54 protein-coding genes, 2 tRNA genes and 1 pseudogene (2 of these 57 only partly in view) are annotated in these 56,467 nt (G+C 70.6%); 24 read left to right on the forward strand and 33 right to left on the reverse strand.

From position 1 onward, the window contains the following. From N5I75_RS27185 to N5I75_RS27210, 6 genes and pseudogenes are all read right to left on the reverse strand, one after another. On the reverse strand, window positions 1–179 hold the 5' portion of the coding sequence (locus N5I75_RS27185) for a lipid-transfer protein (protein WP_476681554.1). The gene continues 988 nt to the left of window position 1, outside the view; the window shows 179 of its 1,167 coding nt (coding positions 1–179); its start codon is at window positions 177–179; its stop codon lies beyond the left edge, outside the window. Then, the gene (locus N5I75_RS27190) at window positions 176–622 is read right to left on the reverse strand and encodes a MaoC family dehydratase (protein ID WP_476681556.1); all 447 of its coding nucleotides are present in this window, start codon (window positions 620–622) and stop codon (window positions 176–178) included. The genes N5I75_RS27185 and N5I75_RS27190 overlap by 4 nt, the downstream gene beginning before the upstream one ends. Continuing rightward, window positions 619–1,688, reverse strand: a pseudogene (locus N5I75_RS27195) (acyl-CoA dehydrogenase family protein). Before N5I75_RS27195 ends, N5I75_RS27190 begins: the two are co-directional and overlap by 4 nt. A 1-nt stretch (window position 1,689) precedes the next feature. Beyond that, window positions 1,690–2,754 (reverse strand): bifunctional MaoC family dehydratase N-terminal/OB-fold nucleic acid binding domain-containing protein, encoded by a 1,065-nt coding sequence (locus N5I75_RS27200; RefSeq protein WP_476682330.1) that lies wholly within the window; start codon window positions 2,752–2,754, stop codon window positions 1,690–1,692. 5 nt (window positions 2,755–2,759) lie between these two features. Continuing rightward, window positions 2,760–3,986, reverse strand: coding sequence for an acyl-CoA dehydrogenase family protein (locus N5I75_RS27205; protein ID WP_476681558.1), 1,227 nt, complete (start codon window positions 3,984–3,986; stop codon window positions 2,760–2,762). A gap of 251 nt (window positions 3,987–4,237) precedes the next feature. Next, entirely contained in the window at window positions 4,238–4,549 is a 312-nt protein-coding gene (locus tag N5I75_RS27210) for a hypothetical protein (protein ID WP_476681560.1), read from the reverse strand. 363 nt (window positions 4,550–4,912) lie between these two features. Here N5I75_RS27210 and N5I75_RS27215 point away from each other — a divergent pair, with 363 nt between their 5' ends. Next, window positions 4,913–5,806 (forward strand): bifunctional DNA primase/polymerase, encoded by an 894-nt coding sequence (locus N5I75_RS27215; protein ID WP_476681562.1) that lies wholly within the window; start codon window positions 4,913–4,915, stop codon window positions 5,804–5,806. Between the two features lie 25 nt (window positions 5,807–5,831). Here N5I75_RS27215 and N5I75_RS27220 read toward each other — a convergent pair whose 3' ends face one another. Beyond that, window positions 5,832–6,488: a histone deacetylase gene (locus N5I75_RS27220; RefSeq protein WP_476682332.1), complete on the reverse strand. Its 657-nt coding sequence runs from the start codon at window positions 6,486–6,488 to the stop codon at window positions 5,832–5,834. Window positions 6,489–6,586: 98 nt separating this feature from the next. Between N5I75_RS27220 and N5I75_RS27225 the strand changes: the two genes are divergently transcribed. After that, window positions 6,587–7,000, forward strand: a complete 414-nt coding sequence (locus tag N5I75_RS27225) for an Imm10 family immunity protein (RefSeq protein ID WP_476681564.1) — start codon at window positions 6,587–6,589, stop codon at window positions 6,998–7,000. A gap of 158 nt (window positions 7,001–7,158) precedes the next feature. On the opposite strand, the gene N5I75_RS27230 is transcribed toward N5I75_RS27225, so the two are convergent. The 10 genes from N5I75_RS27230 to N5I75_RS27275 all read right to left on the reverse strand — a co-directional run bounded on the left by N5I75_RS27230 (window position 7,159) and on the right by N5I75_RS27275 (window position 13,435). After that, window positions 7,159–8,337: a tyrosine-type recombinase/integrase gene (locus N5I75_RS27230; RefSeq protein WP_476681566.1), complete on the reverse strand. Its 1,179-nt coding sequence runs from the start codon at window positions 8,335–8,337 to the stop codon at window positions 7,159–7,161. Next, window positions 8,337–8,546, reverse strand: a complete 210-nt coding sequence (locus N5I75_RS27235; protein ID WP_476682334.1) for an excisionase family DNA-binding protein — start codon at window positions 8,544–8,546, stop codon at window positions 8,337–8,339. The genes N5I75_RS27230 and N5I75_RS27235 overlap by 1 nt, the downstream gene beginning before the upstream one ends. Window positions 8,547–8,548: 2 nt before the next feature. Beyond that, window positions 8,549–9,949, reverse strand: coding sequence for a replication initiator protein RepSA (repSA, locus tag N5I75_RS27240; protein WP_476681568.1), 1,401 nt, complete (start codon window positions 9,947–9,949; stop codon window positions 8,549–8,551). Between the two features lie 7 nt (window positions 9,950–9,956). Continuing rightward, on the reverse strand, window positions 9,957–10,142 hold the full coding sequence (locus N5I75_RS27245; protein ID WP_476681569.1) for a hypothetical protein: 186 nt from the start codon (window positions 10,140–10,142) through the stop codon (window positions 9,957–9,959). A gap of 91 nt (window positions 10,143–10,233) precedes the next feature. After that, window positions 10,234–10,560, reverse strand: coding sequence for a SpdD-like protein (locus N5I75_RS27250; protein WP_476681571.1), 327 nt, complete (start codon window positions 10,558–10,560; stop codon window positions 10,234–10,236). Between the two features lie 23 nt (window positions 10,561–10,583). Then, window positions 10,584–10,739, reverse strand: a complete 156-nt coding sequence (locus N5I75_RS27255; protein ID WP_476681575.1) for a hypothetical protein — start codon at window positions 10,737–10,739, stop codon at window positions 10,584–10,586. An 8-nt stretch (window positions 10,740–10,747) separates the two neighbouring features. After that, the gene (locus N5I75_RS27260) at window positions 10,748–10,936 is read right to left on the reverse strand and encodes a mobile element transfer protein (protein ID WP_476681577.1); all 189 of its coding nucleotides are present in this window, start codon (window positions 10,934–10,936) and stop codon (window positions 10,748–10,750) included. Between the two features lie 15 nt (window positions 10,937–10,951). Continuing rightward, window positions 10,952–11,629, reverse strand: a complete 678-nt coding sequence (locus N5I75_RS27265; RefSeq protein ID WP_476681579.1) for a DUF2637 domain-containing protein — start codon at window positions 11,627–11,629, stop codon at window positions 10,952–10,954. 135 nt (window positions 11,630–11,764) lie between these two features. Beyond that, window positions 11,765–13,102, reverse strand: coding sequence for an FtsK/SpoIIIE domain-containing protein (locus tag N5I75_RS27270; RefSeq protein WP_476681581.1), 1,338 nt, complete (start codon window positions 13,100–13,102; stop codon window positions 11,765–11,767). A gap of 3 nt (window positions 13,103–13,105) precedes the next feature. Beyond that, window positions 13,106–13,435 (reverse strand): SCO3933 family regulatory protein, encoded by a 330-nt coding sequence (locus N5I75_RS27275; RefSeq protein WP_476681583.1) that lies wholly within the window; start codon window positions 13,433–13,435, stop codon window positions 13,106–13,108. Between the two features lie 157 nt (window positions 13,436–13,592). Between N5I75_RS27275 and N5I75_RS27280 the strand changes: the two genes are divergently transcribed. Further along, window positions 13,593–14,366 (forward strand): GntR family transcriptional regulator, encoded by a 774-nt coding sequence (locus N5I75_RS27280; protein ID WP_476681585.1) that lies wholly within the window; start codon window positions 13,593–13,595, stop codon window positions 14,364–14,366. After that, on the forward strand, window positions 14,363–14,926 hold the full coding sequence (locus N5I75_RS27285; RefSeq protein WP_476681587.1) for a GNAT family N-acetyltransferase: 564 nt from the start codon (window positions 14,363–14,365) through the stop codon (window positions 14,924–14,926). Before N5I75_RS27280 ends, N5I75_RS27285 begins: the two co-directional genes overlap by 4 nt. Before the next feature lie 865 nt (window positions 14,927–15,791). Here the strand turns inward: N5I75_RS27285 and N5I75_RS27290 are convergent. Next, window positions 15,792–15,876, reverse strand: a tRNA-Ser gene (locus N5I75_RS27290). Between the two features lie 73 nt (window positions 15,877–15,949). Then, the gene (locus N5I75_RS27295) at window positions 15,950–17,413 is read right to left on the reverse strand and encodes a S1C family serine protease (protein ID WP_476681589.1); all 1,464 of its coding nucleotides are present in this window, start codon (window positions 17,411–17,413) and stop codon (window positions 15,950–15,952) included. A 322-nt stretch (window positions 17,414–17,735) separates the two neighbouring features. Here N5I75_RS27295 and N5I75_RS27300 point away from each other — a divergent pair, with 322 nt between their 5' ends. The 3 genes from N5I75_RS27300 to N5I75_RS27310 all read left to right on the forward strand — a co-directional run bounded on the left by N5I75_RS27300 (window position 17,736) and on the right by N5I75_RS27310 (window position 20,376). Next, on the forward strand, window positions 17,736–18,566 hold the full coding sequence (locus N5I75_RS27300) for a glycerophosphodiester phosphodiesterase (RefSeq protein ID WP_476681591.1): 831 nt from the start codon (window positions 17,736–17,738) through the stop codon (window positions 18,564–18,566). Between the two features lie 73 nt (window positions 18,567–18,639). Further along, on the forward strand, window positions 18,640–19,278 hold the full coding sequence (locus tag N5I75_RS27305) for an ATP-binding protein (RefSeq protein ID WP_476681593.1): 639 nt from the start codon (window positions 18,640–18,642) through the stop codon (window positions 19,276–19,278). A 135-nt stretch (window positions 19,279–19,413) separates the two neighbouring features. Continuing rightward, on the forward strand, window positions 19,414–20,376 hold the full coding sequence (locus tag N5I75_RS27310; protein WP_476681595.1) for a DUF5926 family protein: 963 nt from the start codon (window positions 19,414–19,416) through the stop codon (window positions 20,374–20,376). 215 nt (window positions 20,377–20,591) lie between these two features. On the opposite strand, the gene N5I75_RS27315 is transcribed toward N5I75_RS27310, so the two are convergent. Beyond that, window positions 20,592–21,320 carry a hypothetical protein gene (locus N5I75_RS27315; protein WP_476681596.1) on the reverse strand — a complete coding sequence of 243 codons (729 nt, stop codon included), beginning with the start codon at window positions 21,318–21,320 and terminating at the stop codon, window positions 20,592–20,594. A gap of 56 nt (window positions 21,321–21,376) precedes the next feature. Continuing rightward, on the reverse strand, window positions 21,377–22,072 hold the full coding sequence (locus tag N5I75_RS27320) for a bifunctional DNA primase/polymerase (protein ID WP_476681598.1): 696 nt from the start codon (window positions 22,070–22,072) through the stop codon (window positions 21,377–21,379). A 508-nt stretch (window positions 22,073–22,580) separates the two neighbouring features. Here N5I75_RS27320 and N5I75_RS27325 point away from each other — a divergent pair. From N5I75_RS27325 to N5I75_RS27335, 3 genes are all read left to right on the forward strand, one after another. After that, window positions 22,581–24,089, forward strand: a complete 1,509-nt coding sequence (locus N5I75_RS27325) for a PP2C family protein-serine/threonine phosphatase (protein WP_476681600.1) — start codon at window positions 22,581–22,583, stop codon at window positions 24,087–24,089. Between the two features lie 144 nt (window positions 24,090–24,233). Then, window positions 24,234–25,709 carry an aminopeptidase P family protein gene (locus N5I75_RS27330; RefSeq protein WP_476681602.1) on the forward strand — a complete coding sequence of 492 codons (1,476 nt, stop codon included), beginning with the start codon at window positions 24,234–24,236 and terminating at the stop codon, window positions 25,707–25,709. A gap of 80 nt (window positions 25,710–25,789) precedes the next feature. Beyond that, complete coding sequence (locus N5I75_RS27335) at window positions 25,790–26,611, forward strand: class I SAM-dependent methyltransferase (protein WP_476681604.1); 822 nt, start codon at window positions 25,790–25,792, stop codon at window positions 26,609–26,611. 15 nt (window positions 26,612–26,626) lie between these two features. Here N5I75_RS27335 and N5I75_RS27340 read toward each other — a convergent pair whose 3' ends face one another. After that, window positions 26,627–27,082: an ATP-binding protein gene (locus tag N5I75_RS27340; protein ID WP_476681606.1), complete on the reverse strand. Its 456-nt coding sequence runs from the start codon at window positions 27,080–27,082 to the stop codon at window positions 26,627–26,629. A gap of 191 nt (window positions 27,083–27,273) precedes the next feature. Between N5I75_RS27340 and N5I75_RS27345 the strand changes: the two genes are divergently transcribed. From N5I75_RS27345 to N5I75_RS27385, 9 genes are all read left to right on the forward strand, one after another. Then, a complete protein-coding gene (locus N5I75_RS27345; RefSeq protein WP_476681608.1) occupies window positions 27,274–28,077 on the forward strand; it encodes a hypothetical protein in 804 nt (267 codons plus the stop codon). Between the two features lie 168 nt (window positions 28,078–28,245). Further along, complete coding sequence (locus N5I75_RS27350) at window positions 28,246–28,992, forward strand: YcnI family copper-binding membrane protein (protein ID WP_476681610.1); 747 nt, start codon at window positions 28,246–28,248, stop codon at window positions 28,990–28,992. A 91-nt stretch (window positions 28,993–29,083) separates the two neighbouring features. Next, on the forward strand, window positions 29,084–29,749 hold the full coding sequence (locus N5I75_RS27355; protein ID WP_476681612.1) for an SCO family protein: 666 nt from the start codon (window positions 29,084–29,086) through the stop codon (window positions 29,747–29,749). Window positions 29,750–29,760: 11 nt separating this feature from the next. Beyond that, the gene (locus tag N5I75_RS27360; protein WP_476682336.1) at window positions 29,761–30,222 is read left to right on the forward strand and encodes a copper chaperone PCu(A)C; all 462 of its coding nucleotides are present in this window, start codon (window positions 29,761–29,763) and stop codon (window positions 30,220–30,222) included. Between the two features lie 16 nt (window positions 30,223–30,238). After that, window positions 30,239–32,197: a copper resistance CopC/CopD family protein gene (locus N5I75_RS27365; protein WP_476681614.1), complete on the forward strand. Its 1,959-nt coding sequence runs from the start codon at window positions 30,239–30,241 to the stop codon at window positions 32,195–32,197. Between the two features lie 6 nt (window positions 32,198–32,203). After that, on the forward strand, window positions 32,204–33,481 hold the full coding sequence (gene efeB, locus N5I75_RS27370; protein WP_476681616.1) for an iron uptake transporter deferrochelatase/peroxidase subunit: 1,278 nt from the start codon (window positions 32,204–32,206) through the stop codon (window positions 33,479–33,481). Window positions 33,482–33,556: 75 nt separating this feature from the next. Further along, complete coding sequence (gene pheA, locus N5I75_RS27375) at window positions 33,557–34,489, forward strand: prephenate dehydratase (RefSeq protein ID WP_476681618.1); 933 nt, start codon at window positions 33,557–33,559, stop codon at window positions 34,487–34,489. Window positions 34,490–35,134: 645 nt separating this feature from the next. Then, window positions 35,135–36,406, forward strand: a complete 1,272-nt coding sequence (gene serS, locus N5I75_RS27380) for a serine--tRNA ligase (RefSeq protein ID WP_476681620.1) — start codon at window positions 35,135–35,137, stop codon at window positions 36,404–36,406. Between the two features lie 24 nt (window positions 36,407–36,430). Further along, window positions 36,431–37,252 (forward strand): HAD family hydrolase, encoded by an 822-nt coding sequence (locus N5I75_RS27385; RefSeq protein WP_476681622.1) that lies wholly within the window; start codon window positions 36,431–36,433, stop codon window positions 37,250–37,252. A 37-nt stretch (window positions 37,253–37,289) separates the two neighbouring features. Here N5I75_RS27385 and N5I75_RS27390 read toward each other — a convergent pair. The 6 genes from N5I75_RS27390 to N5I75_RS27415 form a co-directional block, all read right to left on the reverse strand. Next, a tRNA-Ser gene (locus tag N5I75_RS27390) sits at window positions 37,290–37,379 on the reverse strand. A 326-nt stretch (window positions 37,380–37,705) separates the two neighbouring features. Beyond that, window positions 37,706–37,945: an SGM_3592 family protein gene (locus tag N5I75_RS27395; protein ID WP_476681624.1), complete on the reverse strand. Its 240-nt coding sequence runs from the start codon at window positions 37,943–37,945 to the stop codon at window positions 37,706–37,708. Window positions 37,946–38,053: 108 nt separating this feature from the next. Continuing rightward, window positions 38,054–38,773: an ABC transporter permease gene (locus N5I75_RS27400; protein ID WP_476681626.1), complete on the reverse strand. Its 720-nt coding sequence runs from the start codon at window positions 38,771–38,773 to the stop codon at window positions 38,054–38,056. Between the two features lie 9 nt (window positions 38,774–38,782). Beyond that, complete coding sequence (locus N5I75_RS27405; RefSeq protein ID WP_476681627.1) at window positions 38,783–39,694, reverse strand: ABC transporter ATP-binding protein; 912 nt, start codon at window positions 39,692–39,694, stop codon at window positions 38,783–38,785. Continuing rightward, on the reverse strand, window positions 39,691–40,593 hold the full coding sequence (locus N5I75_RS27410) for an ABC transporter permease (protein WP_476681629.1): 903 nt from the start codon (window positions 40,591–40,593) through the stop codon (window positions 39,691–39,693). Before N5I75_RS27410 ends, N5I75_RS27405 begins: the two co-directional genes overlap by 4 nt. Continuing rightward, window positions 40,583–41,620 carry an ABC transporter ATP-binding protein gene (locus tag N5I75_RS27415; protein ID WP_476682338.1) on the reverse strand — a complete coding sequence of 346 codons (1,038 nt, stop codon included), beginning with the start codon at window positions 41,618–41,620 and terminating at the stop codon, window positions 40,583–40,585. The genes N5I75_RS27410 and N5I75_RS27415 overlap by 11 nt, the downstream gene beginning before the upstream one ends. Window positions 41,621–41,858: 238 nt before the next feature. On the opposite strand from N5I75_RS27415, the gene N5I75_RS27420 reads away from it, so the two are divergent. The 5 genes from N5I75_RS27420 (at window position 41,859) to N5I75_RS27440 (ending at window position 47,849) form a co-directional block, all read left to right on the forward strand. Then, window positions 41,859–43,640 (forward strand): SDR family oxidoreductase, encoded by a 1,782-nt coding sequence (locus N5I75_RS27420; RefSeq protein WP_476681631.1) that lies wholly within the window; start codon window positions 41,859–41,861, stop codon window positions 43,638–43,640. Window positions 43,641–43,809: 169 nt separating this feature from the next. Continuing rightward, window positions 43,810–44,733 (forward strand): MerR family transcriptional regulator, encoded by a 924-nt coding sequence (locus N5I75_RS27425; RefSeq protein ID WP_476681633.1) that lies wholly within the window; start codon window positions 43,810–43,812, stop codon window positions 44,731–44,733. A 157-nt stretch (window positions 44,734–44,890) separates the two neighbouring features. Further along, on the forward strand, window positions 44,891–45,433 hold the full coding sequence (locus N5I75_RS27430; RefSeq protein WP_476681635.1) for an RNA 2'-phosphotransferase: 543 nt from the start codon (window positions 44,891–44,893) through the stop codon (window positions 45,431–45,433). A gap of 470 nt (window positions 45,434–45,903) precedes the next feature. Next, window positions 45,904–46,845: an LLM class flavin-dependent oxidoreductase gene (locus N5I75_RS27435; RefSeq protein ID WP_476681637.1), complete on the forward strand. Its 942-nt coding sequence runs from the start codon at window positions 45,904–45,906 to the stop codon at window positions 46,843–46,845. Between the two features lie 128 nt (window positions 46,846–46,973). Then, complete coding sequence (locus N5I75_RS27440) at window positions 46,974–47,849, forward strand: HAD hydrolase family protein (protein WP_476681639.1); 876 nt, start codon at window positions 46,974–46,976, stop codon at window positions 47,847–47,849. Window positions 47,850–48,030: 181 nt separating this feature from the next. Here N5I75_RS27440 and N5I75_RS27445 read toward each other — a convergent pair whose 3' ends face one another. The 5 genes from N5I75_RS27445 to N5I75_RS27465 form a co-directional block, all read right to left on the reverse strand. Next, the gene (locus N5I75_RS27445) at window positions 48,031–48,861 is read right to left on the reverse strand and encodes a M23 family metallopeptidase (RefSeq protein ID WP_476681641.1); all 831 of its coding nucleotides are present in this window, start codon (window positions 48,859–48,861) and stop codon (window positions 48,031–48,033) included. 399 nt (window positions 48,862–49,260) lie between these two features. Continuing rightward, window positions 49,261–50,973 (reverse strand): GAF domain-containing sensor histidine kinase, encoded by a 1,713-nt coding sequence (locus N5I75_RS27450; protein WP_476682340.1) that lies wholly within the window; start codon window positions 50,971–50,973, stop codon window positions 49,261–49,263. A gap of 211 nt (window positions 50,974–51,184) precedes the next feature. Next, entirely contained in the window at window positions 51,185–54,685 is a 3,501-nt protein-coding gene (gene cydD / locus N5I75_RS27455; protein ID WP_476681643.1) for a thiol reductant ABC exporter subunit CydD, read from the reverse strand. Window positions 54,686–54,733: 48 nt separating this feature from the next. Beyond that, window positions 54,734–55,738, reverse strand: a complete 1,005-nt coding sequence (cydB, locus tag N5I75_RS27460; RefSeq protein ID WP_476681645.1) for a cytochrome d ubiquinol oxidase subunit II — start codon at window positions 55,736–55,738, stop codon at window positions 54,734–54,736. A gap of 21 nt (window positions 55,739–55,759) precedes the next feature. Beyond that, window positions 55,760–56,467, reverse strand: partial view of a cytochrome ubiquinol oxidase subunit I gene (locus N5I75_RS27465; RefSeq protein ID WP_476681647.1) — the 3' end only. Its footprint extends 804 nt past the window's final position; the window shows 708 of its 1,512 coding nt (coding positions 805–1,512); its start codon lies off the right edge, out of view — the gene reads right to left on this strand; its stop codon occupies window positions 55,760–55,762.

A 56,467-nucleotide genomic window follows, 5' to 3' on the forward strand; every position in this document is an offset into this window, starting at 1 on the left:
GTGAAGGTGACCAGGCCGTCCACGTCGGCGGAGGAGAGGCCCGCGTCCTCCAGCGCCGCGTGCACCGCCTCCACCGCGAGCTTCAGCTCACTGCGCCCGGATTCCTTGGAGAACTCGGTCGCCCCGATCCCGACGACAGCCGCCTTGCCGCCCAGCCGGTCTCTGCCACGCACACTCATGCCGGACTCCCCTCGGCTTCCGGCGCCGCGACGGGCACGGTGACGGTCACGGTGCCGGTGACATGGTTACCGAGGCGGTTCTTGCCGGTGACTGCCACGTGGACCGTGTCTGTTTCCAGGACCTCCGTGACCATCCCCGTCAACACCATCGTGTCCCCCGGGTAATTGGGCACCCCAAGGCGTATCGCCACCTTCCTCAGCACAGCCGTCGGTCCGAAGTGGTCGGTGATGTAGCGACCTACCAGCCCGTTCGTCGTGAGGATGTTCATGAAGATGTCGGGTGAGCCCTTCTGGCGGGCAAGCTCCGCGTCGTGGTGCACGTCCTGGTAATCGCGGGAGGCGATCGCGCCGGCGACGATCAGTGTCCGGGTGATCGGAATCTCCAGCGGCGGCAGCTTGGCGCCCGGCTTGAACAGCGCATCCGGCACCTTGTTCTCGCTCATACGCGCTCCCCTCCCGTCCGCACGTCCGGCGCGGCGAGCAACCCGCCCAGCTCCTCCAGAACCTCTGGGCCTCCGCCGAGATACCCGTCCAGCTGCCGCCCCCACAGGAAGTGCCGGTGCACCGGGTGATTGAGATCGGCGCCCGCCCCGCCGTGCAGATGCTGCCCCGTGTGCACGACGCGCCGCCCGCCCTCGGACGCCCACCAGGACGCGGTCAGCGCATGGCTCCGGTAAGCGAGCCCCTCGTCGTGCCGCCAGGCCGCCTCGTACGCGGTGACCCGTATGGCCTCGACATCCATGTGCGCTTCCGCGGCTCGAAGTTGCACGCCCTGCTTGGCGGCGAGGGGCCGGCCGAACTGCTCCCGCTGGTTCGTGTGCGCCACGGCTCTGGCCAGAGACCCGGCACACACCCCTGCCTGCAGCCCGGCGAACGCCGTCCGCGCCGCCGCCCGCACGTCCTCGTACGCTTCGGGGCCGCCGACCCGCTCGGCCACCGCCCCGTCGAGGACGAGCCGCCCGGCGGACCACGGTGCGGTGAGCTCGACCGGCTCGCAGACCGTGTCCGCCGCCCGCGTCATCCACAGGCTGTGAGCAGCGGGTGGGGTGCCGTCCCGTGCTGCCACCAGCACGTGCGTCGCGTCCCGTGACCAGGGCACCCACGGCACGACCCCGGTCAACCGCGCACGCCCTGCCCCGTCAGCAGCGCTCACCTCGACATCGGTGCGCCCGGGAAAGGCTCCGGTCGCCACCGCCGAGCCGTCCCGCAGACCCGGCAGCAGTCGCCGCCGCTGTTCGTCGCTTCCGTGGGCGGCCACCGCGAGCAGCCCGTACACACAGTGGACGGCGAACGGGACCTGTGCCGTCGTTCGGCCCTGCTCCTCCAGCAGCATCGGCAGCCCGTCTCCTCCACTGCGCCGATCAGGCCGGCCTCGGTCAGCGCCTTCCACAGCTCGCTGTCCGTGGCGCCGCCGAGACGCGCGAGCCGCTCCGGTGTGGAGAGGTCGCCGAAGATCTGCCCGGCCAGCTCCTGGGCCGCCGCCTGCTCCGTGGTCGGGGTGAAGTCCATCTCACGCCTCCCCTCCCTCGATCGCCCGGAACACGGGCAGCTCGTACTCCGCGTCCACGCTCAGGAACTCGAGCCGCACCGGCATGCCGATGCGGACCTTCTCGGCGGGCACCCCGACGACATTGCTGACCATGCGCACACCCTCGGCCAGCTCGACCAGGCCCACCGCGTACGGCGGATCGAAGGCAGGAAACGGCGGGTGGTGCATGACGACGTAGCTGAAGACCGTGCCCTCCCCGCTCGCCCGGACCGTGTCCCACTCCTGGCTGCCGCACCCGTTGCACCCTGGCAGCCAGGGGAAACGTAGTGCGGAGCAGTCGCCGCAACGCTGGATGAGCAACCGGTGGGCGTCCACGCCTTCCCAGAAGCCCGCGTTGTCCCGGTTCACGACTGGACGGGGGCGCGCGGCCTTCGGCATAGACGCGGATGCCGTCGCTGAACCCGAGACGGTCCCTGATTCCGGTGCTGATGCTGGTGCGGAAGCCGAAGCCGAAGCCGCCTCCGCCTCCGCCTCCGCCTCCGCCTCCGCCTCCGCCTCCGCCTGCGGAGAGTCCCCCTTCGGCCGCCCCGGCAATGGCGCGTACTTCAAGATCCGAAAGCGATGTGTCCCGGCGAGATCCCCTCCCGCCCGGACATCCATCCGCGTCGTGACGAAGTGCCCCGCCCCCAGCCTCGTCTTCTTGAGCGGAGACACCGACTCGATCACCGCGTCGAAGCTGATCACGTCACCGGGCCGCAACGGACGCAGATACTCCTGCTCACAGTCGGTGGCGACCACCGAGGTGTACCCGGCGCCGTCGAGGAGCGCGAGCAGATCGTCGTAGGCCCCCGTACGCCCCGCGTACCCGGACAGCCCCACCATCGTCCAGGCCTGCAGCATCGTCGGCGGCGCTATGGCGTCGGGCCCCTCGTACGCCGGATTGGTGTCGCCCATGGCCTCGCACCAGTGCCGGATCATCGGCGCATTGACCGGATCCCTGCCTTCGCCGGCCGTGGCGGCGGCGAGCCCCTCGAACGCCCGCAACCCCTCGTAGGGCAACGTCTTCTGCTCCGCCTCCGCCGCCATGCCGCTCACCGCTTTCCCCTCTTCATCCCGAGCCGCATCGTGGCCACGATCTCCCGCTGCACCTCGCTCACCCCGCCCCCGAACGTGTTGATCTGCGCCGCCCGATTCATCCGCTCAAGCTCCCCGTCCCCCACCGCACGGGCGTCACCGCCCGCCGCGTACGCACCGCCGCCCGCCCCGAACTCCCCGAACGCCCCGGGCGACCCCCTCCGCAGCCACCCGACCTCACCCGCGACCCGCTGACAGATCTGGTACACCTCGACCGCCGATTCGGTTCCGGCGAACTTCACGCCGCTGGCGTCTCCAGGACTCAGCCGACCCGCTCCGACATCCCCCACCAAACGCCAACTGAGCAGGCGCGATGCCGCCAGCCGGGCATGTGCCTCGGCGAGCTGAGACCGGACCCACGGAGCGTCAACGCGGCGCTCACCCGTCACCGGATCGGGCTTGCGGGCCGCGGCCAGGACCTGGTCGTAGAAGTCCTCGGCCTGCATTCCGATCGCGGCGAGCGCCACCCGTTCGTGATTGAGCTGGTTGGTGATCAGCTCCCAGCCGCCGTTCTCCTCACCGACCAGATGTCCGCCGGGGACCCGGATCCCGTCGTAGTACGTTGCCGTCGTCGTCTGTCCTCCGACCGTGTCGATCGGAGTCCACGAGAAACCCGGCGCGTCGGTCGGTACGAGGATGATCGAGATGCCCCGGTGCTTGGGGGCCTCGGGGTCGGTGCGGCAGGCGAGCCAGATCCAGTCGGCGTTCTGCGCGTTCGAGGTGAAGATCTTCTGGCCGTGTACGAGCCAGTCGCCCGTGCCGTCGTCGCGCACCGCCCGCGTCCGCAGCGCGGCGAGGTCGGTCCCGGCCGACGGCTCGCTGTAGCCGATCGCGAAGACCAGGTCACCGCTGAGGATCCGGGGCAGGAAGTAGGCCTTCTGCTCCTCGGTCCCGTACCTCATCAAGGTAGGACCGACCGTGTTCAGCGTGACCATGGAGACCGGTGCGCCCGCGCGGTACGCCTCGTCGAAGAACACGAACTGTTCGTCGGGGCCGCGCCCCTGGCCGCCGTACCCGACCGGCCAGCCGAGTCCCAGGAGCCCCTCCGCCCCCAGGCGCCGCAGCACTCGGCGTTGCGCGGCGGGATTATCGGCCGGAGGCGGGCCCTGCGGCATCAACCTAAGGAAGTGGGCGCGCAGTTCGGCGCGCAGCGCGTGCTGGCGCTCGGTGGGGGCGAGGTGCACGGTGGCGGCCCTCCCGGACCTCGTACCGACAAGGTTTGCTGACTGTCCGTCAGATGTTGTTCGAGTGTCAAGGCGTAGAACCGCGCATCGGTGACGCACCGCGCGCCACGCCCCCGTCACACGCCTGCGCCACGCCCCCGTCACACGCCTGCGCCAGGCCCCCGTCACACGCCTGCGCGGCGGCGCCGAAGCACCGCCGCGCAGACTGTCACGCACCCCGAGGAAGACCCCTGCCGACAGGGGCCGTCAGCTCACCAGAGGTTGGAGAAATTCACCACGTAGTGCGCGTTGGTCTGCTCGATGGCCGTGAACCCGGAGCCGTTGACCTGCGCGCTGTTGTTCTGGTTCGAGGCGCCGTTGCCGACCGCCTGCTGCTGTGTGGTGGACGAGTTGCCGTTGTTGTTGTGTCCGACCCCGCTGCCGGTGACCGTCGCCACCCCCGCGTTCGATCCGTCGTCCGCGAACGAGCCGTTGTCGGCCGTCGCCACCCCGGTGCACAGGGCTGCGGCGAGGGGCAGGGCGGCGACGGTGGCGAGAACGCGAGCGGTACGGATGGAAGCCATGTTTTTCCTCCAGAAGGGCGGTACTCCGGGGCGCGGACGGATATCCGGCACCCGGTAAGTACGGGAAGCTCCGGGTCAGTTGGCCGACCGCCCCGGTGATGTGCACGACGTCGCGAGACCAGAGTTGCCCACCGGATCTCCACCGAACCACCCCGTTCATCGCTTTTCCCTCGCAAGCGTGAGGACATGTCGATAAACCTGCTTGCGTCCTACATAGCGGCATTTCACCGGGCACGCCTCCACGCGGGTGATCACGGCCCAGACGCCCCATGCGAGGAAGCGTTTCGGCACATTTTTGGCGAATAGACCTTCGACCGGCCCACCCGGCTTCCCTTCTTCGAACACTCGTACGAAAATAAGGCTATGGCTCCGACCGACCGGCACTCCCCGCCCTACGTCCCGACCGCGTCCCCCGCGACTCTCGCGCTCGCGCACGCCCTGTCCGCCGCCGCGCGCGGGTTCGCCGTCTTCCCGCTCTCCCGCACCAAACTGCCGGCGCTGCCCTCGCCGCACCGCAACGATCCCCCGACGGCGCCGCGCTGCCATGGGGAGTGCGGCCTCGCGGGGCATGGCGTGTACGACGCGACGACCGATCCGCGCCGCATCCGCGCGCTGTTCGCCGCCGCGCCCAGGGCGAGCGGGTACGGCATCGCCTGCGGCCTTCCGCCGCACCACCTGATCGGCGTCGACCTGGACACCAAGACCGGCACCAACTCCTCCGCCTCCCTGCGTGAGCTGGCCTTACGACATCTCTTCACGATCCCGGACACGGTGGTCGTGGCCACGCCGAGCGGTGGACGCCACCTGTGGCTGGCCGGCCCGCCGCACGTCGTCGTGCCCAACTCCGCGGGCCGCCTCGCCCCGGGCATCGACATCCGCGGTGCCGGCGGCTATCTGGTCGGCCCCGGCTCCCGTACCGAACACGGCGTCTACGCGACCGTGCCGGGCACCGCTCATCTGCCGCCCGCACCCTGTCCGCCGACACTCCTGCGGCTGCTCACGCCGCCGCCACGCCCGCAGTACCCGGACTCCGGCCGACCGGGGCAGCACGGCCTGGGCCTCGTCCAGTTCGTCCTCGGCGCCCATGAGGGGCAACGCAACACCCGCCTCTTCTGGGCGGCCTGCCGCGCCTACGAGAGCGGCCTCGGCGCCACCCTCACCGAGTCCCTGGTGGACGCCGCGATCCGCACCGGCCTGACGGACCGGGAGGCCCGCTCCACGATCGCCTCGGCGGCGCGACTGACGGCGGGCAGGTAGTACCTGTCGCCTGGACCTCCGCTGTTCAGCCCATGCCGGTGCGCAGCAGATCGGTCACGCGCGCCTGCGACCAGGTCCCAGCCGCACCCGGGCAAGCGGCGAGGTAACTCGCGATCCCGGCGGCCGTCCATGCCTCCGCGGCAAGGAGGCCAGTTGCGAGGAAGCGCAGGTAGGCGCTGGACGGCGCGACCCAGGGGACGTCGTTCAGGCCCCAAGGCGCGGTGAACGTCAGTACGGGCACGCCGTCAATGCGGCCCGCGCACACCAGCGTCTCGTACCGCCCTGCACCCAGCACCGCGCGGCCGCTCGCCATCGCTCCGGACAGGTCGAGGTCCGTACCCGGCTCCCGGTACATCTCCTGCGCGGCAATATCGGCGAATTGCTCCGCCGTCACCAGGTGCGCCACTGCGAGCACGCGCCCCGTCATCCCAGGGTCGTAGAACGCGCGTCCCCCTCCCCACACCGGAGACTCCGTCGCGAAGTACAGCCCACCAGGCAACTCCACCGGCAGGGAGCGGGCCGGCATGGCGGTGTCGCGACAACCGGGATACACCCGCCCGGCCCCGACCGGCCGCCCGCCCCGGATGTACGCGGCAAGCCGCTCCAAGTGCATGTTCGACCCGTACGAGGCATACCAGACCCGCTCGACACGACCACCGGCACGACCCAAGACAGGGTCGATACCCAAGGAAACCCTCCTCACGCTACGCACCTGCTCCTGCCGCGTCTCACCCTGAACTGTGCCCGCTCCCTGTCAGACCTCAGTGCTAGAACACCTGCATGACCTACAGGTTCAGGGCGCTGACCGCATGCGGGCTCGACGATCCCGACGTGGACGACTGCCTGATGGCAGGCGTAGCAGAGTCGGACGACGAGGACGCGTTCTCGCTGCTGTTCATGTGCGACTTCGACGAGCCCGACGCGCAGGAAGTGTCCTTGGGCATGGACACGCATTGCCTCGTCACACCTGACCAAGGCACCGCCTATGGCTGCGTACAGGAAGTGCGACTGGACGACAGCGTGCTGCGTGTGACCCTGCGCCCTGAGTCGCTGGACGACCTCGGACTGACCGACCCCGTCGTCGAGGCGCTGCTCCACGCCCCGGCGGAGGACCTGGCACGCCTGCGCGCGGTCCTGCCGCGCATCCTGCAATACGGACGCCCAGAAGCCCGCCCCCGCCGGGTCAGTACGTAGCGAGGCCAGGCGGGCATGGCGAAGGCCCCCGACCGATGTGCCTGGTCAGGGGCCTTCAACCTGCGCGGTGGGTGTGGGATTTGAACCCACGGTGACTCGCGCCACGACGGTTTTCAAGATCTCTCGTCGATTACGGGCGACGAGATCTCCGCCGCAGATCAGACGGGTACGAGCGCGCCAGCGGAGCCGTCGTCGTCGTCATCGTGCCCTCTACGTGCCCCATCGTCGCTCTCGTGCCCGCTCAACCAGGAGTCGGCAGCCTCTGCCACCTGATCATCGCGACCGGCCACCGGACGGGCATAGTGCCGGGTCGTGACGCTCGCGTTCGAGTGTCCCAAGCGATGCGCGGCCGTCATGACGCCGTAGCGGTCGGCGACCCACGTCCCGTGCGAGGCCCGCAGGTCGTGAGGGGTCACGTCGGCGAGGCCAGCGGCGGTGACCGCAGGGTCGAAGTACGCCTTACGCCACTGGTTGTAGCGCAGGGGCTTGCCCGCGGGCGTGGTGAACAGGAGCGCGTCGTCCCCGCCAGGAAGGCTGTCCAGGTGCGTGGAGAGCTTCTTGGCGAGCGAGGGGCCGATCCGCAGCAGTCGCTTCTGATGAGACTTCGGGGTGTCGAAGACCAGCTTGCCGTTGGCTTCGGCGAGGTTCTCGTCAACGAGGACCAGGCCGCCCGCCACGTCGATGTCAGCACGCCGGAGCGCAAACGCCTCACCGACCCGGAGGCCTGCGTACGCGAGCAACGCGATCAGGAGGTCATGCGGCTGGTCGGCGCCGCGCACGATCCGAGACGCTTCCAGGGGTGTCAGGATGTGGGGCTCCGTCTGCGGCATCCGAGGCAGGCGCACACCCCGGCACGGCGTCTGAGCGATCATGTCGTTGTCGACGGCCGAACGCATGATCTGTGAGAGCACTCGGTACGCCTGCCGGATACGAGACGCGCTGAGACCCCGAGTCCTCATGTCCCCGATCCACTCCGTGACAGCGATCGGCCGGAGGCTGGACAGCTCGCGGTCGCCGAGCGCGGGCACGATCAGCGAATTGATCAAAGACCGGTAGGTCGCCTGCGTCTTGTGCTTGAGCTGCGGTGACACGGCGGCGAGCCAGCGAGCCGACCAGTCCCGCACGGTCGTCTGTCCCTCAGCCGGGTCCAGCCAACGCCCGTCTTCGATCTCAATGCGCTTCTTGGCCAGCCAGCGGTCAGCGTCCGTGGTCGTGGCGAAGGTGCGGTCAGCCGGTCGCAGCACCCCGTCAGGCCCCGGATAGCGGGCCTGAAACCGTCCAGAGGGCAGCTTCCGCACGCGACCGAAGTTCCGTCGTGACCTACGCTTCCCCGGCATTACGCGGCCCTCCTGTAGCCCGTGGACCGCAGCTCTACCGGCTGCACGGTGTTGGCCTCGATGAAGGACACGAGAGCCCGCTCGGGGATGCGGACGTGACGGCCGACCTTCACGAAGGTGATCCGTCGCTCCTCGATGAGGCGACGTGGGAAGCGCACCCCGGTGCCGAGCGCTTCGGCGGCTTGCTGCACGGTCAGCAGGCGTTCCATGGTCACCACGCCCCCTCTCCGGCCGGTACGTCTTGTTGCGCGGCGCTTTCCTCGCGGGCGAGCTGGCGGTTCTGCTCGATGTCGCGGCGGATGTTGGCGGCGAGCCAGCTTTCGCCGGGAGTGTGGCCGTGGCCGGCATAGACCCAGTGGGCGAGGGTGAGCGTGGTCTCTTCCGGGATTTCGTCCGGGTCGGGCAGGCCGAGGGCGGCGCGGTGCTGGGCGGCGCGGTAGTCAGCGCGGACCTGGCGCAGCGCGCCGAGGGTGGTGGAGTAGCGGCGAGATTTGGTGGAGAAGTGGCCCCGGAAGCCGAGCATGTGAGCCCAGTCGCGAAGCTTGCGGTCCGGATAGACGGCGTGCAGGTACAAGCATGCTTCGATCAGGCGCCGGGGATGGTCGGGCACGTTGAGGAGGACAAGCGCCTCCTTGTTGCCGACCGGCCGGTCAACCGTGCCGGTGGTCTCCGCAGCCTTGGTGGCGTACTTGGCGACATAGGAGGCCACGGCCTGTTCGGTGATCTCGGAGCCGTCCCCGAACGCCTTGATCGGGCGCACGTCGAGGCGGTCCCCCCAGCACAGCACCCGGGCCGGGTGGTCGCCGGAGGCGTCAAGGTCGACGCGGACCCGGGCCGCAGCGGCGTGGATCGCGTCGGTGAGCAGCTGCAGCGTCGCCCAGTGCGGGGGCGGGGTGTCAGCGCCTTCGGGTCCGTCGAAGCGGATCACAGCGTGGAAGTGGATGGCGCCGCGCTTCTGGTACTCGGCGACCTTGCCGAAGGACACCCGGGACTGCTCGCGGGCAGCCTTTTGGGTCAGGCCCGCGCGGGCGGCGATCTCACGGCGCAGGTAGATCGTGAAGTAGCGCCACAGCTCGGAGGCGTGGTTGTTCCACAGCACTGCGCCCGCGTAGTCGTACGTCTCCGGGTCGAGCGGGGTGCCCAGCTCGGGCGCGTTCTCGGGGTGGCGGGTGCCGCAGCGGCAGGGGCGGGTGTCGGGCCGGTTGTGGACCGGGCCGAAGGACGGAGCGGTGAGGGTGGCGAAGACGCGGGGGTGGTCACGGACGGCGGGCGGGGTGCCCTTGGCCGGGTCGCCGACAAGTCCGGCACGGATCAGGTGGTAGGTGTCGCCCGCGTAGGTCCAGGCGCAGGACGGGCAGCGCGAGGCGCGGCGGTTGCCGCAGGCGACCCGGAGTAGGCCGCCGGGCTCGGTGTCGGTCGAGTACGCGTAGAGGACCTGGCCGGTGGTGCGGTCACGGGTGACGGTGCTGCCGTTCAGGTGGATCGGGTTGGAGCAGCCGCCCGTGCGCTTGATCTGGTCCTGGATGCGGTCGAAGCCGGGAGACCCGGCCACCCTCAGCACGTCGGCGAGGGTGGCCGGGTCCAGGCCCGCCATGGTGGCGGTGTCGATCATCTCTGTGTCACCGCCCCACGTGGATGACGGCGGCGGCCGAGGCGGTGTGGCCGTGGCCCTTGCACGTGGGGCAGGTGGCGGTGAGGGTCTGGCGGGAGCCGTCCCGGTTGCGCAGGCCGGTGGTGATCGCGACGGCCGGGAAACCGTCACAGTCGCGGCAGATCCGCGCGCGGGCGGGGGTGGGCTGGGCCATGATGGTTCTTCCTTCCGGATTCTTTGGTTCGGGCAGGAGGCACGGCTCCGGAGCGGGCGAAACTTGGCGGTTGAAGCCGCTCCGGGGCCGGTCAGTGGCGCTTGGTCTCGCTGTTGATGAGCGAGCGGACGACGAGCGCGACGATGGCGAGCGAGCCCGCGGTGATCGCGACGGCCAGGAGCATGGAGACCAGCACGGCGCCGACGACGAGGACGGCCGTGGTGCCGCCGCCGACCACCAGCAAGAGCGAGCCGGGGGTGAGCTGGACGGAGGGCCGGTTGGTGGTGGCCGGGGCAGGCGCCGGGTGCTGGCAGGAGCAGGCGGCCGGAGTGTGTGCGTGGCCGTCCACGGCGGTGGTGTTGAGCGGGATGATCTGGCCGGTGGGCTGGTCGTTGACCGGGATCTTCGGTGTGAACACGGGTGGTACTCCTTCCAGGTCGGTCAGTTGATGAGAGAGCCGACGGTGGGGCCGAGGAAGCTTTCGGCGATCAGGTAGCCGCCGAGCAGGAGCAGGATCACGAGCCAGATCGGCGGACGGGCGAGCTTGATGCCGAGGACTCCGACGACGATCACGGCGAGCCAGAGCGGAACGTCCACGAGATCTCCTAGGCCGAGCAGCGGTGGGTGCGGGCGGCGAGTTCGGCGGCCGAGCGGTTGTCGTACTCGACGGAGAAGTCGCAGCGCGGGGCGGTGCAAGCGGCGGTGTGGCGCTCGCGGCCCCGACCGTCGTGGAAGGTGGCGACCTGCACGGGGCCGAGGCGGCGGACGTTGCGGAAGCGCCGGTAGGCGGTCATGGGCGGTTCTTCCTTTCAGGCGAGTTGAAGGTGAGCGGCGATGGACTCGACGACCGTTGCGGGCAGCCCGAGTTGAGCGCGCAAGTTGTCGACCGGCAGCGCGGTGCCGGTGGTCGCGCGGTGGTGGTCGGCGAGCTTCCGGGCGTGGTCCAGGAGTGCCGGCGGGACGTTCGCCGGGACCGGCGCGGGCTCCGGAGCCGGATCGGTCGCGGGTAGTTCCACAGCCGGTTCGGTGCGCTCCGGGCCCGAGTCGAGTTCCGGTACTCCGTCATCGGCGCGATGCAGATCGGCCGAAGGTTTCTGCTCCATCGGCTCCGGGTCCGGGGCGGTCTCGGCGGGAGTGTGGACGAGGAGCGTGCCGCCGAGGAAGGCGAGCGCGGGCCATCCGGCGACGACGATGCGCAGCCAGGCCGGAACGGCGTTCAGGTCGAGGAGCCCGGCGGTGGCGATGTTGGCGCCGAGCGAGGCGAACAGGGCGATCACGAACCAGGCCCAGGCCGCGCGGTCACGGCGAGCGGTGCGCAGGCGCCGCCAAGCTGCGACCAGCAGCAGGTCGACGCTGATCGGGTAGGCCCACGCCTTCCAGCCGGACTGCCCGGCGGCTTCGGCCAGGTCGTGCAGGTGCGAGAAGGACAGGGCTCCGGCGATCACGGCTTGGACGAGTACGGCGTCCGGACGGACCGAGCGGTTCACCGTCACCACCTCCTAGCGAGGGTCGGGCCGAGCGGGGCGGAAGGACTCTCCGACCGCCCCGGCTCCGGCGAATGCAGACACGGCGGGGTATGGAGCTGGCGCGAGGCGGTCACGCCGACCGGAGTGCGAGGAGGTTCAGGGAGTCGCCGGGGCCTGTTTCGGCATGGGCGGGATGATCACGCCGGACAGCGGAGCGGCCGGGCGGAACGGCTCCAAGGCCGGAAGGTTCGGGATCATGTGCGCGAAGGCGCGGCACACGGCCACCGTGTCGTCCGCCGAGGTCAGCGGGGTACGGATGCGGCCCCAGCCGCCGGAGGCATCAGCGGCGACAGCCTGCCCGGGGCGGTCGGCGGGAATCGTGCACGCCGCCGGAACCGACTCCGGGGCCACGTCGCTCAGACCCATCTCGGCGGTCTGCTTGTCGTTGACGCGGTGCACCACTCGGCCGGTGAGCTGGGCGCGGAGCATGGTCGCGCCCCTGCCCAGCTCGGAGCCGAAGCGCTGCCCGCAGATTTCCAGGTAGATCCCGACCGCGCGGGAAAGCTGAGCGAGCCGGATCAGGCCGGTCACGATGCGCTCGCGACGCTCTTCATCCTTCTTCGAGGAGATCAGGAACAACTCCGCGATCTCGTCGACAAGGACCACTATCGGCGCGGGACGCAGACGCCCAGGCAGCTCCCACAGGTCCGAGCAGCCATGCTTAGCCAGCAGATCAAAGCGGTCCTCCATCTCCGCCACCAGCACATCGACCAGCGACGCGGCATCGTCCGGGTTCATCGCCAGCGCGGACAACCGAGGGGCGTAACGGGACTGCTCAACCCCACGCTTGCAGTCGACGCCGACCAGCGCGACCGGCAGTTGTGCCAGCCCCTTGATCAGGTTGCGCTGATACATGGACTTGCCCGACTGGTTCGCGCCCAGGGTCAGCGCGTGCGGGATCTCGCGGTAGTCCCGCGTATACGCCGTGCCGTCATCCCGCAGCGCGACCGGCACCACGAGATCCTGCGGGGCGCTCTTGCGCGGCATCCGCACCCGCCGCAGCAGGTCATGCCCGGTCATCCGGAGTTCCACGTATCCCGGCTTGGTGGCGATCACGTGGACGGAGTGGACGCCCCAGGCGTGCCGGAGCCGCTCGGAGGCCGCAGCCAGGTCGGCGGGCTCCAGACCGGCGGGAAGCCGCAGCGTGACCCGAAGCCCGGTCGAGGTGCCCCGCACCCGGCGGATCTTCGGCGGAACCGGCCGGACCTCACCGCGAGCGACCCGGCGCGACATGAACGCCCGCAGACCGGACGGCTGCACCGTCAGCCCACACACGTCCATCGTGTTCCGGTAGGAGAACGCGAATCGGCCCCAGGCCAGCGGCAGACCCACCGTCGCCCAGTACACGCGCGGCGCCCTCACCTTCGCGTAGCCGACGCCACCGGCCGCCGTTAAGGCCCCAGTCGCCTCCAGCCACAGGGTCAGGTCAGCCACGGCTCAGACCCCCGCAGTGAGCGCGATCGCGCGGAAGGAGATGCCGTGGCGCTTCTGGCCGTTGAACTCGTTCTCCCAGTCGCGCGCCTTCAGCCCGGTCACCTTCACCGGCATGCCCGGCGCCAGGCCCTCCGGGATGCCCGTCTCCGGCACGGTCACCTGGTAGAGGTTGCCCTCACCCTCGTCCGAGACCAACAGGCCCACCGTCGACAGCGGCGCGTTCGTCTCCCGGTCCATGGCCCGCTCGCCCGTCTTCTGGTTCACCAGCTTCGGCGTCGGCGGAGTCGCCACGAACACCACGGCGGTCTGAAGGTCGATCTTGAAGGAAGGCATAGCTGTCCCCTTGAGTTCAGAGCTGGCCCTTTTGGACCTCTTGCTCAACTTGTTGGTACAAGCTGACACCCATGAGACTGGAGTACCGGGAGTGAGACGTCAAGCACTTCACGCGAACATGTACCAACAAGTTGGGTGAGTGCGTCATGATGGACCCATGAGCAAGCAGCCGAAGTACCAACAGGTGGCGGACGCGCTACGTCGTGAGATCGACAACGGCACGTACGGCCCCGGCTGCAGACTGCCGTCCGAGGCCGAGCTCGCGGCCAGGTTCGACGCGTCCCGCAACACCGTCCGGTCGGGCTTGAGTGTGCTGGTGGGCCAGGGGCTCATCTCGTCGAGCCAGGGACTCGGCTACGAGGTGCGCCGACATGAGGTGTTCGAGCTGAATGCCTCGCGCTTCGAGAACCTGACGTTCCCGCAGAACGGTGACGCCTACTCCACCGACGTATCGAACGCCGGTCGACGCCCCCACCAGACTTTCCGCGTCGAGATGACGACCACACCTCAGTACGTCGCCGAGCGCTTGAAGATCGAGACCGGTTCGCGCTCGGTACTGCGGTTCTGCCACCGTTTTGTCGACGACGTTCCTTGGTCCACCCAGGCCACGCACTACCCGGACTGGCTCCTCGCGGAGGCCCCACGGCTTGCCGAACCCGGCGACATCGCAGAGGGCACGACGCGCTACCTCACAAGCCTGGGGACAGAGCAGATCGGGTATCGGGATGAGATCTCAACCCGGATGCCCACGCCGGAAGAGGCTCGGCTCTTGGAGATCGGCGCAGGCGTCCCCGTCCTGCTCTGGACCCGGACCGGGTACTCCAGCGACCGCCCGATCCGGTGCACGATCACGACCATGCGCGGTGACCTCAACCGCATGAACTACGAGATCGGCGACCTGTCCGGCCGAGACGAGAACGAGCCTCAGTGAACATCACCAGCGCGACCCCTGCGGACCTTGATCACCTTCTCGCCTTCCGTCAGGAAGCCGCCGCTTGGATCGGCCGTCTCGGCATCGACCAGTGGAGCCGTCCATATCCCGCCGACCGCCTGCTGAAGACCATCGAGCAGGGAACCGTCTTCATGCTGCGGGACGGGGAGAGGACCGCCGGGACCATCACCCTCACCCCCGAAGCGGAGGAGGGATTGTGGACGGAGGAGGAGTTGGCGGAGCCGTCGTTGTTCGTCAACAAGCTGACGGTCTCTCGTGATTACGCGGGGCAGAACTGGGGCGGGCGGTTGCTGGACTGGGCAGGTGACCGCGCGTACCGCGCTGGGGCCAAGTGGATTCGTCTCGACGCTTGGACGACCAACGAGCCGCTCCAGCGCTACTACTTGGGCCAAGGCTTCCGGCATGTGCGAACCGTTCTCCACGGCGGCGCCGTGAATGGAGGCCCACGCGTCTCGGGATGGCTCGCCCAACGTCCCACCCGGGAAGCCGAACACGGCCTCACCGACCAGACGCCAAGCCCTCAGCCCATGGCCGCGTGAGCTGTTACGAGTTTCTCTACCTCATCAAGCCCCGGCTGCGCTCCGCTCCGCCGGGCGGGCTTCCCGGCTCCGCTGGGGCTGCCGCTCCTGCCTTCGGCCCGCTCCGCCCCGCTGCGCCGACGCCCGCCCTTCATGTGGGTGGGCCCGAGGGCATGAGTCGAGCACCCGACATGCGCGGCCCTCGGTCAAGGACATGCCTCCGGCGGGGGATCGGCCGACACCGGGGGGAGGGGGCGCCATTCCCGACCGCGGGCGCATCGTGGCAAGCGTGGGGGGCTCCCATCCCGTCCACCGTCGACCCAGGCAGAGCCGAGCAGACGCGGCCCAGGGGCGTCAAGGTCGTTCGTACAGTGGCGCGCTCCACCTTGACGCCCCTGAACCACGCCCGCTCCACATGCGTGTGGGTCGACGGCGGACGGGATGGGAGCTGGGGAAGGTGGTGGGCTGGGGGAGGAGCAGTCCGCGCACGCGCGGGTACCTTCCAGTTATGGAACCTTCCCAGAACGACGCCACAGACGGCCCGTTAGTGGCGAACGCCAGGAGCACTTTCGCAGCACTACGTGCCGCACACTGCTTGAGCCAATCCAATCGGCACCTCGCCGCAGCCGAGATCCGGCAGGCTTCGTTCCATCTACACATGAGTGAGCTGTACCTCAAGATGCGCGAAACCCACCTATCGTCAGCCGCGCGGCAGGCATCTTGCGCTCGAATTCTCACGAGCGGTCCAGACCTCCACCCGTGACAACCGCGTGCCCCATCCGTGCCCGATAGACCGGGAACCAACGGGGAATCACGGTCACCACCGGCCAGCCAGCATGGCGAAGGCCCCCGACCAATGTTCCTGGTCAGGGGCCTCCAACATGCGCGGTGGGTGTGGGATTTGAACCCACGGTGACTCGCGCCACGACGGTTTTCAAGACCGTTCCCTTAGGCCGCTCGGGCAACCCACCCCGCGCCCCCGGAGCCGTTGGACGGCGATGTGGTGGCGCGGGACCAGGGTAGCGGGTCGGGGGGCGGGGTCGGTCAGCTGTCGCCCTTGCGTTCGCCCAGCGTCACGTTGGTGGTGCGCTCCTGGCCGCCACGCGTGTACGTGAGCTTCACGGTGTCGCCCGGCTTGTGCGTCCAGATCTGGCCGATCAGGGTCGGGCCGGAGTCGATCACGGAGTCGTCCAGCTTGGTGATGACGTCGCCGGGCTTCAGGCCCGCCTTGTCCGCCGGGCCGTTCGCCGTGACCGCCGCCGAGCCGCTCGCGCCCTGCTCGGTGATCTTCGCGCCGCCGGTGCCCTCCTCGAGGGAGACCGAGGCGCCGATCACCGGGTAGACCGGCTGGCCGGTCTTGATGAGCTGCGTGGCGACCATCTTGGCCTGGTTGATCGGGATGGCGAAGCCGAGGCCGATCGAACCGGCCTGGCCCGAGCCGCCGCCGAGGCCACCGCTGGACGCGGACTGGATCGCGGAGTTGATGCCGATCACGCTGCCGTTCCCGTCGAGGAGCGGTCCGCCGGAGTTGCCCGGGTTGATCGAGGCGTCGGTCTGCAGGGCGCTCATGTACGACGCCTTGCTGCTGCCCGAGCCGTCGCTCGAGGCGACGGGGCGGTCCTTCGCCGAGATGATGCCCGTGGTCACCGTGTTCGACAGGCCGAAGGGCGCGCCGATGGCGATCGTCGAGTCGCCGACGGCCACCTTGTCGGAGTTGCCGAGCGTGAGGGGCTTGAGGTCGCTCGGCGCGTTCTTCAGCTTGATGACCGCGACGTCGTACCCCTGCGCATTGCCGATGACCTCGGCGTCGTACTTCTTGCCGTTCGAAAACGTGGCCGACAGCTTGCCGCCGTCGACGGCCTCCGCCACCACGTGGTTGTTGGTGAGGATGTGGCCCTGCTTGTCGTACACGAAGCCGGTACCGGTGCCGCCCTCGCCGTTGTTGCCCTCGGCCTCGATGGTGACCGTGCTGGGCAACGCCTTGGCCGCGATGTTGGCGACCGTGCCGGGGTCGCGCTTGAGGTCCGCGGGGTTGGAGGCGGAGACGGTCGTCGAGCCGGTGCCCGCGCTGTCGTCGCGCTCCGCGGCCCAGTAGCCGACGCCACCGCCGACGGCTCCCGCGATCAGGGCCGCCGCGACGACCCCCGCGAGCAGCCCACCGCGCCGGCCGCCCGGCTTGGGCTGCGGCGGCTGGTAGGAGGCGCCCCAGGTGTGGTTGCCGCCGCCACCGCCCGCGTACGACGGGACCGCCGGGGGCGGCGGGGGCCAGTCACCGGCGGGCGCGGGCCCGGGGGCGGGCGCACCGGCCTCGGCGCCGGGCGCCTCGTGCCCCACGGGCGGCGTCACGCCCTGGTGCGCTGTTTCGTCGTACCGCGCGCCCTCGGCACCAGGCGGCGTCTGCCCCGGCGCGGGCGGGGTCTGTGCGGCGGGAGCAGCGGGAGCGTCCACCGGCACGGGAGGTGCGGACGGGGCCGGGGGGACCGCAGTGCCCTCGTTCTCGGTGCTCACAGCTTTCTCTCCTCGATCCACGGCTGTCGTCGCCGGTCGGCTGGGTCGGCGCTCGTCCTTGAGCGCCGCTCCGCCCGGTCTCGTACGGTCTTCACAGCGGCGCTCGGGCGGCCACTGTCACCCGTCTTACCGGCATGGTCCTGTCACGAACCAGTTGTATGGCCAGTTGTGCAGTTGTACGCGCTCAGCTTTTCCCACCGGCCGTCAGGGCACCATAAGGCGTTCCTGTGCGTCCGCTGCCATCCTTTATGCCGGGCGAAACGGACGCATCCGCTAGGCCGAACTTTCTCGCTGCCCGCGCGCGCGGTGGCACCATGACGCGGTGACCCACGCACGACAGCAACACATCCAGGTCGTCGCCCACCGCGGTGCCTCGCAGGACGCCCCCGAGCACACGCTGGCCGCGTACAAGAAGGCGATCGAGGACGGTGCCGATGCCCTCGAGTGCGACGTACGGCTCACGGCGGACGGCCACCTCGTCTGCGTGCACGACCGGCGCGTCAACCGTACGTCGAACGGTCGCGGAGCCGTCTCCGCCCTGGAGCTCGCCGATCTGGCCGCCCTCGACTTCGGCTCCTGGAAGGACCTCAAGGACCTCAAGGGGGGCGGGGAGCTGGAGGAGAGCCCCGACTGGGCGGGGAACGCGGCCGACACCTCCGTACTGACCCTGGAGCGGCTGCTCGAACTGGTCGTGGACGCGGGGCGCCGTGTCGAGCTGGCCATCGAGACCAAGCACCCCACCAGGTGGGCGGGGCAGGTCGAGGAGCGGCTGCTGCTCCTGCTCAAGCGATTCGGCCTGGACGCGCCGTCGCCGGACGAGCCCTCGCGCGTGCGCGTGATGAGTTTTTCGGCCCGCTCCTTGTTGCGTGTCCAGGAGGCGTCACCGACCCTGCCGACCGTCTATCTGATGCAGTTCGTCTCGCCCCGCCACCGCGAGGGGCGGCTGCCCCAGGGCGTGCGGATCGCGGGTCCCGGCATCCGGATCGTGCGCAGCCATCCCGCGTACATCGAGAAGCTCACGCGCGCGGGGCACCAGGTTCACGTGTGGACGGTGAACGAACCCGAGGACGTCGACCTCTGCGTGCGCCTCGGGGTGGACGCGATCATCACCAACCGGCCGGCGGCGGTCCTCAAGCACCTCGGCCGGGGGTGATTTCCGGCCACCTTCACCGACGATCATCACAGGGAGTGCCCCGGCGCGTTCGCTCCGTGTTCGATCGTTTCGAGTGCGCCACCGAGGGCCGTTTGGCCGGTTTCCGGTCCAGTCCATTGGGGCATCCACACCGTGGCGTGGGGCAAAGGAGGTCTCGGGGGTGGCGTTGGTGGTGGCACAGGAGGTGCCCGCGTCGTCGTGCATGGCCGTACCCCATGGCCCTGCGGGCGTGGGTGAAGCACGACACCGGATGCGTGATCAGCTGCGATGCGGCGGAGTACCGGAGTCGATCGTCGACGATGCGGTTCTGATCCTTTCCGAACTGCTCAGCAATGCCTGCCGGCACGGCAGACCGCTGGGCGACGACATGGCGGGGGACGGGGACGTACGCGTCGCCTGGGAGGTGGACGACCGGGGCCGGCTCACGGTCGAGGTGACGGACGGGGGCGGCCCGACCCGCCCGGTTCCGGCCACTCCGTCGGTGACCGCGCGCGGTGGCCGCGGACTCAACATCATCACGGCCCTGGCCGACGACTGGGGTGTGCGCGACGACGCGCACGGCGAAGTGACCGTCTGGGTGGTCGTGCACAAGGACGTGCACGCGGAGACGTCGGCGCACCGCCGCGACGACTTCGCCGCCCGCATCACCTCACCGCCCGCCGCGGACCTGGTCGGCCTGGATTTCGCCGACGCCTTCGACGAGTTGAACTGAGCACTGTCGCGAGCCCTCCCCGGAGCCCGGGGAGCCGGGCCGGGCGCGGCGGCCCGGAGCGCGTCCCCCGGTGTCGGTACGAGCGGCTAGGCTCGCGCCCGTACCTAGGAAAGCCGTATCCGGGAGACGTCCAAGATGGCCAAGAAGCGCCCGCAGACCAAGGGCAAGCCGCAAGTCACCAGTGGAGAGATCCCGGTCGTCGGTGCCCGCGAGCCCTGCCCCTGCGGCAGCGGCCGCCGCTACAAGGCCTGCCACGGCCGGGACGCCGCGCACGCGGTGACCGAGCTGGTGCAGCGCCCCTTCGAGGGCCTGCCGGGCGAGGGCGACTGGGTCGCGCTGCGTGAGCTGGTCCCCGCGGCGACGGTCGAGCTGCCCCTGAAGGACGCCCTGCCCGAGGGCGTTCCGTCGGTCACCCTCGCGACCGTGCTGCCCATGGCGTGGCCCGCGCTGCGCCGTGACGACGGCTCGGTCCTGCTCGGTCTGCAGAACGACACGCCGTCGGGCGACATCAGCCGCGACCTGGCGGACACCCTGCAGCGCGCGCTGACCACCGAGCCGGGCAACCCCGTACGCGCGCGCCGCGCGCCCGCCGACGGCCCGCGTCTGCAGGACCTGCTCGACGCGAACGGCGCTTTCGAGCCGGTCGTGCACTCGGGCTTCGAGTTCTGGGTGCCGGACTCGGAGAACGCGTCGGGCGAGGTCGCCGCCTCCCTGGAGCGGGCCAACGCCGCGGCCATCCCGACCGTCAAGCTCACCGGCGTGGACAGCGCCTACTGGTGCGAGACGCCGGACAAGAACCACCTGCGCTGGGTCATGCCGCACGCCGAGGAGAAGCTCCTCGACGCGCTCGCGCGTCTGCACGCGGCCGGCACGTCCTCGCTCGGCGAGGGCACGCGTCTCGTCGGTTCCTTCCGGGCGCACGGCCTGACGGTTCCGGTGTGGGACCTGCCGAGCTCCGTGAAGGCGGAGGACGTAGAGAAGCCGGCCGCCGAGTTCGCCGAGCGACTGGCCGCCGCCCTGGCCACGGACGCGCCGCTGACCGCGGACGAGCGCCGCGCGCGTGGGGGCCTCACCAACCGACAGGTGACGCTGAGCTGACGCGCGGGGCCCGGCCCCAGCCTCCCGGGACGGCCTCACCGGAACGGGTGACTCCGGTCACAACTCCCGGTAGTTGCAGGTAAATCCATGTCCGAATAGAAGAGATCGAATTTGTAAACTGCCGATCTCTTGTTACCGTTCAAGTAGCCCGGTTGCTGGTGCATCCCCCGTCGCCAGCAACCGGGCGCTTTCATACCCGCGTCGCCCTGGGAACCTCAACGTCCGTATGCGGGCGCCGAGTTGGTTCCGGACCGAAGCAGCAGCGGGCCCTCGCCGTCTGCCGCGTATTCGGCCACAGCGGCGTACCGCGCGGGCTCCGCCCGGGTCCGTCCCCGCGGCGTCTCGCACATCCCCGGCTCGTCCTCGGCGCCCACCGCGCAGGTGATGCGCACCGTACGCCCGTCGGGCGCCATCAGGGTCAGCACGGCGTTGAGGCCTTCACCCGTCGTGTTCCGGTAGTACGTGCGCGCCCAGGTCTCCTTCGCCTGGCGCAGCACGCAGGTCTGGGCCTCGATGCCCTCGGGCGAGGTGAGCTGCGGGCCGCATTGCGCGGCGGCGGCCAGACCGAGGCCGGTCAGCAAGGAGGGGGCCGCAGGGTCGGCCTGAACCCCGGACTCACCGTCGGCGGGGTCGCTCGCCGGGCGGGCACTCGCAGCGGGGCCCGCCTTGTCGTCCACCTTGTCCGCCGCGCCGTCCACCGCCCCGTCCGGCGCGGACTCGGCCTTCGACGCCGACTCGGCCTTCGGTACGGACTCCGCCTTCGGTGCGGGCAGCCGCTCCGGCCCGCCGTCCGTGGGCCCCGCGGACGCGCCCGCCAGGGGCAGCGCGGCGATGAGCACCACTCCGGCGACCAGGCCGAACAGCCGGAGGCGCGACGCGGGTTTCTCCTGCGCGCGCTCGCGCTCAGCCTCGGGAATCTTCAGGGGCGGGGGCGCGGCAGACATGCGCCGAACATAGCGGCGCACCCCCGTCACGGCGGTCCGCAGCGCGCCCGATACCGCTACAACTCGGGCGCGCTCACACCCGTACGAGTGAGAGCCTCGACGACCGCGTCGACCACGGCCTCCACGTCGGGTGTCCAGGGCGCCGCCGAGCCGGGCAGGGGCGCACGCTCCCAGCGGACCTGGCCCGCGCCCGTGACGGACGGCGGCAGGGCGAGGTAGCCGCCCTCGCCGTGGAAGCGCAGGGAGCCGGGCACGAAGTCCTGGGCGTAGAGCAGCTCGCCGAGCTGTTCCATGGAGTAGGGCGCGACGAGGATCGCGATCCGCTCCGGGGTGGCGATCACCGGACCGAGCCGGACGTCGGCGCGGTCGAGCGCCGCCAGCGCGCGGGCGCCCGCGACAGCGGGCAGGCTCACGGCGCACGGCGCGCGCCCTCCGGCCGTCCCGGAAGGGGCTCCGGTGGCGAGGATGACAGGGGCGTCGGGCCGGTTGGTCCACCACCAGCGCACCATGCGCGCGTCGGTCGTCGCTGCGAGCAGTCCCGGGTCGAAGGGGTGGGCGCCGGGCACCGTGCACTCAGGGTCGGGACACGCGCACCGGACGCCGTCGCGGCGTCCCGCCGCCGCGAGAGCTATGCCCGGCAGCACCGGCCACTGCCATTCCGTCGCGAACGTGAGGGCCGCGCTGGTCAGGTCAGACTTCCCGCTGTCCCGCCTGGACAGGATCCTGCGTCGCCTTCCGGGGATCTCGCGCATGAGCGCTCGTTCCTTTCCGTTGACCGAAGAGAACGCTGTGGGCCACATCACACCATGTGTCGAACAGTCACCGTGCGTACGTGCTGGAGCGCTTGACCTCAGCCTTGGCTGCCGGCCCGGGGACAACCCCTATAGTCCGAGCGCCTACTGGGTCCTTCATAAGCCTGGCGTGGGGTGGCGGCGCCTGGCGTTTTGCCGTCCCGCGTACTTTTCGGCGCCTCCCCCACGGGAGGATGGAGCTCGGTCGTCGATGGCTATGACGCCCGGGTCCGGCACCAGGTTCCGGGTGGATCCCAACTGCCCCTGGTCTTCACCGAGTACGTACCCACCATGACCGCTATGACGCTCCGTCGAACGATGCCAGTCGACCTTAGTGCCCTGTTCACCGAGTCGGTTTCTGGCCAACTTGGAACGATCTCGATCGTGAATTGATCATGAGGGAGAACCGAGATCTCAATATCGCAGAAACCACACGGGCACCAGGGACACCGGGAATCCCCGCAGGACAATGCTGGACATCCCCTCTCCAGTGCGTGTAGATGTGGAGACATTGCTGGCGGCGCAGAACAACATGGGGGTTTGCGATGCTATTGAGCAATACGCGCCGGTCGGAAAGCCGGAAGCCATGACAACCCCGCGTCTGCCGAAAGTGGCCGGAATCGATTCCTCTCCTGGACAGGTTCCCCCTCCTGCCCACACTGTCGCGCCCGCACCCGCGGTGGCACCCGCCGCTGCCGCACCCCCCGCCCCAGGAGCCGTGATCCAGGACCGGCTCGCGGGCTGGGTCTCCGACCTCACGACACTGCACGAACTCACGGAACGGCTGGCCCGCTCCGGCGCACTCGACGAGGCACTCCGCGAACTCCTGCGCGCCGGAGCCGTCCTGGTGGGCGCCCGGCGCGGCCTCGCCGTCCTGGAGCCGGGCGACGGACTCGGCCCCGACACCACCGTCGGCTTCGGCCTCTCCCGCCCCGACCTCGGCCACCTCGAGACAGTGCCGCGCGGCGCGACCTCGTACGGGCGCATCCTCGACGGGTTCAGCATGCAGGACGAGACGCGCGCCGATCTGTTCGCGGAGGAGGGGCTCGACCCCCGCCTGCGCGATGTCGCCGCGCGCCTCGGCTGCGCGGCGAGCTACGCGCTGCCGCTCGCCACCGACGCCACGGGCCGGCTCGGCGCGGCCGTCTGGTTCTACGACGAGCCCGCGGCGCCCACCGAACGCCGGCGCCATCTCATCGGTCTGTACGCGCGCTACGCGACCGAGCACCTGGCCCGCCTGCTGGAGACCGAGCGCACGCGCGCGTGGGCACGCACACTCTCCGACGAACTGCTGCCCGCGCGGCTGCCCCGCGTCCCGGGTGTCCAGCTCGCCGTACGGCACCGGACCGGACCGCGCGGCGGCGGCGACTGGTACGACGCGCTGCCGCTGCCCGAGGGGGCGCTCGGCCTTGCCGTCGGTTCGGTCACGGGCTCCGGCGCGAGCGCGGTCGCCGCGATGGGGCGCCTGCGCGCCTCCTTGCGGGCGTACGCGGTGATGGAGGGGGAGGACCCGGTCGCGGTCCTGTCCGACCTCGAGCTTCTGTTGCGCCTCACCGAGCCGGCGCGCAGCGCGACCGCCCTGTTCGCCTACTGCGAGCCCGCGCAGCGCAAGCTCGTCCTGGCGGGCGCCGGGCACAGCCCGCCGCTGGTGATCGGGGAGCGCCGCACCGAGTTCGCGGAGACGACGCTGTCCGCGCCGCTCGGCATGCTCGCCTGCTGGGAGGCGCCGAGTGCGGAGATCGCGCCGGAGCCGGGCGAGACGGTGCTGTTCTACACGGACGGTCTTCTGCACCGCACCGGCGATCCCATGGACCGCGCCTTCGCCCGGCTGCACGCGGCCGCCGCGGGCGTCCCCAAGGCGCTCCGCGAGGACCCGGGCGCCCTTGCCGACCATGTGCTGCGCACGATGCTCCCGGACGGCCTCGACACGGCCGACAGCGACGAGGACGTGGTGCTCCTCGCGGCCCGTTTCGCGTAGGCGCCCCCGCACGCTCGGTAAGAGGCCCTCCGGCCCTGGACCCCCTTCCGTACGCTCGTACGATGGAGGGGGTCCACTGCCATATCTGGCCATCACCCCAGGCCATCACCCCGGTCGTCAACGGACCCGCGTCGAGGAGGAACCGTGTCGGAGGAGCTCACCCCGGAGAACCCGGAGATCATGGAGGCCCCCGAGGGCGACGAGCCCATCAAGCAGCGCAAGAACGGCCTCTACCCCGGTGTCTCCGACGAGCTCGCCGAGAACATGAAGTCCGGCTGGGCCGACACCGAGCTGCACGACCTGCGGCCGATCGAGCAGGCCGCAGAGACGGCCGCGCGCCGCGCCGCCCTGTCCGCCCGCTTCCCCGGCGAGCGCATCGTCGTCCCCGCGGGCAACCTCAAGACCCGCTCGAACGACACCGAGTACGCCTTCCGCGCCTCGGTCGAGTACGCGTACCTCACCGGCAACCAGACGGAGGACGGCGTCCTCGTCCTGGAGCCCACCACGGACGGCCACCAGGCGACGATCTACCTGCTGCCGCGCTCCGACCGGGAGAACGGCGAGTTCTGGCTCGACGGCCAGGGCGAGCTGTGGGTCGGCCGCCGGCACTCCCTGACCGAGGCCGAGAAGCTCTACGGCATCCCCGCCAGTGACGTGCGCGAACTCGCCGACACGCTGCGCGGGGCCACCGGCCCGGTGCGCGTGGTGCGCGGCTACGACGCCGGCATCGAGGCCGCCCTGACCGACAAGGTCACCGCCGAGCGCGACGACGAGCTGAAGACGTTCCTCTCCGAGGCGCGCCTTGTGAAGGACGCGTTTGAAATCGGCGAGCTGCAGAAGGCGGTCGACTCGACCGTGCGCGGCTTCGAGGACGTCGTGAAGGTCCTCGACAAGGCCGAGGCGACGAGCGAGCGCTACATCGAGGGAACGTTCTTCCTGCGCGCCCGCGTCGAAGGCAACGACATCGGATACGGCTCCATCTGCGCGGCGGGCCCGCACGCCTGCACGCTGCACTGGGTGCGCAACGACGGCCCGGTCCGCTCCGGCGACCTGCTGCTGCTCGACGCCGGTGTGGAGACGCACACGTACTACACCGCCGACGTCACGCGCACGCTGCCGATCAACGGCACGTACAGCGCCGTCCAGCGCAAGATCTACGACGCCGTGTACGAGGCCCAGGAGGCCGGTATCGCGGCCGTCAAGCCGGGCGGCAAGTACCGCGACTTCCACGACGCCTCGCAGCGCGTCCTCGCCGAGAAGCTCGTCGAGTGGGGCCTCCTTGTCGAGGGCCCGGTCGAGCGCGTCCTTGAGCTGGGGCTCCAGCGCCGCTGGACCCTGCACGGCACCGGTCACATGCTCGGCATGGACGTCCACGACTGCGCGGTCGCGCGGACCGAGACGTACGTGGACGGCACGCTGGAGCCCGGCATGGTCCTCACCGTCGAGCCGGGCCTGTACTTCCAGGCCGACGACCTGACCGTGCCCGAGGAGTACCGCGGCATCGGCGTCCGCATCGAGGACGACATCCTCGTCACCGAGAACGGCAACCGGAACATGTCGGCCGGCCTGCCGCGCCAGGCCGACGAGGTCGAGGCGTGGATGGCGGGTTTGAAGGGCTGATTCTCGGCATAGAGCGGTGAATGAGGAGGCGGGACTGTGGACGCGCAGTCCCGCCTCTCCTTGCAGGCAGAGAAGACCTTGTGACGTCAGTCGAACTGAGCGGCGTGCCCGAGACGCTGCTGTGGAACCTCTACCACCGTGCCTTCGAGGCACGGCAGCCCGAGCCCGTCCTCGACGACCCGAAGGCCGTCGAACTCGTCGAGCGCGTCGACTACCCCTTCGCCGAGACGTTCGGCGAGCCCAACCCGTTGCTCGCACAGGGCCAGGCGCTGCGCGTACGGACCTTCGACGACGCCGTACGCGCCTTCCTGGCCACGCACCCGGACGGCACCGTGGTCACGCTCGCGGAGGGCCTGGAGACGCAGTTCTGGCGCGTCGACAACGGGCGGGCGGGGTGGCTGAGCGTGGAGTTGCCGGAGACGGCCGAGGTGCGGCGCGCACTGCTGCCCGGCGGGGAACGCCAGCGGGTGCTCGCCCAGTCGGCCCTCGACCTGTCCTGGCGCGACGAGGTGGACGCCTCGCGCGGCGTGCTCATCACGGCGCAGGGACTGCTGATGTATCTGCGGCCGCCCGAGGTCCGGGAGTTGATCGCGGGCTGCGCCGAGCGGTTCGGTGGTGGGGCCCTCGTCTTCGACGCCGTGCCGCGCTGGTTCAGTGAGCGGACGGTGAACGGGCAGATGCGCACGAAGCAGGGGTACAGCACGCCGCCGATGCCGTGGGGGCTGAACGCGGGGGAGCTGGACAAGGTCCGCACGGCGCACCCCGCCATCAGCGACGTACGGGAACTGCCGCTGCCGCGAGGGCGCGGCATGTACTACAGGACGCTGGCACCGCTGATCGGGAAGGTGCCCGCACTGCGGAATCTACGGCCGACCATGACGGCCGTCGCGCGCTTCGGGTGACAAGGCGGCGCGGGATCACACCGCCATGAGCGGGGTGTCCTTGCGCCACTTCAGGAGCTTGTCGAAGCTGACCACCGTGCCGGGTCTGCCGGGCTTGGTGGCGACGTCGACGTGGTCGGCCAGTTCGTGGATCAGGCCGAGGCCGCGGCCGTGCTCGGCGTCGTCGGGTGCCTGACGCGGCGCCGTGCGGCCTCGGAGCGGGGCGATGCCGGGTCCCGAGTCGGCGACCTCGATGCGGCACTTCTCGCCGTCCAGGTAGGCGGTGACCCGGTACGCGCCCGAGGCCTCGCCGGCGGAGTGGGGGCCGCCGTGCTCGACCGCGTTCGCACACGCCTCGCTGAGGGCGACCGACAAGTCGTAGAGGATTTCCGGGTCGACGCCCGCGGTCTCCATGGTGCCGACCAGAAGGCGTCTGGCGAGCGGCACGCTCGCAGCCTCGCGCCGCAGATGGAGGGACCACCAGATGCTCATGCTCCAGCCTCCTGGCCGCGGCTCGACATACCGATACGTATTGCCAGCACCGGCCGCGCGCAATCGCGCAGTTGTCGTGGAACCGCCCATATGGCCGACGCGAGCCGGGCACTCGTCGCGGTAAGGGAGATTTACGACCTTGCGGACCTGCCGTATGGGACGGGTAAGGCCAGTGGGATGATGACCACGCCATGTCTGCCCCCCACCCGCGCAGGACGCGCAGCGCGGCCGATCTCCGGCTGCTGAGGGCCGCGGTGTTCGCCGCGGTCTGCGTCGTGCTGTCCGCGGCGGGGCACGTCCTCGGATCGACCGCGACCGTCCCGCTGTGGACGCTGTCGCTCGGCTTCCTAGCGGTGTTCTGCGTGGCCGTGCCGCTTGCCGGGCGCGAGCGCTCGCTGCCGGGCATCGCCGTCACGCTGGGGATCGGGCAGATCGGCCTGCACACCCTGTTCGGGCTCGGCCAGCACGACTCGATGGGCACGGGCGGGTCGCAATTGTCCGTGGTGGAGCAGGCCGCGCACCTGATGTGCGGGGCCGGTGCCTCGGCGCTCAGCCCGGTGCAGGCACAGCGCATCCTCGACCAGGCGCGTGTCCCCACGGACACCACCGGGGGGACGCACCACGACATGGCGGTCGCGGCAAGCTCCTCGATGCCGCTGCTGCCGTCCCTGCCGATGCTCATCGGGCACCTCCTCGCCGCGGCCGGTGCCGGCTGGCTGCTGCGCCGCGGCGATCTCGCCCTGAGCCGCATCGTGCGGCTCTCGAAGGTGTCGGCGCAGCAGGTCGCCGAAGGGGCGCTCGTCCGTTCCCTGCGGGGCGCGCTCGCGCTCGTACGGGCTCTGCGAGCGGGCCTCCTCGGCGCGCTCGGGGTGCTGCCGCGCGTGCCGCACGCCGGGTTCCCGGCCCTGCCCGCCCTGCGGACGGCGGCACTTGAGCACTCCGTGATCCGGCGCGGGCCGCCGGCCGGTGCTGGCACGTTCCTTCTCGCTGCCTGACACAGCATCCGTACTCCGTGCGACCCGTGTGGTCCCGCGTGGGGTGAGGCGTGCTGTGCGGCACGCGCGCGTACCCGTGTCCTCACCGCGCCGCAACGGCGCGCGTGCTGCGCGGACGCGCCCCTCACCCTTCGCTGGATCCCGCTGAAACGTGGAGTTCACTCAGTCATGAAGAAGATGTCCCGCGCCGCTCTCGTCGGTGCCGCCGCCGTCTCCTCCGTCGTCCTCGTCTCCGCCCCCGCCTTCGCGCACGTGAGCGTGCAGCCGGAGGGCGCCGCCGCCAAGGGCGGCTACGCCGTGGTCGACTTCAAGGTGCCGAACGAGCGTGACGACGCCGCGACGGTCAAGCTCGAGGTCAGCTTCCCGACCGACCACCCGCTCGCCTCGGTGATGCCGCAGCCGATGCCGGGCTGGAAGTCCGAGGTCACCAAGTCCAAGCTCGACAAGCCGCTTGAGATGCACGGCGAGAAGATCACCAAGGCGGTCTCCAAGGTGACCTGGACGGCGACCGGGTCCGGCGCCGACAAGGGCGTCCAGCCCGGCTACTTCCAGAAGTTCCCGGTCTCGATCGGCGCCCTGCCGACCGACGCCGATGAACTCGTCTTCAAGGCGATCCAGACGTACGACAACAAGGAGGTCGTGCGCTGGATCGAGCCGCAGCAGGAGGGTCAGGAGGAGCCGGAGAACCCGGCACCCGTGCTCGCGCTGACGGCCGCCGCCGACGACGAGCACGGGGCGTCCGGCGCCTCGGACGACAAGGGCGACGACAAGGAGGCCACGGCGGCCTCCACCACGTCGTCCGACAGCTCCGACAGCGACACCACCGCTCGCGTCCTCGGCATCGTCGGCATTGTCATCGGTGCCGCCGGTGTGGCGTTCGGCGTGCTTGCGGGCCGTCGCCGCACCACCAGCTGAGCCACCCGTGACGGGTGCCGGGGCCGCGGTGGGCGGCCCCGGCACCCGCCGCCACCCTTCACATCTGGGACATTTCTCTATGCGCACGACCATGAGCACGCTCAAGAACAAGAAGCTGTTCGCCGCCGCCGGACTGGTCCTGGCGGCCTCCCTCTCCCTGTCGGCCTGCGGCAGCGGTGACGACAGCGGCAAGTCCGTCGCGGACGTCTCGACCGAGGCCGGTACGAAGAAGGCCGCGACCGTTCTCGACCAGCCCTTCAAGAAGCCGGATCTGGTCCTCACGGACACGCACGGCAAGAAGTTCGACCTGCGCGAGCAGACCAAGGACAAGCCGACCCTCGTCTACTTCGGCTACACGCACTGCCCCGACGTCTGCCCGCTGACGATGAGCAACATCGCCGTGGCCAAGAAGGCGCTGCCCAAGGCCGAGCAGGACAAGCTCCAGGTCGTCTTCGTCACCACCGACCCCGGCCGGGACACCCCGGCCGTGCTCGGCAAGTGGCTCAAGGCGCAGGACCCCGCCTTCATCGGCCTGACCGGCGACTTCGCCACGATCCAGGGCAGCGCCCGCACGCTCGGCATCTCCATCGAGCCGACCAGCAAGGACAAGAACGGCAAGCTCGTGTCGATGCACGGCACGCAGGTCATCGCCTTCTCGCCGAAGACGAACGCCGGGTACGTCCTCTACGGCGAGGACGCCACGGTCGACGACTACACCAAGGACCTGCCCAAGATCATCAAGGGGGCGACCCCGTGAGGCGCGCTCCCATGGCCCTGGGCGCCATAGTCCTCGCCTGCGGGCTCGCGCTGACCGCCTGCGGGTCCGACAGTTCCGGTGACACACCGGAACTGAAGGTGGAGGGCGCGTTCATCCCCGAGCCCGCGTCCGATGACATGGCGGCCGGGTTCTTCCTCGTACGCAACGGCGGCGGCGCCGACACCCTCTCCTCCGTCAGCAGCGACATCGCCGGGCAGGTCACCCTGCACAGCACCAAGGACGGCGTGATGAAGGAGCAGGACTCCTTCGCCGTCCCCGCCGACGGTGAGCTGGACTTCGCACGCGGTGGCAATCACCTCATGTTCGAGAACCTGAAGCGGAAGCCGAAGGAGGGGGACAAGGTGTCGGTGAAGCTGCGCTTCGACAAGGCGGGAACCGTCACCGTCTCCTTCCCGGTGAAGGCCGCCACCTACAACCCGGCGTCGCACACGTCGTCGCACGCTTCTCACTGAAGGGGCTGACCCGTACGTGAAGACCATCGCTCCCCGTCCCGGGCGCCCGGTGCCGCGCTTCCGGCACCTGGTGCTGCTGTTCCTCGCCGTCACCGGCGCGCTCCTGGCCGGTGCCGCGCCCGCGTCCGCGCACGCCGCGCTGACCGGGAGCGACCCCCAGCAGGGAGCGGTGGTCGAGACGGCGCCCGAGCAGGTCTCCCTGACCTTCTCCGAGGACGTCGCCATGTCGAGCGGCTCGGTGCGCGTCCTCGACCCCGCGGGCAAGCGCGTCGACAGCGGCCAGGTCGGCCACCCCGGCGGCACCACGTACACCGTGGGGCTCCACTCGGGCCTGCCCGACGGCACCTTCACCGTCGCCTACCAAGTCGTCTCCGCCGACAGCCACCCCGTCTCCGGCGCCTTCACCTTCTCCATCGGGGCTCCCTCCAAGACCACCGCGGTCGTCTCCGACCAGAACGCGGGCGGAGGCGTCGTCGGCGCTCTCTACGGCACCGCGCGCTACGTCTCGTACGCGGGCTTCATCCTGCTCGTGGGCGGCGCCGCGTTCGTGCTCGGCTGCTGGCCGCGCGGTGCCGGGATCAAGCCCGTGCAGCGCGTCGTCGTCAGCGGCTGGACCGCGCTGACCGCGGCCACGCTCGCCCTGCTGCTGATGCGCGGCTCGTACACCGGCTCCGGCAAGGTCGGCGACATCTTCGACATGACGCTGCTCAGCCAGGTGCTGCAGACGAAGTCGGGCGCGGCCCTCACGTCGCGCCTCCTGCTGCTCGCGGCGGCCGCCCTCTTCATCGCCGTCCTCTTCGGGGCGTACGTGAAGCGGGCCGAGGACGGGGACAAGAAGGAGGTCAGAGACCTCACCTTCGGACTCTCCGTCGGCGGTGCCGTCGTCGCGGCGGGGCTCGCCGCGACCTGGGCCATGGCCGAGCACGCGTCGACCGGCATCCAGGCCGGTCTGGCCATGCCCGTCGACATCCTGCACCTGCTGGCCGTGGCCGCCTGGCTCGGCGGCCTGACGACCTTGCTCATCGCGTTGTACCGGGCGCCCTCCATCGAGGCGTCCGCGGTGCGGCGCTACTCCCGGGTGGCGTTCTGCAGCGTCGTCGCGCTCGCCGTGACCGGGCTCTACCAGTCGTGGCGCCAGGTCGGTTCCTGGTCCGCGCTGACCGGGACGCGCTACGGGGTGCTGTTGCTGATCAAGGTCGGCCTCGTCGCCGTCCTCGTCGGCATCGCCTGGTTCTCCCGGCGGTGGACGGGCCGGCTCTCCGAGCAGCTGACGTCCGAGGGCACCGAAGCCGCCGACGTCTCTGTCGCGCAGGTGGGACAGCAGCGCGCCCCCGAGAAGAAGAACAAGGTCACGGTCGGCGGCGGAGCCGACGGCGCTGACAGCGACGGGGAGTCGGGCCAGGACCCCGAGCGCGCCGCGCAGCTCGCCCGCCAGCGAGCCGCCGTCGCCACCGCTCGCGCCAAGCGCACGCGCGACGCCGACCCGCACCGTTTCGGTCTGCGCCGCTCGGTCCTCGCCGAGGCGGGCGTCGCGATCGTCCTGCTCGCCGTCACCACCATGCTGACCACGACCGAACCCGGCCGAACGGAGGAGGAGGCCACGTCCGCCACCTCCAGCGCGCAGACCCGGTCAGGACCGCTGTCGCTGAAGCTGCCGTTCGACACCGGCGGCACGGACGGCAAGGGCACGGTCCTGCTCGACCTGGACCCCGGCCGCACCGGCACGAACGAGATGCACCTCTATGTCCAGCGGCCCGGCGGCAAGGCCTTCGACGTCCCCGAGGTGAAGATCTCCTTCACTCTGGAGGCGAAGAAGATCGGCCCGCTGGCCGTCGTCCCCGACCGCATCGCCACGGGACACTGGACGGCGAGTGCCGTACAGGTCCCCCAGGCGGGCGACTGGAAGATCGCGGTGACCGTGCGCACCTCCGACATCGACCAAGTGACAGTCACCAAGAACGCGAAGATCGGCTGAACCACCATGGCGGACACCGAAAGCCGTACGGCCTCGCAGACGCGGGCCTCGACGGCGTCCGAAGGCATCACCCGGCGCCGGCTCATCGGGACGGCGGGCGCCACCGGCGTCGCCCTCGGCGCCGTCGGCGCGGGCGCGGGATATGCCGTGGCCGCGTCGAACGCGCCTGAGCAGGCGACGGCGCTGACCTCGCTGGGCGCGGACGAGGTGATGTTTCACGGGAAACATCAGCCCGGCATCACCACCCCGCTCCAGGCCCGCGGCCACCTCATCGCCTTCGACCTGGCCGCGGGCGCGGGCCGCAAGGAAGCCACCGCTCTGCTGCGCCGCTGGTCGGCAACGGCCGAGCGGCTGATGGCGGGCGAGGCGGCGGCGAGCGACGACACCGACGTCGCCCGTGACGCGGGCCCGTCATCGCTCACGGTCACCTTCGGCTTCGGGCACAGCTTCTTCTCCCGTACGGGGCTGGAGAAGCAGCGCCCGCCCGCCCTCGACCCGCTGCCGGACTTCTTCTCCGACCACCTCGACAAGGCCCGCAGCAACGGCGACCTGTGGGTGCAGGTCGGCGCCAATGACTCCCTGGTCGCCTTCCACGCCCTGCGCGCGCTCCAGAAGGACGCGGGCAAGGCGGCGAAGGTGCGCTGGCAGATGAACGGCTTCAACCGCTCGCCCGGCGCCACCGCCCGCCCGCTGACGACCCGCAATCTGATGGGCCAGATAGACGGCACCAACAACCCCAAGCCCGCCGACGCCGACTTCGACAAGCGGATCTTCGTGCCGGAGTCCGGCTCCCCCGCGTGGATGGCGAACGGCTCGTACGTCGTCGTACGGCGCATCCGGATGCTCCTCGACGACTGGGAGCAGCAGTCGACGGCGGCGCAGGAGAGCGTGATCGGGCGCAAGAAGTCGACCGGCGCCCCGCTGACCGGCGGCGACGAGACGACCGAACCGGATCTGGAGAAGACGGACGCGGCCGGCGACCTCGTCGTCCCCCTCAACGCCCACGCCCGCATCACCCGCCCTGACCAGAACGGCGGCGCCGCGATGCTGCGCCGCCCGTTCTCCTTCCACGACGGGTTCGACGCGGACGGCGCCCCGGACGCGGGCCTGCTCTTCATCTGCTGGCAGGCCGACCCACTGCGCGGCTTCGTCCCTGTGCAGCGCAAGCTCGACCGCGGGGACGCCCTGTCGCAGTTCATCCGTCACGAGGCGAGCGGCCTGTTCGCGGTCCCGGGCGGGGCGCGGAAGGGCGGTTACGTGGGGCAGGAGCTGCTCGAGGGGTGAGCGGGCGGCGCGGGGCGGTCGCGCCGCGTGATGCGTCCGTGAGCCGGGCCGCGCAAGGCCCATTAGGGTGACCTCATGCCAGCCAGCTACGCGTATCTCGGCCCCGAGGGCACCTTCACCGAAGTCGCCCTGCGCACGCTCCCGGAGGCTGCCACCCGCGAACTCGTCCCGATGGTGTCCGTGCCCGCGGCGCTCGACGCCGTCCGCAACGGCGAGGTCGAGGCCGCGTTCGTGCCGATCGAGAACTCCGTCGAGGGCGGCATCACCACGACCCTCGACGAGCTGGTCGCGGGCCCGCCGCTGATGATCTACCGCGAGGTGCTGCTCGACATCGCCTTCGCGCTGCTCGTACGGCCCGGCACCAAGCTCGGCGACATCAAGACCGTCACCGCGCACCCGGCCGCGCAGACGCAGGTCCGCAACTGGATGAAGACGCATCTGCCGGACGTGGCCTGGGAGTCCTCGGCGTCGAACGCGGACGGCGCCCGCCTCGTGCAGGAGGGGCGCTACGACGCCGCCTTCGCGGGGGAGTTCGCGGCCGCGCGGTACGGGCTCGAGCCCCTGGTCACCGAGATCCACGACGCACAGAACGCGCAGACCCGGTTCGTCCTGGTCGGCAGGCCCGCGCGGCCCGCGGCGCCGACCGGCGCGGACAAGACCTCGGTGGTCATCTGGCAGCGTGACGACCGCCCCGGCACGCTCATGGAACTGCTCCAGCAGTTCGCGATCCGCGGGGTCAACCTGATGCTGCTGCAGTCGCGACCCACGGGTAAGGGCATCGGCGACTACTGCTTCGCCATCGACGCGGAGGGCCACATCTCCGACCGCAGGGTGGCGGAGGCGCTGATGGGCCTGAAGCGGGAGTGCCCGCAGGTCCGCTACCTCGGCTCGTACCCGCGGGCCGGCGTCGCCGTCGAGGACGTACGGCCTCTGCGGACGGGTACCTCGGATGACGCATTCGTGACGGCGTCCGACTGGCTGACGCGCTGCCAGGACGGCCGGTTCTGAGCCGCCCGTAGCCGCACCCGGCTTTCCACACACCCTCACACCCGGTCCGAACAGCGGATTTTCTTCGTCCACAAGAGTTATCCACAGGTTTCTTCTCGACGTGGGGATAAGTCGACAGCAAGACGCGACATGGTCGACAAATCGGTCTACAGACCCCAAGTGCGTCCACAGCCCCACACGTCACCCCTCGTCGCACCACGTCCATCCTTTTCCTTCGATCAACTCTTTGGAGTGAAGCATTTCCACCCGAAAGTGAGTATGGAGCGGGTTTGATCCGGGAATCCTTCGCGATGGATGCGCCTTTCGGAACGGCCCCCTCCGGCATCCACAGATCTTTCTCACAGCCTGTGGACAACTCTTCGGCGGAACGCACACCTGTGGACAACCGAACCTCAAGTCCCGCCCGCCGCAAGGGATTCGGGTCAAGACGCAAGCCCAGAACTGGCCCTTTCGGGGAAAACGGGCCTTTTCCTTGACGAGCACCCCGACACGCGCCTACGCGCTCTTTACGTGCGTCACGAGCGAGCGCGCTTGATCTTTTTCGGCCACGTTCTGCCACTACTCCATTTCCCAGCAAATCGGTCACAAAGCGGCGCAATGGATATCGGGTCGAGAGCCGGAACCCCGCACCGGTAGCCTGGAGGGGTGATTGACCTTCGCCTGCTCCGTGAGGACCCCGACCGTGTTCGCGCCTCCCAGCGCGCCCGTGGAGAGGACGTCGCGCTCGTCGACTCCGTCCTGTCCGCCGACGAGCGGCGCAGGTCGTCCGGGCTCCGCTTCGACGAACTCCGCTCCGAGCAGAAGTCGCTCGGCAAGCTGATGGGCAAGGCCACGCCCGAGGAGCGCGCGGAACTGCTGCAGAAGGGCGAGGCCCTCAAGGCGCGCGTGAAGGCCGCCGAGGCCGAGCAGCGCGAGGCCGAGGAGGAGACCCAGCGTCTCGCCCTCAGCCTCGGCAACATCGTGCACCCCGACGTCCCGCGCGGCGGCGAGGAGGACTTCGTCGTCCTGGAGACGCACGGCACGATCCGCGACTTCGGCGCCGAGGGCTTCGAGCCCAAGGACCACCTGGAGCTCGGCGAGGCGCTCGGCGCCATCGACGTCGAGCGCGGCGCGAAGGTCTCGGGATCGCGCTTCTACTACCTGACCGGCGTCGGCGCCCTCCTGGAGCTCGCGCTCGTCAACGCGGCGATCGCGCAGGCCACCGAGGCCGGCTTCACGCCGATGCTGACCCCGGCCCTGGTGCGCCCGCGCGCCATGGAGGGCACGGGCTTCCTCGGCCAGGCCGCCGAGAACGTGTACCACCTGGAGAAGGACGACTACTACCTGGTCGGCACCTCCGAGGTCCCGCTCGCCGCGTACCACATGGACGAGATCCTCGACGCGAACCAGCTGCCGATGCGCTACGCCGGGTTCTCGCCCTGCTTCCGGCGCGAGGCGGGCACGTACGGCAAGGACACCCGCGGCATCTTCCGCGTGCACCAGTTCGACAAGGTCGAGATGTTCTCGTACGTCCACCCCGACGACGCGCAGAACGAGCACCAGCGCCTCCTCGACTGGGAGAAGCAGTGGCTGACCGGCCTCGAGCTGCCCTTCCAGGTGATCGACGTCGCCACCGGTGACCTCGGCTCCTCCGCGTCGCGCAAGTTCGACTGCGAGGCGTGGATCCCGACGCAGGGCAAGTACCGCGAGCTGACCTCGGCGTCGAACTGCGACGGCTTCCAGGCGCGCCGCCTGTCGGTCCGCATGCGCGAGGGCAAGAAGGTGCAGCCGCTCGCGACCCTGAACGGCACGCTCTGCGCGGTGCCCCGCACGATCGTCGCCCTCCTGGAGAATCACCAGCAGGCCGACGGCTCCGTGCGCGTGCCCGAGATGCTCCGGCCGTACCTCGGGGGCCGAACCACTCTTGACCCCAAGTAACCGCAGCCTGGAGCCGATCCCCCAGTGAGCCACCCCGCTCCCCTCGCCCCCGCCTTCCCGTACAAGCTCGTCGCGACCGATCTCGACGGAACGTTGCTGCGCTCCGACGACACGATCTCCGCGCGCACGCGGGACGCGCTGTCCGCGGTCACGGCGGCGGGCGCCGCGCACATCATCGTGACCGGCAGGGCCGTGCCCTGGACCCGCCACATCCTCGACGACCTCGGCTACGACGGGATCGCGGTGTGCGGCCAGGGCGCGCAGGTCTATCACGCGGGGGAGCACCGCCTCCTCACGTCGGTGACGCTCGACCGGCAGCTCGCCGGGCTGGCGCTCGCCAAGATCGAGGCGGAGATCGGTCCGCTGGCGCTCGCCGCGAGCCGTGACGGGCTGGACGGCGAGGTCATCGTCGGCCCCGGCTACCACGAGGGCGGTGGCCTGCCCGCGACGCCGTTCACGGACATCGCCGAGCTGTGGGCCGCGCCGCTCAACAAGGTCTACGTCCAGCACCCGAAGCTCAGCGACGACCAGCTCGCGGAGGCCGCGCGCACCGTCGCCGGTGATCTGGTGGGCGTCACGATGGCGGGCGAGGGCATCGTGGAGCTGCTGCCGCTCGGCCTCTCGAAGGCGACGGGGCTCTCGCTCGCCGCGCGCCGTCTCGGCGTCAAGGCCGCCGACACGATCGCGTTCGGCGACATGCCCAACGACATCCCGATGTTCGCCTGGGCGGCTCACGGCGTGGCGATGGCCAACGCCCACGAGAGCCTCAAGGAGGTCGCCGACGAGGTGACCGCGTCGCACCAGGACGACGGGATCGCGGTCGTGCTCGAACGACTGCTGGGCTGAGCCACTGCTGAGCCGCACCGGCAACCGGTGCGGCTCGTGGCGGAGGATGCGCGGATCGAACGCGCGCGGGGCTTCCACCCCGACGACGGCTTAGCGGGCCGCTGCCTTACCACTCGGCCAATCCTCCGGGAGGGGCGGCCCGCGTGCCGCTGAGGGCACGCGCTCGAAGCGGCCGCCCCGGGCAGCACCCCTGGGGCGGACCTCGACGGAGTGTGATGACTACTCCGGAGCCTGCCTCGGGCTGCCCCGCAGGGAGCTCGACGGACTACTGACGGACATCGTCGCGCTCCTCTCCCGGCGGGTGAGCGCCGGTGGGTCTCCGGCGCGGTGCGGCTTGGTGCGGCTTGGTGCGGTGCAGCGGTGCAGCGGTGCAGTCTGGTGCGGTGTTACGACAACTACTGTGCCTCGGGGCCGAGTTGACCGCCACCGAATTAAGCGCGGGTGCTCACGCGGTCATCGCCTACGCCACCTGCGACGCCGTGCCTTGCTGAAGAACCAGCCGGCGGGCGGCTCGTCCGAGCGCCACGGCTGCGGATCCGGGCCGCCGTCGCGCCACCGCGCGGCGAGCATACGGGCACGGGCGGACGGTTCCGCCGTCTCGGCGGCGCGTATGAAGTCGGTGTCCAGGACCACGCCGTCCCAGGGGTCGCCCTGGCCGGGCCGGGCCCCCTCGCCGGTCGGCTCCTCGGTCATCGTCGATCCTCCTCGGGTGGCTGTCGGAGCACGCACCCTCCCATCAGTGTCCCGATGGGAGGGTGAAGGCGGCATGAAGAAGAGCACGGAGCCGGGACGGCTCGGGTCCTACTCCTCCCCCGCCAGCTTCAGCGCCCGCAGCCGCTGGCCCGCGTACCAGGTCGCCGCCACGGTCACGCCCGCGAGGAGCACCGTGGCGAGCGGCAGGCCCACGTCCGAGGTGATGAGGTCGCCGCCGGACACCTTGTGGGCGACCGCGAGGGACCACTGCTGCACGCTGAGCGTGCGGGCACCGGCGACCAGGGAACCGAACAGCGACTCCCATACGAGCGCGTAGACCAGGCCGAACACGACGGCGTGCCGGGTGACCGTGCCCAGGAGCAGGAAGATCGCGGCGTACGCGATGGAGGCGACCAGGGCGGCGATCGTGTAGGCGACGGCGAGCTGCTGGCCGTTCCCGTTCAGGATGAGACCCGCGATCAGCGTCGGGACGGCCGAGAAGACCATGGTCACGGCGATCGCCACGATGAGCTTGGTGAAGATGATCGTGGGGCGCTTGACCGGCTTGGACAGGAGATAGACCACGGACCCGTCGTCGATCTCGGGCCCGATGGCTCCGGTGCCCGCGATGACGCCGATGAGCGGCACCATCGTGGCGAGCGCGAAGCCGCCGAGGACGTTGGAGGCGGTCTGGTCGTCCGCTCCGGTGAGGCCGCGCACCAGCGCGGAGATCACGACAAGTAGTACAGGCAGCGCGAACAGGATGAGGGCGCGGCGCCGGCCGAGCAGGGCCCGGTAGGTGAGGCGGGCGACAGTGGGGTCGTACATCAGGGCCTCCTACGCCGCGACGAGATACGAGAAGACGGACTCGAGGGACTCGTCGGACGGCGAGACCGTGAGCAGGCGGATGCCGTGCGCCCGCGCGACCTGCGGCAGCAGGGTGGTGAACCGGCCGAAGTCGACGGCCTGGACGCGCAGCGCGCCTTCCTTCAGGTCGACCTCGATGCCCGCCGTCGAGGGGTCCGCGATCAGCACGGCTGCCAGCGCCCGGTCGTCGCTGGAGCGGATCAGGTAGCGGTGCGGGCGGTCGGTCATCAGGCGGCGGATCTTGCGGAAGTCACCACTGGCCGCGTGGCGCCCGGCGACGATCACCTCGATGTGCGAGGCGAGCTGTTCGACCTCTTCGAGGATGTGGGAGGAGAAGAGCACGGTGCGCCCCTCGTCGCCCATGCGCCGCAGGAGGTCCATGAGCTGCATGCGCTGGCGCGGGTCCATGCCGTTGAAGGGCTCGTCCAGGAGCAGCACGGACGGTTCGTGGACGAGGGCGGAGGCCATCTTCACGCGCTGCCGCATGCCCTTGGAGTACGTCGAGATCTTGCGGTCCTGCGCGTACTCCATCTCGACCGTGGCGAGCGCCCGCTGGGCCTCCTTCTTGCCGAGGCCGTGCAACTCGGCGTTGGCGACGACGAACTCCTTGCCCGTGAGGAAGTCGTACATCGCCTCCCGCTCGGGAACGATGCCGATGTGGCGGTAGATCTGCTCGTTGCGCCAGATCGGCTGCCCGTCGAGGGTCACCGATCCGTTCGACGGGGCGAGGAAGCCGCCCATCATGTTGATGAGCGTGGACTTTCCCGCGCCGTTCGGGCCGAGGAGGCCGGTCACGCCGGGGCCGATCGTCATCGTGACGTCGTTGACGGCCACGACGTTGCCGAACCAGCGCGAGACGTGGTCGATGTTGATCGCGGTCACAGTCCGACCTTCCGGTAGCGGCGCATCAGCAGCCCGTAGGAGCCGGCGATGAGCCCGAGTACGACGAGCAGATAGACCACGCCCTGGCCCGCGCCGGGGCCGTCGGCGCCGGGGAAGGCGGAGGTGGCGCCCAGGAAGGCGGTCTGTACGCCGTCGATGAGCGTGATCGGCGAGAAGAGGCCGAGCCAGGACACCGCGCTTTCGTTGTCCTGGTTGTAGGCGATCGCCTGCACCGTGGAGACCGCGCCGTAGGAGATGGTCAGGACGGCGATGACGGCGGCGATGCCGAAGCCGCGGCGCGGGGTGACGGCGGAGACGACGAGGCCTATCCCGGCGAAGAGCAGTGACAGCAGGGCCACGGAGACCAGTCCCTGTCCGAATCCCTTGGTCTGCTCGGAGAAGTCCAGCTTGGCGAGCAGAGAACCTACGTAGAGGACGAGCAGCGGGGCGGCCGTGAGGATGAACAGGGCCGACGTCATGGCGGCGTACTTCGCGACCACGTAGTCCACGCGCTCGATCGGGCGTGAGAAGTACAGCGGCACCGACTTGAAGCGCAGGTCGCGGGAGACGGCCTGCGGCGCCTGTGACGCCACGTAGAGACCGATCACCGCCTGGAGGATGATCGCGTAGCGCGTGTAGTCGACGGGGAGGTCCTTCGCCTTGGTGGCGACGGCGACCGCGACCATGATCAGCGCGGGGACGCACATCACGACGAAGAGCAGCATCGGCAGCACTTTGGACTTGGCCGAGCGGCCGAGTCCGTACGCGCCGCGCAGGCTCTGCGAGAACAGCGAGCGACGGGCGTACGCGCGCCCGAGGCGCGGGCCGTCGTAGTGGCGGTAGCCGATGTTGTGGATCTGGGTGGACGCACGGTCCGTGGCCATGGGCTCAGTGGTCATCGCGCGAGCCTCCCGTCTGCTGTGCGGCGGCGGTGGCCGCCCAGGCGGCGGCGCGCTCGGAGGACTGGTCCCGGTGGGCCTCGTCCTGGTCGGCCCGGTCCTCCAGGGGGCGGAAGACCTCCGCGATGTGGTGCCTGCGCTGTTCCATGCGGACCAGGCCGAGGCCCAGGTCGGCGACGATGTCGCGCACGATGTCGTACGTCTCCTCGCCCTGGGCGGTGAGCAGGACGGTGTGGCCCGCGCCGGGCAGCTCGCCGCCGGTGGTCGTCTCCATCCCGCGCCGGGCGAACGCCTCGCGCAGCGCCGCTGTTCCGTCGGGGTGTTCGTCGCTGTCGGTGACCTCGATCGCGAGTGTCGCCGTGTTCTGCGTGAAGTCGGTGGTGGAGCTGGAGCGCAGCAGCTTGCCGCCGTCGATGACGACGACGTGGTCGCAGGTGCGCTCGAGCTCGCCGAGCAGGTGCGAGGTGACCAGGACCGAGATGCCGAAATCGGTGTGGACGCGGCGGATGAGGTCGAGCATGTCGTCGCGGCCGACCGGGTCCAGGCCGTTCGTCGGCTCGTCCAGGAAGACCAGCTGCGGGTCGTGGACGAGGGCCTGCGCCAGCTTCACGCGCTGCTTCATGCCCGTCGAGTAGCCGCCGATGGGGCGGTAGCGCTCCTCGTACAGGCCGACGTGGCGCAGCGTGTCGGCGGTGCGCTCGCGGGCCGCGGTGGGCGGCAGCCCCGACATGCGCGCCATGTGGACGACGAACTCGGTGGCCGAGACGTCGGGTGGCAGGCAGTCGTGCTCGGGCATGTATCCCACGCGCTCGCGGATCTCACCGCCCTTGGTCGCGACGTCGAGTCCGAGCACTTCGGCACGGCCCTCGGTGGCGGGGGAGAGGCCGAGGAGGATTTTGATCATCGTGGACTTGCCGGCGCCGTTGGCTCCGACGAGTCCGGTCACCCCGGGCCCGATATCCATGGTCAGCCCGTCGAGCGCGGTCACCCGGGGGAACCGCTTGCTCAGGCTTTCGGTCGCGATCACAGTCACGGTTCGACCGTAGTGGCGCGAGCCACACGGATTCATCAGACCAGAGGGTCGACCTCCTATGAGACCTGAGTATTACGGGTCCCTAAGGGTCCTCCCTGAGTAGCCCTCCTCACCCCGTTTTCCACAACGTCCGCGTTCTCCACAGACTGCCGCGACCCCCTTGACGCCGCCGCCGGGCATTGTCACATTCATCAGTGTCAAGTTCGCGCGGCGCAGGGGCGGAAGGCATCGGATGACGGACCTCACGAAGTTCCACGGCGCGCGGGAGCGCTGGGTGCGCACGGGCGGGATCGAGCTGTGCGTCGCCGAACTGGGCGACGCGGCACGGCCGACCGTCGTCCTCGTGCACGGCTACCCCGATTCCAAGGAGGTCTGGTCGGAGGTGGCCACGCGCCTCGCGGACCGCTTCCACGTCGTGCTCTACGACGTCCGCGGGCACGGCCGCTCGACCGCGCCGACCCCGCTGCGCGGCGGCTTCACCCTGGAGAAGCTGACCGACGACTTCCTGGCGGTCATCGACGCCGTCAGCCCGGACGAGCCGGTCCATCTGGTCGGGCACGACTGGGGTTCGGTGCAGTCGTGGGAGTTCGTCACGGTCGCGCGGACCGAGGGCCGCATCGCGTCCTTCACCTCGATGTCGGGCCCGTCCCTCGACCACTTCGGGCACTGGATCAAGCAGCGGGTGAAGCGGCCCACGCCGCGCAAGGCGGCCCAACTGCTCGGCCAGACCGCCAAGTCCTGGTACGTGTACATGCTGCACACGCCGGTCCTGCCGGAGCTGGCCTGGCGCGGACCGCTCGGCAAGCGCTGGCCGGGCATTCTGGAGCGCGTGGAGAAGGTCCCGGCGGGCGACTATCCGACGGCCTCCCTCCCCTCGGACGCGGCCCACGGAGCATGGCTGTACCGGGACAACGTGCGCGCGCGACTGCGCCGGCCGCGCGACGACGCGTACGCGCACGCGCCCGTGCAGCTCATCACGCCCCTCGACGACGCCTTTCTCTCGCCCGCGCTCTACGACCGCCTCGAACAGTGGGCGCCGCAGTCGACCCGGCGCTCGCTGCCCGCCAAGCACTGGGTGCCGCGGACCCGGCCCGACCAGCTCGCCGCGTGGATCGCCGACTTCGTCACCGCGCACGACGAGCGGAGTGCGGACGGGCCCGCACCGCGCAAGGCGGCCGATAGCAAGTACGCGGAGCGGTTCGGCGGCCAGCTCGTTCTGGTGACAGGGGCCGGCAGCGGCATCGGCCGGGCCACCGCGCTCGCGTTCGCCAAGGCGGGCGCGCGCGTCGTCGCCGTCGACCGGGACGCCGAGAGCGCGGCCCGTACCGCCGGGACGGCTCAGCACCTCGGGGCGCCCGAGGCATGGGCCGAGACGGTCGACGTCTCGGACGAGCAGGCCATGGAGAAGCTCGCCGAGAAGGTCGCCGCCGAGTACGGCGTGGTCGACGTCCTGGTGAACAACGCGGGCATAGGGCTGTCGGGGTCGTTCCTCGACACGACGCCGCAGGACTGGAAGAACGTCCTCGACGTGAACCTCTGGGGTGTCATCCACGGCTGCCGCCTCTTCGGCCGGCAGATGGCCGAGCGGGGGCAAGGCGGCCACATCGTGAACACCGCGTCCGCCGCGGCGTACCAGCCGTCGAAGGCGCTGCCCGCCTACGCGACCTCCAAGGCCGCGGTGCTCATGCTCAGCGAATGCCTGCGCGCCGAGCTGGCCGGGCAGGGCATCGGGGTCTCCGCGATCTGCCCCGGCTTCGTGAACACGAACATCACGGCGACGGCCCACTTCGCAGGGGTCGACGCCGAGGAGGAGAAGCGCCGCCAGAAGAGGACCGCCCGCATGTACGGCCTGCGCAACTACCCGCCGGAGAAAGTCGCCGCCGCGATTCTGGAGGCCGTCGCCCGGAACAAGGCGGTCGTGCCGGTCACTCCGGAGGCCCGTGGGGCGCGGCTCCTGTCCCGCTTCTCGCCCAGGGCGCTGCGGGCGATCGCCCGGATGGAGCCACCGCTGTGAGCACCGGGCGGGCCGCTGGGAGTACCGGGCGCACGGCTTTGGGCACCGGGCACATCGCTGTGGGCACCGGGCTGGCCGTGGGCCGGTGCCCGCGCCGGTCGTACGATCCCTCGCAGGAGGCCCACCGTCGGGGTGCGACCACGCCGGGTACGGCCGAGGGGTGAGAAGTGTGACGGAGCAGCGATCGGTCGCCGAGTACCGGATCGAGGACCTGGCGCACCACAGCGGCACCACGGTGCGTACGATCCGCGCCTACCAGGACCGCGGTCTGCTGCCACGGCCCGAGCGTCGCGGCCGCGCCAATGTGTACACGGCCGCGCATCTGTCCCGGCTGCGCCAGATCGCCGACCTGCTGGACCGCGGTTACACCCTGGCCTCCATCAAGGAACTCCTGGAGGCGTGGGACGCGGGGCGCGGACTGGGCGGAGTGCTGGGTCTCGTCGCCGAGGTGGACGGGCCCTGGACCGACGAGCGGGCGGGCCGCATCACGCGCGCGGAGCTGGCCGAGCGGTTCGGTGACGAGTACGACGAGGCCGCGGTGCGCGAGGCAGTCGAGCTCGGCGTGCTGGAACAGGTGCCGGGAAAGGACGACGAGTTCGTTGTCCCGAGCCCGCAAGAGCTGGCTGTCGCTGTGGAGTTGCATGCGGCTGGCGTACCGCTGACCGCAATAAGCGGGCATCTACGGGAGTTGAGGGGCAGCGTCGAGCACATAGCCGCCCGCTTCCTGGAGTTCACGACCGAGCACGTCTTCGCACGCTACCTGGGTTCGTACCCGCCGACCGACATGGAAGCGGCCGAAGCCGCATCGCTCGTACGCCGTCTGCGGCCACTCGCTCAGCAATCCGTTGACGCGGAACTGGCGCGTGCCATGCGGCTGTTCGCGACGCGACATCTGCATCAGCACCTGGCGGACGGGTCTACGGCGGTTTCGACTCCGGAACAGGAGATTGTTGCTCTGCCTGCTAGCACAATGCGCGCTGTGCGTGAGCTTGTTGGCTCGGACAGTGTGACGGCTTTCGTTACAGCGGCCACCGAACGCGAGGTACAGAGCAGGACTTTGGATGCTTTGGCAACAAATCGGGGCCGTATGTGACTAGTTGCTCAAGTCCGGCCGCTTGCAACGGTGTTATACACAGTCTCGCTAAGTGGGCTGTGGATAACGCCAGTTACCTGTGGATCAAACATGCCGCAGTAGTTGACCGGATGAAATCTGCGTGCACCACTGCCTCCGGGGCGGGCACCCTGGCGCCATGAACGAGCAACGCACCGTCAAGGTGTCGAAATACCTTTCGCGGCATTTGCGTCATCAACCGGAACGCATCGGGCTGACGCTCGACGAGGCGGGCTGGGTGGAGATCGACGAGTTGCTCGCGGCGGCGTCCTCGCACGGCTTCCGCGTCAGCCGGGCCGAACTGGACCGGGTAGTCGCGGAGAACGACAAGCGGCGCTTCTCCGTCGAGGGCACCCGCATCCGCGCCAATCAGGGCCACACGGTCGACATCGACCTGGGCCTGGCGGCGGCGGAGCCGCCCGCCTACCTCTTCCACGGCACCGTCGACCGCTTCCTCGACGCGATCCGTGCGGAGGGGCTCGCGCCCATGAGCAGGCACGACGTGCACCTCTCCGTGGACCGCGAGACGGCGACGCGGGTCGGGGCCCGACGCGGCCGTCCTGTCGTGCTGACCGTCGATGCGGGGGCGATGCATCGGGCCGGCCACACGTTCCGCGTGAGCGCGAACGGGGTCTGGCTGACCTCAGCCGTGCCGCCGGAGTTTCTGCGGTTCCCGAGCTGAGGTGGCACCGCTACCCGGCTCTGCCGTTCCGGCCCACCGGCACCCGCCTCGGGCCGCTCAATTGGCTCTGCCATTCCGGCCCACCGGCACCCGCCTCGGGCCGCTCAATTGGCTCTGCCGCTCCAGCCCGCCAGCACCCGCCTCGGACCGCTCAATTAGCCCTGCCGTTCCGGCCAACCGGCACCCGCCTCGGGCCGCTCGATCCAGCCGGCCGCCGACAGCCCCGCACGTGATGCCGACTAGAGCCCCGCTGCTGGCCCGCCTCCGGCGCCCGCCCGCGATGCCGCCCGAGGCCCCGCTTCCGGATCCGTCTCCGGCCGCCCGAACGCAATGCGGCCCAGCGCCCCGCCTGAGCCGACACCCCACCCAACCATCACTCAACGCCCACCCTTACCCAACTCCCCACCCTCACCCAACGCCCCACCCAGCCCACACCACCCCCGTCGAACCCCTCCGCCTACGCTCACCCCATGACCGACACGCCCCCCGCAACCACTGCTCCGCTCCGCCTGAGCACCGTGATCCTTCCCTATCGCCGTTGGCACGACGGGGCCCGGGAGACCTGGCAGCGTGCCGAGGAATTGGGGTTCCACACCGCGTACACGTACGACCACCTGTCCTGGCGCGTGCCGTTCCGCGACGGCCCGTGGTTCGGCGCCGTGCCGACGCTGACCGCCGCCGCCTGCGTGACCTCGCGCATCCGCCTCGGCACCCTCGTGACCTCCCCGAACTTCCGGCACCCGGTGACCCTCGCCAAGGAGCTGATCTCGCTCGACGACATCTCGGGCGGCCGGATCACGCTCGGCATCGGCGCGGGCGGCACCGGTTTCGACGCGCACGCGCTGGCCCGGGGCGACCAGGAGCCGTGGACGCCGCGGGAGCGGGCCGACCGGTTCGCCGAGTTCGTTCCGCTGCTCGACCGGCTGCTCACCGAGGACACGGTCTCGTACGACGGCACCTTCTACTCGGCGGGCGGCGCCCAGAACATTCCGGGCTGTGTGCAGCGCCCCCGGCTGCCCTTCGCGGTGGCGGCTACCGGGCCACGCGGTCTCAAGCTGGCGGCCGGGTACGGGCAGGCGTGGGTGACCACGGGCGACCCGAAGTTGTATGAGACAGGCACCCCGGAGGAGTCGGTTCAAGCCATTCGCGGTCAGGTCGAAAAGCTGACCGCGGCCTGCGATGCCATCGGCCGCGACGCAGCCGATGTCGACAAGATCCTGCTCACCGGCTTCACCCCGGACCGCAAGCGCCCGCTGGAGTCCGTAGACGCGTTCGTGGACTTCGCGGGCACCCACCGTGAGCTGGGCTTCACCGAGATCGTCGTGCACTGGCCGATCCCCGACACCGACTTCGCGGCCGACCAGGACACCTTCGAGGCCATCGCGACCCAGGCCCTCTCCCAACTCGGTTGAGCCGACAACTTCACAGCGCCGGGCCGGGGGCGTGACGGCACAGGGCGGGCGGGGCGCATGCGCCAGGAGCGCTCTCATCTGCGCGCCCCGCCGCACGCCCGTGCACGCAGATGAGCGACCATAGAGCGGTGACCTCACCGACTCCTGGGCCTCGGACCCCGGCCCCCTCCGCCCCCGCGCCCCGGCTGATCGCCACGGATCTCGACGGGACGCTGCTGCACGACGACAAAACCTTTTCTCCACGGACGGTCGCCGCGCTGGCCGCCGCCGAGGAGGCCGGCATCGAGGTCTTCTTCGTGACGGGCCGCCCGGCTCGCTGGATGGACGTCGTCAGCGACCATGTGCACGGTCACGGCCTGGCGATCTGCGGCAACGGCGCCGCCGTCGTGGACCTGCACGGCGGTCCCGGCAACCACCGCTTCGTCAAGATCCGCGAGTTGGCCGTCCCGGACGCGCTGGACGTCGTACGGGTCCTGCGCGAGGCGGCCCCCGGCACGTCGTTCGCCGTCGAGCGCACGGGCGGCCTGCACCACGAGCCGACGTACCCGCCGCTGCACCTCGACCCGGGCGAGAGCGTCGCGCCCGCCGAGAAGCTGCTCGCAGCGGACTTCGCCGGGTCCACCGTGGCGGACCAGCCGGTGCTGAAGGTCCTGGCGTTCCACCCGGAGCTGGACCCCGATGCGTTCCTGGCCCTGGCGCGCGACGCGGTCGGCGAGCTGGCCGCGATCACCCGCTCCAGCCCGAGCGCCCTCCTGGAGATCAGCGGGCGGACCGTCTCCAAGGCGAGCACGCTCGAACTGTGCTGCGCCGAGCGCGGCATCTCTCCCGCCGAGGTCGTCGCCTTCGGGGACATGCCCAACGACATGGAGATGCTCACCTGGGCGGGCGCCTCCTACGCCATGGGCAACGCGCACCCGGACGTGCTGGCCGCGGCGACCGGCGTCACGGCGACCAACAACGAGGACGGCGTGGCCCGCGTCATAGAGGACATCCTGGCGAGGTAGCGGACTTCCGGGTGACATGCAGGGCGCCCTGGCTAAGCGCTGACCGGAGCCACCGGACGCCCCCCTGCGGCCATGACAGTGGCCACGACAGCCGCCATGAGCAGGGCGGCCATGACAGTGGCCATAACGGCGGCCATGACGGGGCGGCCATGACAGTGGCCATAACAGCGGTCACGAACGCCTACAGGCGCACCCCGCGCCCCGCGAACCACCTCACCGGATCCACCCCCGACCCCAGATCCGGCGTGAGCCGCACCTCGAAGTGCAGGTGCGGCCCCGTCGAGTTGCCGGTGGTGCCCGCCTGCCCGAGCCACTGCCCGGTCCGCACCTTCTCGCCCTGGTCGACGGTGACGGCCGCCAGGTGCGCGTACTGCGTGTAGTAGCCGCCCGCGTGCCGGACGACGACCTCGACGCCGAAGCCGCCGCCGCAGGAGACGCGGACCACGCGTCCCGCGCCCGCCGCCCGCACAGGTGTGCCGATGTCCACCGCGAAGTCCTGTCCGGTGTGGCGGCGGGCCCAGCGCGCGCCCGCACTGTCGAAGCCCGCCGACAGTTCGTACCTGGCGACGGGTGGCACCCACGCGCGCGTGTCACGCAGAGCGGGCTGCTCAAGGCGTACGGCACCGCGGCACTGACCGGCCGCCACCGCCCGGTCGGCGTCGCCCTGCAGCTTCCCTTGCGCCTGTCCGAGCTTGCTCGTGATGCTTTTTCTCAGCCTTGCGAGGTGCACGGTGCGCTTCCGCAGGGCGTGCCATTGCAGGGTCGCCGCGCGCTGCCCCTCGGCGAGCCTCTTCTCCGCTCGGCGGCTCTTTCCCACCGCATTGTTGAGTGCGAGGTCGGCCTGCAACACGGCCCGTTGGCCGTGCAGCAGCTCCTCCGGTCTGTCGGACAGCAGCAGCTGCGCCGCGAGCGGAATGTCACCACCGCCGCGGTACTGGGCGCGGGCGATCCGGCCGAGGTCGTCATGGAGCGCGGCCACCTCGCGCCGTTCCTTGCCGAGCAACCGTTCCATCCGCCGGGCCGCGGCCTTTTGCGCTCCTGCGGCCCTGCGCCCCGCTTCATAGCGCTGTGTCGCCGCTGAGGCCTCCACGAGGAGCCGCGCCACCTCGGCACTCGGCTCGGGCCCCTCAGCCGCCCGGGACGGCGCAGGAGGCCCACAGAGCGCCATGAGTGCGCACAGCAGCGCCAGGACGGCTGGAGAGCGGAGGGGGCGAAGGCGCATGTCCGGGATCGTTGCCCGCCGCGCGACCGGGCTCCCGTGGGATTCGTACGGCTGGGGGGCCGCTTGCCCCGAACGGCGCAGAAACGTACCGCCGAACCGGGGCCACCACGTCGCGCCTCCGGACGGCGCGGCGCCTCCGGACGGCGCGGCGCCTCCGGACGGCGCGGCGCTTCAGTACGGCGCGGCGCTTCAGTACGGCGCTTCCCACACCACCGTCGTACCGCCGTCGTCGCCTCCGGGGCCCGGCCCGTACCAACTGTCGCCACCGAGCGACTCCGCGCGCCTCTTGAGGTTCTTCAGGCCGCTGCGCCGCCCGCCCTCCGGAATGCCCACGCCGTCGTCAGCGACCGTGAGCCGCACACCCTGGCGGCCGTCCGGCAGAGATACGGTCGCGTCCACGACGACGTCGATCCGGGTGGCCCGCGCGTGCCGGAAGGCGTTCGACAGAGCCTCCCGCAGGGCCGCGATGAGGTTCTTGCCGGTGAGTTCGCCGACGACACTGTCGACCGGCCCCACGAAGGAGTGCGAGGGCTTGAACCCGAGCGGTACAGCCGCCATGTTGATTTCCCGCAGCACGCGCGTGTGCAGCCCGGAAGGGGCCTCCGCCGGGCCCTGTTGCAGCGCGAAGATGGCTGTCCGGATCTCCTGGATGGTGACGTCCAGCTCGTCGACGGACTTGCCGATGCCCGACCGCACCTCGGGCGCCACGGACCGGCGCTGGGCCGTCTCCAGCATCATCCCGGTGGCGAACAGCCGCTGGATGACGAGGTCGTGCAGGTCGCGCGCGATGCGGTCGCGGTCCTCGAACACGGCCAGGCGTTCCCGGTCGCGCTGTGCCTCGGCCATCATCAGCGCGAGCGCGGCCTGCGAGGCGAACTGGGTGGCGAGAGTGCGCTCGCCCTCCGTGAAGGGGCGCTCCCCACGCGCGCGTGGCGTCACCAACGTCCCGAGGACGCGTCCGTCGCTCTGCAGAGGCAGCAGCATGGCGGGCCCGTAACCGCGCGCAAGGTCGCTCGTCACCCGCGGATCGGCGGCCGTGTCCTCGATGAACATCGCCGTCCCGGACAAGAGTTCGGCTGCCATTGCGCTCTCCGGCGGGATGATCAGGCCGAGAGCGGCGGACGGCTTGTCCGAGGCGACGGCGACGACCTCCATGCCGCCGTCGCCGGTCGGCAGCAGCACCAGGCCGGCCGCCGACTCCGACAGCCTGCGGGCCTGTTCGGCGACCACCTGCAGCGCGTCGTCGGCGTCGCCGCCCGACAGCAGCGCCGTGGTCACGGCCACGGAGCCGTCGATCCACCGCTCCCGCTGCCTTGCCGCGTCGTAGAGCCGCGCATTGCCGATCGCGATGCCCGCCTCGGTCGCGAGCACCCGGACCATGCTCAGGTCGTAGTCGTTGAACTCCTGGCCCCCGCGCTTCTCCGTGAGGTAGAGGTTGCCGAAGATCTCGCCCTGGACGCGGATGGGGACGCCCAGGAACGACCGCATCGGCGGATGGTGCGCGGGAAACCCGCACGCGCGCGGGTCGTCGGCGAGGTTCGCGAGGCGCATCGGCGCCGGGTCGTGCATGAGCGCGCCGAGCACCCCCCGGTGTCCGTCGGGCAGCCGCCCGATGCGCTGCGCGGTCGCTTCGTCGACGCCGTAATGGACGAAGTCCGCGAGACCCTCGCCGTCCTCGGAGATGACGCCGATCGCCGCATAGCGGGCGTCCGCGAGATCGGCGGCGGTCTCGCAGATCCGGTCGAGCGTGGAGTGCGGTTCGAGGCCGGTGCCCACGGACCGCATCGCCTCCAGAAGCTGCGGCACGCGCGCGGTCAGCTCCGTCGAGAGCCCGTGCGGACCACGCGCACCCGAAGGCTCGTCCCCGGCGGGTTCGGGAGGGGTCGGAGCGGAGGGCTCCATGGGTGATGCCATGCCCCGACACTAGTAAGTCCTATTTAGCGAGGAAAGTCGGAATCGCAGAGGCCCCGCGCCAGCGCTCCTCCTGATCTCCGCCCGCGCTGCTCCTGCCCTCCTGATCCCCGCCTCCTGTCCTCCTGTCCTTCTGATCTCCGCCTGCGCTCCTCCTGTCCTCCTGATCTCCGCCCGCGCTGCTCCCGACATCCGCCCGCGTTCACCGCCGCCCGGCCCCGACCAGCAGCTCCGCCGCCTGTTCCCGCTCCCGCAGATCCCGCAGCGGCCCGTCGACAGCGGCCAGCTCGGCGTACGGACCGCGCTGCGCGACCCGCCCGCCGTCGAGCACGATCACCTCGTCGACGGCGTCGAGTCCGGCCAGCCGGTGCGTGATCAGCACGGTCGTCCGGCCCTGGGTCGCGTCCAGCAGGTCCTCGGTGAGCGCGTCCGCCGTCTCCAGGTCGAGGTGTTCGGCCGGCTCGTCCAGGACGAGGACCGGGAACTCGGCAAGGAGCGCGCGGGCCAGCGCGAGCCGCTGGCGCTGGCCGCCGGACAGCCGCGCGGCATGTTCGCCCACCAGCGTGTCGAGCCCTTCCGGCAGCGCGTCCACCCACTCCAGAAGGCGTACGCGGCCGAGCGCGGCGCGCAATTGGTCCTCGGTGGCGTCCTTCTTGGCGAGCAGCAGGTTCTCGCGGACGCTGCTGTCGAAGAGGTGGGCGTCCTGGGCGCAGAGCCCCACGAGCCGTCGAACGGCGTCGCCTTCGAGCGCGTACGCGTCGGTCCCGCCGAGCGTGTACGTCCCTGCGTCCGCGTCGAGGAAGCGCAGCAGCACCTGGGCGAGCGTCGTCTTGCCCGACCCGGACGGACCGACGACGGCGATCCGGCGGCCGCGCTCCAGCGTCAGGTCGACACCGGCGAGCGCGTCCCGCGCCTGTCCCTCGTACCGGGCGGCGAGACCCCGCACGACGAGCGGGAAGGGGTCCCGCGGCGCCTGTGCGGGCCGTTCGGGCTCCCGTACGGGTTCGGGGGCGTCGAGCACCTCGTAGACGCGCTCGGCGCTCTTGTGGACGCGCTGGCGGTACTGGACTGCGAGGGGCAGGCCGAGCACCGCCTCGAACGCGGCGAGCGGGGTCAGGACGACGACCGCCATCGCCACGCCGTCGAGCTGTCCGGCGCGTACTCCCTGCACTCCGGCCAGTGCGGCGGCGGCCACGGTCAGGCCGGTGATCAGCGCGGTGAGCCCGTCGCCGAGCGCGGTCGCGGTGGCCGCGCGCGAGGCGATCCGGGTCAGCGCCGAGTCGGCGTCGGCGGTCTCCTTCGTGCGGCGGGGCAGCGCACCGGCGACGGTCAGTTCGGCGGTGCCGGTGAGCAGTTCGGCGACCTTGGTCGCGAGCGCCCCGCGCGCGGGAGCCAGTCTCCGCTCCGCCCTGCGGGCGACTGCCCCCGACAGGAGCGGCACCCCGACACCGGCGAGCAGCAGTCCGACGGCGAGCACGGCACCCGCCGTGGGCAGCATCCAGGCGGTGAACGCCACCGATCCGGCGCCGACGAGTGCCGCGACCGAGGCGGGCAGCAGCCAGCGCAGCCAGTAGTCCTGGAGCGCGTCCACATCCGCGACGAGCCGGGACAGCAGGTCGCCCCGGCGCGTGGTGCGCAACCCCGCAGGCGCGAGCCGCTCCAGGCGGCGGTAGACGGCGACCCGGGTGTCGGCCAGCATCCGCAGCACGGCGTCGTGCGACACGAGCCGCTCCGCGTACCGGAAGCAGGCCCGGCCGATGCCGAACGCACGCGTGGCCGTCACCGCGACCATCAGGTAGAGCACCGGCGGCTGCTGCGAGGCCCGCGAGATCAGCCATCCGCTGGTCGCCAACAGACCGACCGAGCTGCCGAGGGCGAGCGCCCCGAGCAGCAGCGCGAGGGCCAGCCGCGAGCGGCGCGGACGGGCGGCGGCACGCAGCCGGGCGAGGACGTGGCGCCGGTCCTTGGACGCGTCCTGCGCCTCCCGGTCAGGCGATGTGACGGCGACCGAAGCCCGCTCAGGCGCCCCCGCCACCACGGCCGTCCGCTGCTCGACCGGCCGCCCCGCGTCGGGCATCTCCAGGCGGACCACCCGGTCGGCGACGGCCAGCAGGGCCGGCCGGTGCACGACCAGGAGCACGGTCCGGCCGACGGCCAGCCTGCGGACCGCCTCGACGATGCCGGCCTCGGTCGCGCCGTCGAGCGCGGCCGTCGGCTCGTCGAGCAGGACGACGGGCCGGTCGGCGAGGAACGCGCGGGCCAGTGCGAGGCGCTGCCGTTGTCCGGCCGACAGGCCCGCGCCGTCCTCGCCGAGCTCCGTGCGCGCCCCGTCGGGCAGCGCCTCGACGAACTCCAGCGCCCCCGCCTCGCGCAAGGCGGCCAGCACCGCAGCGTCGTCGGCGCCGGGCCGGGCGAGCCGTACGTTGTCCGCGATCGACCCGGCGTACAACTGCGGGCGCTGCGGAACCCACGCCACGCGCGCGTGCCACTCGCCCCGCTCGACGGTGGAGAGGTCCGCACCCCCGACGAGCACGCGCCCGCCACTGGGACGCACGAAGCCCAGCAAGGCGCTCAGAAGCGTCGACTTGCCCGCACCGCTGGGCCCTACGAGGGCCACTGTCTCGCCGGGCGCGACGGCGAAGGAGGCATGGGAGACGGCGTCGTCCGTACGTCCCTCATAGCGCACGGAGACGTCGTCGAACACGATGCCGGAGGTGGCGGGGACAGGCGCCGAGCCGGACTCCGGCAGGGGCGTCTCCAGGACGGCGAAGATCTCCTCCGCCGCCGCGAGCCCCTCGGCGGCGGCATGGAACTGCGTCCCGACCTGCCGCAGCGGCAGATACGCCTCGGGCGCGAGCACCAGGATGACGAGACCGACGTAGAGGTCCATCGTGCCGTGCACGAGCCGCATGCCGATGGTGACCGCGACCAGGGCGACCGAGAGCGTCGCGAGCAGTTCCAGGGCGAAGGAGGACAGGAAGGCGATGCGCAGGGTGCGCATGGTCGCCCTGCGGTACTGGCCGGTGATCGTGCGGATGGACTCGGCCTGTGCCTTGGCGCGGCCGAACACCTTCAGAGTCGGCAGTCCGGCGACCACGTCCAGGAAGTGCCCCGAGAGGCGCGACAGCAGGCGCCACTGGCGGTCCATGCGGGACTGGGTGGCCCAGCCGATGAGCATCATGAAGATCGGGATGAGGGGAAGCGTGCCGACGATGATCGCCGCCGACACCCAGTCCTCGGTGACCACGCGCGCAAGGACCGCCACCGGGACCACGACCGCGAGCCCGAGCTGCGGCAGATAGCGCGAGAAGTAGTCGTCCAGCGCGTCCACGCCGCGCGTGGCGAGCGCGACCAGCGAGCCGGTCCGTTGCCCGCTCAGCCACCCGGGACCGAGCTGCGCCGCGCGCTCAAGGAGCCGCCCCCGCAGCTCCGACTTGACCGCCGCGCTCGCACGGTGCGCGGCCAGTTCGGTCAGCCAGGAGACCAGGCCGCGCCCGGCCGCGACGGCCACCAACAGCAGCAGCGGGGTCCGCAGCTGCGCGACGTCGAAGCCGTGCTGGAAGGCACCCACCACCACTTCGGCGATGATCATCGCCTGCGCGATGACCAGGCCGGCCCCGGCGGCGCCGAGAACGATCACTGCCAGGAGGAAGAGGCGAGTGGCCCGGGCGTACCGGAGCAGGCGCTGGTCGATCGGTTTCACGTGAAACACACCCTCGGGTAGGCGCGTAGATCCGTAAGAAGGTCAAGCTCAGTGCGCGGCATCGGCGATGTGCTTCGTCCCGATGCGCTTGCGGAAGACCCAGTACGTCCACGACTGGTAGAGCAGCACGAGCGGTGTCGCGATCGCCGCCAGCCACGTCATGATCTTCAGCGTGTAGGGGCTCGACGAGGCGTTGGTGACGGTGAGGCTCCAGGCCGGGTCGAGCGACGACGGCATGACGTTCGGGAACAGCGTCAGGAAGAGCGTCGCGAACGCCGCCGCGATGGTGATGCCGGACAGGGCGAACGACCACCCCTCGCGCCCCGCTTTGATGGCGCCGATGGCGCCGACGAGAGCAACCAGGGCCACGATCATCGCGATGAGCGAGCCACCGTCCCCCTTGTCTGTCTGGGTCCAGACCAGGAACCCGAGCGCCACCACCAGCGCACCCAGACCGACCGTCAGCGCGAACTTGCGGGCCCGCATTCGAATGTCGCCGAGCGTCTTGAGCGAGGCGAACACCGCTCCGTGGAAGGTGAACAGGGTCAGGGTGACCAGGCCGCCCAGGAGCGCGTACGGGTTGAGGAGGTCCCAGAAGGTGCCGACGTACTCGAAGTGCTGGTCGAGCTTGACCCCGCGCACGATGTTGCCGAAGGCCACGCCCCACAGCAGCGCCGGGATCAGCGAGGTCCAGAAGATCGCGTGCTCCCAGTTGGTCTGCCACTTCTCCTCGGGGCGCTTCGCCCGGTACTCGAAGGCGACACCGCGCACGATGAGGCAGACCAGGATGATCAGCAGCGGCAGGTAGAAGCCGGAGAAGAGCGTGGCGTACCACTCGGGGAACGCGGCGAAGGTCGCTCCGCCGGCGGTGAGCAGCCACACCTCGTTGCCGTCCCAGACGGGACCGATCGTGTTGATCAGCACGCGCCGCTCGGCACGGTCGCGCGCGAGGACCTTGGTGAGGATGCCGATGCCGAAGTCGAAGCCCTCGAGGAAGAAGTAGCCGATCCAGAGGACCGCGATGAGGACGAACCAGACGTCGTGGAGTTCCATGACTTGTGCGCTCCCTTGGCCCTAGTAGGAGAAGGCCATCGGCTTGTCGGCGTCACGGTCGCCGCCGATCCTGGTGGGCGGGTTGAGATCGTCGTCGGTCAGCTCCGGCGGCCCGGCCTTGACGTACTTGACGAGCAGCTTGACCTCGATGACGGCGAGCACCGCGTAGAGCAGGGTGAAGACGGTCATGGAGGTGATGACCTCGCCCTGCGAGACGCTGGGGGAGACGGCGTCGCGGGTCTGCAGGACGCCGTAGACGACCCACGGCTGACGGCCCATCTCGGTGAAGATCCAGCCCCAGGAGTTGGCGATGAGCGGGAAGCCCATGGTCCACAGGGCGACGATCCAGTAGAGCCTGGTGAACTTCGGGCTGAGGACCTTGTTCTTGAAGAGCACCAGGTTCGGCACCTCGTCCTCACCCGTCCGCAGGTGCTGCGGCAGCATGAACTTCTTGCGGGTGAGCCAGAGCCCGAGGAGGCCGAGGGCGAAGGACGCCATCCCGAACCCGATCATCCAGCGGAAGGCCCAGAAGGTGACGGGGATGATCGGCCGGTAGTCGCCGGGCCCGTACTTCTCCTGCTCGGCCTTGTTGGTGTCGTTGATGCCGGGGATGTGCGAGGTGAAGTTGTCGTCGGCGAGGAAGGACAGCACGCCGGGGATGGAGAACTCGACGCTGTTGTGGCCCTTGCTTACATCGCCGTAGGCGAAGATCGAGAACGGTGCCGCGTC

The organism is Streptomyces sp. R818 (assembly GCF_056172735.1).

What these genes read in the sequence shown, in the direction of transcription:
- N5I75_RS27190 (WP_476681556.1), bottom strand. Translation starts at nt 622, where the DNA reads ATGAGCGAGAACAAGGTGCCGGATGCGCTGTTCAAGCCGGGCGCCAAG.
- N5I75_RS27200 (WP_476682330.1), bottom strand. Translation starts at nt 2,754, where the DNA reads ATGGCGGCGGAGGCGGAGCAGAAGACGTTGCCCTACGAGGGGTTGCGG.
- N5I75_RS27210 (WP_476681560.1), bottom strand. Translation starts at nt 4,549, where the DNA reads ATGGCTTCCATCCGTACCGCTCGCGTTCTCGCCACCGTCGCCGCCCTG.
- N5I75_RS27215 (WP_476681562.1), top strand. Translation starts at nt 4,913, where the DNA reads ATGGCTCCGACCGACCGGCACTCCCCGCCCTACGTCCCGACCGCGTCC.
- N5I75_RS27225 (WP_476681564.1), top strand. Translation starts at nt 6,587, where the DNA reads ATGACCTACAGGTTCAGGGCGCTGACCGCATGCGGGCTCGACGATCCC.
- N5I75_RS27230 (WP_476681566.1), bottom strand. Translation starts at nt 8,337, where the DNA reads ATGCCGGGGAAGCGTAGGTCACGACGGAACTTCGGTCGCGTGCGGAAG.
- N5I75_RS27235 (WP_476682334.1), bottom strand. Translation starts at nt 8,546, where the DNA reads ATGGAACGCCTGCTGACCGTGCAGCAAGCCGCCGAAGCGCTCGGCACC.
- repSA (WP_476681568.1), bottom strand. Translation starts at nt 9,949, where the DNA reads ATGATCGACACCGCCACCATGGCGGGCCTGGACCCGGCCACCCTCGCC.
- N5I75_RS27245 (WP_476681569.1), bottom strand. Translation starts at nt 10,142, where the DNA reads ATGGCCCAGCCCACCCCCGCCCGCGCGCGGATCTGCCGCGACTGTGAC.
- N5I75_RS27260 (WP_476681577.1), bottom strand. Translation starts at nt 10,936, where the DNA reads ATGACCGCCTACCGGCGCTTCCGCAACGTCCGCCGCCTCGGCCCCGTG.
- N5I75_RS27275 (WP_476681583.1), bottom strand. Translation starts at nt 13,435, where the DNA reads ATGCCTTCCTTCAAGATCGACCTTCAGACCGCCGTGGTGTTCGTGGCG.
- N5I75_RS27280 (WP_476681585.1), top strand. Translation starts at nt 13,593, where the DNA reads ATGAGCAAGCAGCCGAAGTACCAACAGGTGGCGGACGCGCTACGTCGT.
- N5I75_RS27310 (WP_476681595.1), top strand. Translation starts at nt 19,414, where the DNA reads ATGGCCAAGAAGCGCCCGCAGACCAAGGGCAAGCCGCAAGTCACCAGT.
- N5I75_RS27315 (WP_476681596.1), bottom strand. Translation starts at nt 21,320, where the DNA reads ATGTCTGCCGCGCCCCCGCCCCTGAAGATTCCCGAGGCTGAGCGCGAG.
- N5I75_RS27320 (WP_476681598.1), bottom strand. Translation starts at nt 22,072, where the DNA reads ATGCGCGAGATCCCCGGAAGGCGACGCAGGATCCTGTCCAGGCGGGAC.
- N5I75_RS27325 (WP_476681600.1), top strand. Translation starts at nt 22,581, where the DNA reads ATGCTGGACATCCCCTCTCCAGTGCGTGTAGATGTGGAGACATTGCTG.
- N5I75_RS27340 (WP_476681606.1), bottom strand. Translation starts at nt 27,082, where the DNA reads ATGAGCATCTGGTGGTCCCTCCATCTGCGGCGCGAGGCTGCGAGCGTG.
- N5I75_RS27345 (WP_476681608.1), top strand. Translation starts at nt 27,274, where the DNA reads ATGTCTGCCCCCCACCCGCGCAGGACGCGCAGCGCGGCCGATCTCCGG.
- N5I75_RS27350 (WP_476681610.1), top strand. Translation starts at nt 28,246, where the DNA reads ATGAAGAAGATGTCCCGCGCCGCTCTCGTCGGTGCCGCCGCCGTCTCC.
- N5I75_RS27355 (WP_476681612.1), top strand. Translation starts at nt 29,084, where the DNA reads ATGAGCACGCTCAAGAACAAGAAGCTGTTCGCCGCCGCCGGACTGGTC.
- N5I75_RS27360 (WP_476682336.1), top strand. Translation starts at nt 29,761, where the DNA reads ATGGCCCTGGGCGCCATAGTCCTCGCCTGCGGGCTCGCGCTGACCGCC.
- efeB (WP_476681616.1), top strand. Translation starts at nt 32,204, where the DNA reads ATGGCGGACACCGAAAGCCGTACGGCCTCGCAGACGCGGGCCTCGACG.
- pheA (WP_476681618.1), top strand. Translation starts at nt 33,557, where the DNA reads ATGCCAGCCAGCTACGCGTATCTCGGCCCCGAGGGCACCTTCACCGAA.
- N5I75_RS27395 (WP_476681624.1), bottom strand. Translation starts at nt 37,945, where the DNA reads ATGACCGAGGAGCCGACCGGCGAGGGGGCCCGGCCCGGCCAGGGCGAC.
- N5I75_RS27400 (WP_476681626.1), bottom strand. Translation starts at nt 38,773, where the DNA reads ATGTACGACCCCACTGTCGCCCGCCTCACCTACCGGGCCCTGCTCGGC.
- N5I75_RS27410 (WP_476681629.1), bottom strand. Translation starts at nt 40,593, where the DNA reads ATGACCACTGAGCCCATGGCCACGGACCGTGCGTCCACCCAGATCCAC.
- N5I75_RS27420 (WP_476681631.1), top strand. Translation starts at nt 41,859, where the DNA reads ATGACGGACCTCACGAAGTTCCACGGCGCGCGGGAGCGCTGGGTGCGC.
- N5I75_RS27430 (WP_476681635.1), top strand. Translation starts at nt 44,891, where the DNA reads ATGAACGAGCAACGCACCGTCAAGGTGTCGAAATACCTTTCGCGGCAT.
- N5I75_RS27435 (WP_476681637.1), top strand. Translation starts at nt 45,904, where the DNA reads ATGACCGACACGCCCCCCGCAACCACTGCTCCGCTCCGCCTGAGCACC.
- N5I75_RS27445 (WP_476681641.1), bottom strand. Translation starts at nt 48,861, where the DNA reads ATGGAACGGTTGCTCGGCAAGGAACGGCGCGAGGTGGCCGCGCTCCAT.
- N5I75_RS27450 (WP_476682340.1), bottom strand. Translation starts at nt 50,973, where the DNA reads ATGGAGCCCTCCGCTCCGACCCCTCCCGAACCCGCCGGGGACGAGCCT.
- cydB (WP_476681645.1), bottom strand. Translation starts at nt 55,738, where the DNA reads ATGGAACTCCACGACGTCTGGTTCGTCCTCATCGCGGTCCTCTGGATC.